The sequence below is a fragment of the Streptococcus sp. SG2 genome, from assembly GCF_030439925.1.
Classification (GTDB): domain Bacteria; phylum Bacillota; class Bacilli; order Lactobacillales; family Streptococcaceae; genus Streptococcus; species Streptococcus gordonii.
Genome location: NZ_JAQFJD010000001.1, coordinates 749,241 through 804,400, shown reverse-complemented (window position 1 = coordinate 804,400; position 55,160 = coordinate 749,241). Strand labels below are relative to the sequence as shown.

54 protein-coding genes, 1 tRNA gene and 2 pseudogenes (1 of these 57 only partly in view) are annotated in these 55,160 nt (G+C 40.7%); 45 read left to right on the top strand and 12 right to left on the bottom strand.

Annotated elements, in window-relative coordinates:
- Positions 1-1,640, top strand: a 1,640-nt coding sequence (locus tag PCY09_RS03885; RefSeq protein ID WP_301556693.1) for an SHIRT domain-containing protein, incomplete at its 5' end; no start/stop codon positions are given.
- Between the two features lie 209 nt (positions 1,641-1,849).
- Here PCY09_RS03885 and ald read toward each other — a convergent pair.
- The gene (gene ald, locus PCY09_RS03880) at positions 1,850-2,962 is read right to left on the bottom strand and encodes an alanine dehydrogenase (protein WP_125397356.1); all 1,113 of its coding nucleotides are present in this window, start codon (positions 2,960-2,962) and stop codon (positions 1,850-1,852) included.
- A 192-nt stretch (positions 2,963-3,154) separates the two neighbouring features.
- On the opposite strand from ald, the gene PCY09_RS03875 reads away from it, so the two are divergent.
- From PCY09_RS03875 to PCY09_RS03795, 17 genes are all read left to right on the top strand, one after another.
- On the top strand, positions 3,155-3,724 hold the full coding sequence (locus tag PCY09_RS03875) for a GNAT family N-acetyltransferase (RefSeq protein ID WP_125397357.1): 570 nt from the start codon (positions 3,155-3,157) through the stop codon (positions 3,722-3,724).
- A 50-nt stretch (positions 3,725-3,774) separates the two neighbouring features.
- Positions 3,775-3,847, top strand: a tRNA-Thr gene (locus PCY09_RS03870).
- A 224-nt stretch (positions 3,848-4,071) separates the two neighbouring features.
- Positions 4,072-4,569: an rRNA maturation RNase YbeY gene (ybeY, locus tag PCY09_RS03865; RefSeq protein WP_046165870.1), complete on the top strand. Its 498-nt coding sequence runs from the start codon at positions 4,072-4,074 to the stop codon at positions 4,567-4,569.
- Positions 4,550-4,948, top strand: coding sequence for a diacylglycerol kinase (gene dagK, locus PCY09_RS03860; protein ID WP_008809070.1), 399 nt, complete (start codon positions 4,550-4,552; stop codon positions 4,946-4,948). The genes ybeY and dagK overlap by 20 nt, the downstream gene beginning before the upstream one ends.
- A gap of 66 nt (positions 4,949-5,014) precedes the next feature.
- Complete coding sequence (gene era, locus PCY09_RS03855; RefSeq protein WP_125396944.1) at positions 5,015-5,914, top strand: GTPase Era; 900 nt, start codon at positions 5,015-5,017, stop codon at positions 5,912-5,914.
- 26 nt (positions 5,915-5,940) lie between these two features.
- The gene (locus PCY09_RS03850; protein ID WP_125397061.1) at positions 5,941-6,723 is read left to right on the top strand and encodes an alpha/beta fold hydrolase; all 783 of its coding nucleotides are present in this window, start codon (positions 5,941-5,943) and stop codon (positions 6,721-6,723) included.
- 149 nt (positions 6,724-6,872) lie between these two features.
- Positions 6,873-7,697: a DNA-formamidopyrimidine glycosylase gene (mutM, locus tag PCY09_RS03845; protein ID WP_125396945.1), complete on the top strand. Its 825-nt coding sequence runs from the start codon at positions 6,873-6,875 to the stop codon at positions 7,695-7,697.
- Between the two features lie 5 nt (positions 7,698-7,702).
- Positions 7,703-8,299 (top strand): dephospho-CoA kinase, encoded by a 597-nt coding sequence (gene coaE / locus PCY09_RS03840; protein WP_125396946.1) that lies wholly within the window; start codon positions 7,703-7,705, stop codon positions 8,297-8,299.
- A 4-nt stretch (positions 8,300-8,303) separates the two neighbouring features.
- Entirely contained in the window at positions 8,304-9,515 is a 1,212-nt protein-coding gene (locus PCY09_RS03835; protein ID WP_277813587.1) for a multidrug efflux MFS transporter, read from the top strand.
- The gene (gene rpmG, locus PCY09_RS03830; RefSeq protein WP_008809064.1) at positions 9,505-9,654 is read left to right on the top strand and encodes a 50S ribosomal protein L33; all 150 of its coding nucleotides are present in this window, start codon (positions 9,505-9,507) and stop codon (positions 9,652-9,654) included. The genes PCY09_RS03835 and rpmG overlap by 11 nt, the downstream gene beginning before the upstream one ends.
- 42 nt (positions 9,655-9,696) lie before the next feature.
- Positions 9,697-9,930 (top strand): preprotein translocase subunit SecG, encoded by a 234-nt coding sequence (gene secG, locus PCY09_RS03825; protein ID WP_008809063.1) that lies wholly within the window; start codon positions 9,697-9,699, stop codon positions 9,928-9,930.
- Positions 9,931-10,015: 85 nt separating this feature from the next.
- On the top strand, positions 10,016-12,364 hold the full coding sequence (gene rnr, locus PCY09_RS03820) for a ribonuclease R (protein WP_061601719.1): 2,349 nt from the start codon (positions 10,016-10,018) through the stop codon (positions 12,362-12,364).
- Positions 12,327-12,794 (top strand): SsrA-binding protein SmpB, encoded by a 468-nt coding sequence (gene smpB / locus PCY09_RS03815; RefSeq protein ID WP_061601720.1) that lies wholly within the window; start codon positions 12,327-12,329, stop codon positions 12,792-12,794. The genes rnr and smpB overlap by 38 nt, the downstream gene beginning before the upstream one ends.
- A gap of 251 nt (positions 12,795-13,045) precedes the next feature.
- Positions 13,046-14,776, top strand: coding sequence for a C69 family dipeptidase (locus tag PCY09_RS03810; RefSeq protein WP_061597594.1), 1,731 nt, complete (start codon positions 13,046-13,048; stop codon positions 14,774-14,776).
- A gap of 178 nt (positions 14,777-14,954) precedes the next feature.
- Positions 14,955-15,815 (top strand): SAM-dependent methyltransferase TehB, encoded by an 861-nt coding sequence (gene tehB / locus PCY09_RS03805; RefSeq protein WP_045634676.1) that lies wholly within the window; start codon positions 14,955-14,957, stop codon positions 15,813-15,815.
- A 268-nt stretch (positions 15,816-16,083) separates the two neighbouring features.
- Positions 16,084-17,748 (top strand): C69 family dipeptidase, encoded by a 1,665-nt coding sequence (locus PCY09_RS03800; protein WP_045634675.1) that lies wholly within the window; start codon positions 16,084-16,086, stop codon positions 17,746-17,748.
- Complete coding sequence (locus PCY09_RS03795; protein WP_045634674.1) at positions 17,741-18,553, top strand: PrsW family glutamic-type intramembrane protease; 813 nt, start codon at positions 17,741-17,743, stop codon at positions 18,551-18,553. Before PCY09_RS03800 ends, PCY09_RS03795 begins: the two co-directional genes overlap by 8 nt.
- A 170-nt stretch (positions 18,554-18,723) precedes the next feature.
- Here PCY09_RS03795 and PCY09_RS03790 read toward each other — a convergent pair whose 3' ends face one another.
- Complete coding sequence (locus tag PCY09_RS03790; RefSeq protein WP_125396947.1) at positions 18,724-19,284, bottom strand: TetR/AcrR family transcriptional regulator; 561 nt, start codon at positions 19,282-19,284, stop codon at positions 18,724-18,726.
- Between the two features lie 140 nt (positions 19,285-19,424).
- Between PCY09_RS03790 and PCY09_RS03785 the strand changes: the two genes are divergently transcribed.
- The 12 genes and pseudogenes from PCY09_RS03785 (at position 19,425) to PCY09_RS03730 (ending at position 29,903) form a co-directional block, all read left to right on the top strand.
- On the top strand, positions 19,425-20,126 hold the full coding sequence (locus PCY09_RS03785) for an ABC transporter ATP-binding protein (RefSeq protein ID WP_125396948.1): 702 nt from the start codon (positions 19,425-19,427) through the stop codon (positions 20,124-20,126).
- 1 nt (position 20,127) lies between these two features.
- Positions 20,128-22,851 carry an FtsX-like permease family protein gene (locus PCY09_RS03780; protein WP_227250355.1) on the top strand — a complete coding sequence of 908 codons (2,724 nt, stop codon included), beginning with the start codon at positions 20,128-20,130 and terminating at the stop codon, positions 22,849-22,851.
- A 94-nt stretch (positions 22,852-22,945) separates the two neighbouring features.
- Positions 22,946-23,794 (top strand): metallophosphoesterase, encoded by an 849-nt coding sequence (locus PCY09_RS03775; protein ID WP_125396950.1) that lies wholly within the window; start codon positions 22,946-22,948, stop codon positions 23,792-23,794.
- Between the two features lie 56 nt (positions 23,795-23,850).
- The gene (locus PCY09_RS03770) at positions 23,851-24,300 is read left to right on the top strand and encodes an Rrf2 family transcriptional regulator (protein WP_002912933.1); all 450 of its coding nucleotides are present in this window, start codon (positions 23,851-23,853) and stop codon (positions 24,298-24,300) included.
- A gap of 231 nt (positions 24,301-24,531) precedes the next feature.
- The gene (locus tag PCY09_RS03765) at positions 24,532-25,410 is read left to right on the top strand and encodes a VOC family protein (protein ID WP_125396951.1); all 879 of its coding nucleotides are present in this window, start codon (positions 24,532-24,534) and stop codon (positions 25,408-25,410) included.
- 108 nt (positions 25,411-25,518) lie between these two features.
- Complete coding sequence (locus PCY09_RS03760) at positions 25,519-25,791, top strand: PspC domain-containing protein (protein ID WP_008809048.1); 273 nt, start codon at positions 25,519-25,521, stop codon at positions 25,789-25,791.
- 26 nt (positions 25,792-25,817) lie between these two features.
- Positions 25,818-26,321, top strand: coding sequence for an NUDIX domain-containing protein (locus PCY09_RS03755; protein ID WP_061601729.1), 504 nt, complete (start codon positions 25,818-25,820; stop codon positions 26,319-26,321).
- A gap of 113 nt (positions 26,322-26,434) precedes the next feature.
- A complete protein-coding gene (gene hprK / locus PCY09_RS03750; protein WP_045502025.1) occupies positions 26,435-27,370 on the top strand; it encodes an HPr(Ser) kinase/phosphatase in 936 nt (311 codons plus the stop codon).
- Positions 27,363-28,172, top strand: coding sequence for a prolipoprotein diacylglyceryl transferase (lgt, locus tag PCY09_RS03745; RefSeq protein WP_061601730.1), 810 nt, complete (start codon positions 27,363-27,365; stop codon positions 28,170-28,172). Before hprK ends, lgt begins: the two co-directional genes overlap by 8 nt.
- Positions 28,165-28,597: pseudogene (locus PCY09_RS03740) on the top strand (DUF948 domain-containing protein). Before lgt ends, PCY09_RS03740 begins: the two are co-directional and overlap by 8 nt.
- A complete protein-coding gene (locus PCY09_RS03735) occupies positions 28,570-29,013 on the top strand; it encodes a YtxH domain-containing protein (RefSeq protein ID WP_125396953.1) in 444 nt (147 codons plus the stop codon). Before PCY09_RS03740 ends, PCY09_RS03735 begins: the two are co-directional and overlap by 28 nt.
- Positions 29,014-29,102: 89 nt before the next feature.
- Positions 29,103-29,903 (top strand): annotated as a pseudogene (locus tag PCY09_RS03730) (C39 family peptidase).
- A 42-nt stretch (positions 29,904-29,945) separates the two neighbouring features.
- Here the strand turns inward: PCY09_RS03730 and PCY09_RS03725 are convergent.
- Positions 29,946-30,233 (bottom strand): DUF3270 family protein, encoded by a 288-nt coding sequence (locus tag PCY09_RS03725; protein WP_045634661.1) that lies wholly within the window; start codon positions 30,231-30,233, stop codon positions 29,946-29,948.
- A 195-nt stretch (positions 30,234-30,428) separates the two neighbouring features.
- Between PCY09_RS03725 and PCY09_RS03720 the strand changes: the two genes are divergently transcribed.
- A complete protein-coding gene (locus PCY09_RS03720; protein WP_061411001.1) occupies positions 30,429-31,358 on the top strand; it encodes a peptidase U32 family protein in 930 nt (309 codons plus the stop codon).
- 197 nt (positions 31,359-31,555) lie between these two features.
- Complete coding sequence (locus PCY09_RS03715; RefSeq protein WP_020992677.1) at positions 31,556-32,842, top strand: U32 family peptidase; 1,287 nt, start codon at positions 31,556-31,558, stop codon at positions 32,840-32,842.
- 35 nt (positions 32,843-32,877) lie between these two features.
- Here the strand turns inward: PCY09_RS03715 and PCY09_RS03710 are convergent, their stop codons facing one another.
- The gene (locus PCY09_RS03710; protein WP_185759713.1) at positions 32,878-33,216 is read right to left on the bottom strand and encodes a hypothetical protein; all 339 of its coding nucleotides are present in this window, start codon (positions 33,214-33,216) and stop codon (positions 32,878-32,880) included.
- Positions 33,217-33,355: 139 nt separating this feature from the next.
- Here PCY09_RS03710 and PCY09_RS03705 point away from each other — a divergent pair, with 139 nt between their 5' ends.
- Positions 33,356-33,568: a YdbC family protein gene (locus tag PCY09_RS03705; protein WP_008809037.1), complete on the top strand. Its 213-nt coding sequence runs from the start codon at positions 33,356-33,358 to the stop codon at positions 33,566-33,568.
- Between the two features lie 12 nt (positions 33,569-33,580).
- On the opposite strand, the gene PCY09_RS03700 is transcribed toward PCY09_RS03705, so the two are convergent.
- A complete protein-coding gene (locus PCY09_RS03700) occupies positions 33,581-34,135 on the bottom strand; it encodes a biotin transporter BioY (protein WP_061601734.1) in 555 nt (184 codons plus the stop codon).
- A gap of 432 nt (positions 34,136-34,567) precedes the next feature.
- On the opposite strand from PCY09_RS03700, the gene PCY09_RS03695 reads away from it, so the two are divergent.
- Both PCY09_RS03695 and PCY09_RS03690 read left to right on the top strand, forming a co-directional pair.
- The gene (locus PCY09_RS03695) at positions 34,568-35,710 is read left to right on the top strand and encodes a 5-methyltetrahydropteroyltriglutamate--homocysteine S-methyltransferase (protein ID WP_061601735.1); all 1,143 of its coding nucleotides are present in this window, start codon (positions 34,568-34,570) and stop codon (positions 35,708-35,710) included.
- Between the two features lie 17 nt (positions 35,711-35,727).
- Positions 35,728-36,459, top strand: a complete 732-nt coding sequence (locus PCY09_RS03690) for a cyclase family protein (RefSeq protein ID WP_061601736.1) — start codon at positions 35,728-35,730, stop codon at positions 36,457-36,459.
- 323 nt (positions 36,460-36,782) lie between these two features.
- On the opposite strand, the gene gorA is transcribed toward PCY09_RS03690, so the two are convergent.
- The gene (gene gorA, locus PCY09_RS03685; RefSeq protein WP_061601737.1) at positions 36,783-38,132 is read right to left on the bottom strand and encodes a glutathione-disulfide reductase; all 1,350 of its coding nucleotides are present in this window, start codon (positions 38,130-38,132) and stop codon (positions 36,783-36,785) included.
- A gap of 202 nt (positions 38,133-38,334) precedes the next feature.
- On the opposite strand from gorA, the gene PCY09_RS03680 reads away from it, so the two are divergent.
- Genes PCY09_RS03680 through PCY09_RS03670 form a run of 3 tightly spaced genes read left to right on the top strand, consistent with a single transcriptional unit; the run spans position 38,335 to position 41,473 of the window.
- Positions 38,335-39,519, top strand: coding sequence for an efflux RND transporter periplasmic adaptor subunit (locus PCY09_RS03680; RefSeq protein ID WP_045773805.1), 1,185 nt, complete (start codon positions 38,335-38,337; stop codon positions 39,517-39,519).
- On the top strand, positions 39,503-40,198 hold the full coding sequence (locus tag PCY09_RS03675) for an ABC transporter ATP-binding protein (RefSeq protein WP_046165845.1): 696 nt from the start codon (positions 39,503-39,505) through the stop codon (positions 40,196-40,198). The genes PCY09_RS03680 and PCY09_RS03675 overlap by 17 nt, the downstream gene beginning before the upstream one ends.
- Positions 40,199-41,473: an ABC transporter permease gene (locus PCY09_RS03670; RefSeq protein ID WP_061601738.1), complete on the top strand. Its 1,275-nt coding sequence runs from the start codon at positions 40,199-40,201 to the stop codon at positions 41,471-41,473.
- A gap of 88 nt (positions 41,474-41,561) precedes the next feature.
- Here PCY09_RS03670 and lysS read toward each other — a convergent pair whose 3' ends face one another.
- The 6 genes from lysS to PCY09_RS03640 all read right to left on the bottom strand — a co-directional run bounded on the left by lysS (position 41,562) and on the right by PCY09_RS03640 (position 46,663).
- On the bottom strand, positions 41,562-43,052 hold the full coding sequence (lysS, locus tag PCY09_RS03665; protein ID WP_125396954.1) for a lysine--tRNA ligase: 1,491 nt from the start codon (positions 43,050-43,052) through the stop codon (positions 41,562-41,564).
- Positions 43,053-43,143: 91 nt separating this feature from the next.
- Positions 43,144-43,785, bottom strand: coding sequence for a histidine phosphatase family protein (locus PCY09_RS03660; protein ID WP_045502062.1), 642 nt, complete (start codon positions 43,783-43,785; stop codon positions 43,144-43,146).
- 29 nt (positions 43,786-43,814) lie between these two features.
- Positions 43,815-44,291: an aminoacyl-tRNA deacylase gene (locus tag PCY09_RS03655; RefSeq protein ID WP_045773800.1), complete on the bottom strand. Its 477-nt coding sequence runs from the start codon at positions 44,289-44,291 to the stop codon at positions 43,815-43,817.
- Positions 44,291-45,133, bottom strand: a complete 843-nt coding sequence (locus PCY09_RS03650) for a DUF368 domain-containing protein (RefSeq protein ID WP_061601740.1) — start codon at positions 45,131-45,133, stop codon at positions 44,291-44,293. The genes PCY09_RS03655 and PCY09_RS03650 overlap by 1 nt, the downstream gene beginning before the upstream one ends.
- A 139-nt stretch (positions 45,134-45,272) precedes the next feature.
- Entirely contained in the window at positions 45,273-46,082 is an 810-nt protein-coding gene (locus tag PCY09_RS03645) for a glycoside hydrolase family 25 protein (RefSeq protein WP_046165841.1), read from the bottom strand.
- Positions 46,083-46,186: 104 nt separating this feature from the next.
- Positions 46,187-46,663, bottom strand: a complete 477-nt coding sequence (locus PCY09_RS03640; RefSeq protein ID WP_045634649.1) for a glutathione peroxidase — start codon at positions 46,661-46,663, stop codon at positions 46,187-46,189.
- A gap of 136 nt (positions 46,664-46,799) precedes the next feature.
- On the opposite strand from PCY09_RS03640, the gene PCY09_RS03635 reads away from it, so the two are divergent.
- From PCY09_RS03635 to PCY09_RS03605, 7 genes are all read left to right on the top strand, one after another.
- On the top strand, positions 46,800-48,011 hold the full coding sequence (locus PCY09_RS03635; protein WP_008809024.1) for an FtsW/RodA/SpoVE family cell cycle protein: 1,212 nt from the start codon (positions 46,800-46,802) through the stop codon (positions 48,009-48,011).
- Between the two features lie 51 nt (positions 48,012-48,062).
- Positions 48,063-50,909: a phosphoenolpyruvate carboxylase gene (gene ppc / locus PCY09_RS03630; RefSeq protein ID WP_125396955.1), complete on the top strand. Its 2,847-nt coding sequence runs from the start codon at positions 48,063-48,065 to the stop codon at positions 50,907-50,909.
- A gap of 294 nt (positions 50,910-51,203) precedes the next feature.
- Positions 51,204-52,400 carry an elongation factor Tu gene (gene tuf / locus PCY09_RS03625; protein WP_045634647.1) on the top strand — a complete coding sequence of 399 codons (1,197 nt, stop codon included), beginning with the start codon at positions 51,204-51,206 and terminating at the stop codon, positions 52,398-52,400.
- Between the two features lie 273 nt (positions 52,401-52,673).
- Positions 52,674-53,432 carry a triose-phosphate isomerase gene (tpiA, locus tag PCY09_RS03620; protein WP_012000225.1) on the top strand — a complete coding sequence of 253 codons (759 nt, stop codon included), beginning with the start codon at positions 52,674-52,676 and terminating at the stop codon, positions 53,430-53,432.
- Between the two features lie 129 nt (positions 53,433-53,561).
- Positions 53,562-53,795 (top strand): DUF1146 family protein, encoded by a 234-nt coding sequence (locus tag PCY09_RS03615; protein WP_037622338.1) that lies wholly within the window; start codon positions 53,562-53,564, stop codon positions 53,793-53,795.
- 39 nt (positions 53,796-53,834) lie between these two features.
- Positions 53,835-55,115 carry a UDP-N-acetylglucosamine 1-carboxyvinyltransferase gene (gene murA / locus PCY09_RS03610; RefSeq protein ID WP_045634645.1) on the top strand — a complete coding sequence of 427 codons (1,281 nt, stop codon included), beginning with the start codon at positions 53,835-53,837 and terminating at the stop codon, positions 55,113-55,115.
- On the top strand, positions 55,108-55,160 hold the 5' portion of the coding sequence (locus PCY09_RS03605) for a DNA-directed RNA polymerase subunit beta (RefSeq protein ID WP_020992673.1). The gene runs 136 nt beyond the window's last position; 53 of the gene's 189 nt are visible here — the first part of the coding sequence; its start codon is at positions 55,108-55,110; its stop codon lies off the right edge, out of view. Before murA ends, PCY09_RS03605 begins: the two co-directional genes overlap by 8 nt.

Here is a 55,160-nt window from a genome sequence, read left to right as displayed (position 1 = left end):
CATGGAGCTTCAAGACCTATGACAAGACTTCCGAAACCATCAATGGAGCGGATGCTCACTTCGTAGGAACCTGGGAATTCACCCCAGCGCCAACCTACAAGGCGACTCACGAGTTTGTCAGCGGAACCCCAGGTAAAGAGCTTCCACAAGAAGTGAAAGCCTTGCTTCCAGCAGACCAAACAGATCTGAAAGACGGTAGTCAAGCGACTCCAACGCAACCAAGTAAAACGGAAGTTAAGACAGCAGAAGGTACATGGAGCTTCAAGACCTATGACAAGACTTCCGAAACCATCAATGGAGCGGATGCTCACTTCGTAGGAACCTGGGAATTCACCCCAGCGCCAACCTACAAGGCGACTCACGAGTTTGTCAGCGGAACTCCAGGCAAAGAACTTCCACAAGAAGTGAAAGCCCTGCTTCCAGCAGACCAAACAGACTTGAAAGACGGTAGTCAAGCGACTCCGAGTCAACCAAGCAAAACGGAAGTGAAGACAGCAGAAGGCACTTGGAGCTTCAAGTCATATGACAAGACTTCAGAGACCATTAATGGATCAGATGTTAAGTTTGTAGGAACATGGGAATTTACAGCAAGCCCAGCTCCAACAGTGACTCATAAAGCAGTTCACGAGTTTGTCAGCGGAACTCCAGGTAAAGAACTTCCACAAGAAGTGAAAGCCCTGCTTCCGGCAGATCAAACAGATCTGAAAGATGGCACTCAAGTTACTCCAACACAACCAAGTAAAACGGAAGTTAAGACAGCAGAAGGTACTTGGAGCTTCAGATCTTATGACAAGACTTCAGAGACCATTAATGGATCAGATGTTAAGTTTGTAGGAACATGGGAATTTACAGCAAGCCCAGCTCCAACAGTGACTCATAAAGCAGTTCACGAGTTTGTGAGTGGAACCCCAGGCAAAGAACTTCCACAAGAAGTAAAATCCCTGCTTCCAGCAGATCAAACAGATCTGAAAGACGGAAGTCAAGTGACTCCAACTCAACCAAGTCAAACGGAGGTTAAGACAGCAGAAGGCACTTGGAGCTTCAGATCTTATGACAAGACATCAGAGACAGTCAATGGTTCAGATGTTAAGTTTGTAGGGACATGGGAATTTACAGCAAGCCCAGCACCAACAGTGACTCATAAAGCGGTTCACGAGTTCGTCAGCGGAACTCCAGGAAAAGAACTTCCACAAGAAGTAAAATCCCTGCTTCCGGCAGATCAAACAGATCTGAAAGATGGCACTCAAGTCACTCCAACTCAACCAAGTCAAACAGAGGTTAAGACAGCAGAAGGCACTTGGAGCTTTAAATCATACGATAAGACATCTGAAACCATCAATGGAGCAGATGCACACTTCGTCGGCACATGGGAATTCACCCCAGCTTTAGCACCACATAAAGGTTCCGGAAATAATACTAAATCAGAAGAAGCTACGACTAAAAATAAGAACGTTTTACCAGGTACTGGTGAATCTTCTATTAAAAACAAGAATGTTTTACCAAGTATTGGTGAATCATCTACTAAAAATAAGAATCTTTTGCCAAATACAGGTGAAACTTCTACCGTTCTTCTTTCAATGATTGGTTTTGCTTTCGCAGGTCTAGTTGGTTACGTAGTTCGTAAGAAAGGTAAAGCTTAGAATTTTCAGCTGAATAAGGAATCTAAATATTGATTCTTTATCATATCATGAGAGAGAACGAGCTCGTTCTCTCTTTTTATGTGACTTTTAGTCTATTTCTTTTTGTAAGGAAAATAACAAAAGAACCACTCGTTAAGCGAGTGGTTCTGATTTTGTATTTTGAAAAATTTGACTTCTATTAAGGTGTTTATATGAACTAAGTAGATTAACTAAACGAGTTCATCAATCGAAGTGTAGTCCTTATTTAAGCCTTCAGCAACAGGCTGACTAGTAATGTGACCTTGGTAGGTTGTAACACCTTGGCGTAATCCCTCGTCATCTGCAATAGCTTTTCTGAATCCTTTTTCCGCCAAAGCTTCGACGTAAGGAAGGGTAACATTGGTTAAAGCGATAGTAGATGTGCGGGCTACAGCACCAGGGATATTTGCAACTGCATAGTGGAGGACTCCGTGTTTTTCATAGACAGGCTCGGTGTGAGTTGTTACTCGATCTGCTGTTTCAATGACACCACCTTGGTCAACAGCTACGTCTACAATAACTGATCCCGGACGCATCTGCTTAACCATATCATCTGTCACCAATTTTGGAGCTTTAGCTCCAGGAATGAGGACAGCACCAATCACGACATCAGCCTCTCGAACGCTAGCTTCGATATTGAAAGGATTAGACATGAGGGTCTGGATTTGATGGCCAAAGACATCTTCTAAGACAGACAAACGCTTAGCACTGATATCCAGAATAGTTACCTGAGCACCTAGTCCAAGAGCGATACGAGCGGCATGAGTTCCTACGACACCACCACCGATGATAGTTACTTTCCCCTTAGGAACACCTGGTACACCACCTAATAAGACACCAGATCCTCCTTCTTGTTTAGTTAAGAAGTGGGCTCCAATTTGGACAGCCATTCGTCCAGCGACCTCACTCATTGGTACCAAGAGTGGCAATTGTCCATCTTGATCGCGTACGGTTTCATAGGCTAGACCAGTCGTCTTGGCACTCGTCATAGCATCAGCTAGCTCAGGAGCGGCAGCCATGTGCAGGTAGGTAAAGAGCAAGAGGTCATCACGAAGATAGCCATATTCAGCTTCTAAAGGCTCTTTAACTTTGACTACAAGTTCAGCCACCCAAGCTTCTGCAGCAGTGGGAACGATTTTTGCACCTTGTTTCTCGTAGTCTGCATCCGAAAAGCCAGAACCAAGTCCTGCGTTCGTCTCAATCAGAACTTCATGGCCTTTAGCAACTAAACTGTGAACACCAGCAGGTGTCAACGCTACACGATTTTCATTATTTTTGATTTCTTTTGGAATACCGATTAACATTGTATTTCTCCTTATCTAAATACATGTGAACAAAGACTTTGATTTAAGAATATACCTTAAATCATCTTATTCTCATTATTCTAATTTAATGTAATCATTTTATATAAAAGAGGCACAAATTGCAAGGAGAAAATGACGTCTTGCTTTGATTGATCACTTATGATATGCTTAAAAACAAAAAGGAGGACGATAATGGAAAATATTTATGTCAAACTATCTAGACACACTAGACTGGAGACAGATAGACTAGTTTTGCGTCCTGTAACTTTAGATGATGCACCAGCAATGTTTGAATATGCATCAGATGAGGAGAATACTCGCTATACTTTTGAGACAAACAAAAGCCTAGAAGAGACTCGTAATAATATTGCTCTATTTTACCTGGCTAACCCTTTGGGACGTTGGGGAATAGAAGTAAAATCTAGTGGTCAGTTTATTGGAACCATCGATCTCCACAAAATAAACCTAGATTTAAAGACAGCTGCTATTGGCTATGTTCTTAATAAAAGACACTGGAACCAAGGCTACACGACAGAGGCTAATTGTGCAGTGATAAAATTAGTTTTTGAAGAAATTGGAATGAATAAACTTGTAGCTTTACATGATAAGGCTAATCCAGCTTCAGGCCGTGTGATGCAAAAATCTGGAATGATTTTTTCTCATGAGGAACCTTATGCAAGCTTGGACAAACATGAAAAAGGCCGTCTAGTGACGCGAGTCTACTATGGCCTGACCAAAGAGCAATATTTTGCGGATAAATGAGTCGGCAAGTATTGACAAGCACCTATCTGCATGGTATAGTAGATAGGTACGCTGATTTAGCTCAGTTGGCAGAGCGCATCCATGGTAAGGATGAGGTCGCCGGTTCGATCCCGGCAATTAGCATCTTGTAGAACAAGGTTGGGTCTTCCCAGCCTTTTCTTTTTGTCAATGAAAGCAGCTAGTAAAAGGAAAAGTTTTTGGTAGGGGAAAAATAAAAATAGCTTCTTTTGTTTTTGCAATGAGAGTTTGACGAATCGGCTCTGCTATTTTGAAAAAAGAAAATTCCTAGCTATTATCTAGCCTCGATTATGATATAATAAAGGTGATACAAGTAAAGTAGGTGCATTATGTATATAGAAATAGTTGATGAAACGGGTCTGGTTTCAGAAGAAATTATCAAACAGACCCAAGATATTTTGGAATTTGCCGCCCAAAAGACGGGTAAGGAAAAGAAAGAAATGGCTGTAACTTTTGTAACCAACGAGCGTAGTCATGAACTAAACTTGGAATATAGAGATACGGATCGGCCAACCGATGTGATTAGCTTGGAGTACAAGCCTGAGCTGGACATTGCTGTTGACGAGGAGGATTTGCTGGATCATCCTGAGCTAGCTGAGATGCTGGAAGATTTTGATGCCTATATCGGAGAGTTATTCATTTCGGTGGATAAGGCGCGTGAGCAGGCGGAAGAATATGGCCACAGCTTTGAGAGGGAAATGGGATTTTTAGCAGTGCATGGTTTTCTGCATATCAACGGCTATGATCACTACACGCCGGAAGAAGAAGCAGAAATGTTTGGTTTACAGGAAGAGATTTTGACGGCCTATGGACTCACAAGGGAATAATAAACGCAAATGGAAAAATCGAGATGTCGTCTCGAGTCTGGAATTTGCCTTAACAGGGATTTTTACCGCCATTAAAGAAGAACGAAATATGCAAAAGCATGCTTTTTCTGCTGTTCTTGTAGTGATTGCGGGTTTGATTTTTCGAGTTTCTGCCATAGAATGGCTATTTTTGCTATTGAGTATTTTTTTGGTTGTCTCATTTGAGATTGTTAATTCAGCCATTGAAAATGTAGTAGACTTGGCCAGTGACTATCACTTTTCTATGTTGGCTAAGAATGCTAAAGATATGGCGGCTGGAGCTGTTTTAGTGATTTCTGGTTTTGCGGTTATCACAGGTTTGATCATTTTTGTTCCTAAAATTTGGGACTGGATTTTTTAAAGATTTGAAAATCGGGGGAGACTGCCGATTTTCTGCTGTTTTAATGAAAATAATAGAGGTGAAATAATGACATTTAAATCAGGTTTTGTAGCTATTTTAGGACGTCCCAATGTTGGGAAATCAACTTTTTTGAATCATGTTATGGGGCAAAAAATTGCCATCATGAGCGATAAGGCTCAGACCACACGCAATAAAATTATGGGAATTTACACGACGGATAAGGAGCAGATTGTCTTTATCGATACGCCGGGAATCCACAAGCCCAAGACGGCTCTAGGGGACTTCATGGTGGAAGCAGCCTATAGCACCCTGCGTGAGGTGGATACCGTCCTCTTCATGGTGCCGGCTGATGAGCCACGTGGCAAGGGCGATGACATGATTATCGAACGGCTGAAAGCGGCTAAGGTGCCAGTTATTTTGGTGGTTAATAAGATTGATAAAGTCAATCCAGATCAACTCTTAGCGCAAATTGATGATTTTCGTCAGCAGATGGACTTCAAAGAAATCGTGCCGATTTCAGCTTTGCAGGGCAACAATGTCTCTCATCTAGTCGACATTCTAAGTGAGAATCTTGAGGAAGGCTTCCAGTATTTTCCAGCAGACCAGATTACCGATCATCCGGAGCGTTTTCTGGTGTCAGAGATGATTCGAGAGAAGGTTTTGATGCTGACGCGGGAGGAAATTCCGCACTCAGTCGCAGTAGTTATTGACAGCATGAAGCGAGATGATGAGACGGACAAGGTTCATATCCGAGCAACTATCATGGTGGAGCGTGACAGCCAAAAAGGCATTATCATCGGTAAAGGCGGTTCCATGCTGAAGAAAATCGGATCCATGGCTCGGCGCGATATTGAGCTCATGATGGGGGACAAGGTCTTCCTAGAAACCTGGGTCAAGGTCAAGAAAAACTGGAGGGATAAGAAGCTGGACTTGGCGGACTTTGGCTATAATAAGAAGGAGTATTAAGGTTTTCTAAGCCAGTAAGTGAGGTGATGGAGATGCCGTCATTATCCATTGATGAAAGAGAGCAGCAAAATCCAAAAAGTATTATCTTTTTGCATGCTTCAGGCTCGAGCAGTCAGATGTGGCGGCACCATGTTGCTGCGCTTGAGCAAGATTTTCATTGCATTCTTGTGGATTTACCTGGTCACGGAGTGAGTCGTGATATTGAGTGGACAAACTTTGATGATGTCGTGGAAATGATTGTGGCTATCATTAATAGCAAAGTACATGGCAAGCCGCACTTGGTTGGTCTTTCATTAGGCGGTTCCCTCATTCTTAAGTTGTTGGAAAAACATTCTAGCCTTATAGATAGAGTCATTGTGGATGGGGCAAGCCCTCAGTCAATTAAGGGCTATCGCAAGATCATTGCCATTGTATATCTGATGTCTTTCTTGAAAAATACTAAATTTGTAGCCAATCTCCTGACAAAAATGATGCAAGAGGACGGAGCACCCGTCCAAGACGTTCAGCACTTTGTTGCAGATTTCCAAAGCGCTGAACGGCGCTCATTTCGACGTGCGATGTCACAGGCGAATCTCTTGAGGCTCAACTTGCAGTTTGATAATCCTGCTTTCTTTGTCTCAGGTGGGAAAGAAGCCGAAACCATTCATGACTGGCACCGCAGGTTGGCAGATAAAAATGCTAGGTCTGAATGCGCCTATTATCCTGGTAATGGGCATGCTTGGCTTTTTAGTGATGTGGATACGCATATTCAGTTGCTACGCTATTTCTTTCAAAATGCTTCCTTCCCAGAGAAATTGAAGAGATTTTGATATATCCTAGACTTGATATATTGTCTCCAAGCTAGTGAAGATAAGATTATTCTTTGTTTTGTTGGCTTTCTGTGAAAAGGCGGATTATCAACTTAATGATATTTTAGAATATATTTCTGACAAGTAAATAGAAGATATAAAGGAGCTTTATGCCTGAATTACCTGAAGTGGAAACGGTTCGGCGCGGTTTGGAGCGTCTGGTTGTTGGCAAGACAATTGAGCAGGTGCGGGTCCGCTATGCCAAGATGATTGGAACGGGAGTGGATAGTTTTGTCCATGACTTGCCAGGTCAGACCATTGAAAGGATCGGTCGTCGGGGCAAGTATTTGCTTTTTTACCTGACGGGTGTAGTGCTGGTTTCCCATCTGCGAATGGAAGGCAAGTATCTTTTTTATTCTGATGCGATGCCTGAGCGCAAGCATGCTCATGTCTTTTTCGAGATGACAGATGGTGGGACGCTTGTTTATGAGGATGTCCGCAAGTTTGGGACCATGGAGCTATTGAGAAAGGATCAGCTAGAGGCTTATTTTGCTGCCAGAAAGCTTGGTCCTGAGCCGACAGAGGCGGACTTTCTTTTGCCGCCTTTTGCAGCAGCTTTGAGTCGTTCTAAGAAGCCCATCAAACCCTATTTGCTGGAGCAAACCTTGGTCGTCGGTCTGGGCAATATCTATGTAGATGAGGCTCTTTGGCGGGCGCGGATTCATCCGGCAAGACCAGCAGCTAGTCTAAAGCCTGCTGAAGTCAAGCGGCTGCGTGAGCAGATTATAGAAGTTTTGCAGCTTGGGATTGAAAAGAGGGGATCGACCATTCGGACCTACCGCAATGCTTTGGGTGAAGATGGCACCATGCAGGATTTTTTGCAGGTCTATGGGAAGCCTGGACAACCCTGTGCTAGATGTGGCAGCCCGATTGAAAAAATTAAGCTGAGCGGACGCGGTACTCATCTCTGTCCTCACTGTCAGAAAGCGAGGTAGCTACCATGGCAAAAATTATTGGTATCACTGGCGGCATTGCCTCTGGTAAGTCAACAGTGACAGAGTTTTTGAGGCGGCAGGGCTACCAAGTCATTGATGCGGATCAGGTGGTTCATGAGTTACAGGAGCCTGGGGGCCGGCTTTATCAAGCTCTTTTATCCGCTTTTGGTCCAGCTATCTTACAAGAAGATGGGCGCTTGAATCGACCCAAGCTGGGAGCTATGATTTTTGGGAATCCCGAACTTTTGGCCCAGTCCAGTCAAATACAAAATCAGATTATCCGTGAGGAACTGGCTGGCAGGCGAGATTTGCTGGCAGAGAAGGAAGATATCTTTTTTATGGACCTCCCCCTCTTGTTTGAGCTGGGTTATGAGACCTGGTTTGACCAGGTTTGGCTGGTGGATGTGACGGAGGAAACTCAGCTCTGTCGTCTTATGGCTCGAAATGCTCTAAGTCAGGAAGAGGCAGAAAAACGCATAGCTGCTCAGCTATCTCTTCAAGAAAAACGAAATAGAGCAGACGTGCTTATTGATAATAATGGCCCGCTAGAGCTTACTCAAGAGCAACTTCGCGAGGCTTTGCAAAAACTAGAAAGAAGATGATTTTATTACAAATCAAGTAAATTGGAAACACAATCTTTGGATTGCCTGGTTGGGAAATTTTTTTGTTGGAGCTAGTCTATCTTTGGTCGTTCCTTTTATGTCCCTTTTTGTGGAGGAATTAGGAGTTCGTGGGCATATGGTTGATCTGTATTCAGGGATCGCTGTATCAAGCTCGGCTATGACAGCAGCTTTTCTCTCGCCGGTTTGGGGAAGTTTAGCAGACAAATATGGTCGTAAACCCATGATGATTCGGGCTGCACTGGCTATGACCTTTACTATGGGGGGAATGGCATTTGTACCAAGTGTTTTTTGGCTGATTGTATTACGGCTTTTAAACGGTGTCTTTTCTGGCTATGTCCCAAATAGTACAGCCTTAATCGCTAGTCAGGCTCCCAAAAAGTATTCTGGCTATGCTTTAGGAACTTTATCGACTGGTGTGGTGGCAGGAACATTGATGGGGCCACTATTAGGAGGTTTTGTAGCACAAAGCATCGGAATTCGAAATGCCTTTTTGCTTGTTGGCTTATTTCTTTTCATTGTCACTCTTTTGACAATCTTCTACGTAAAAGAAGACTTTGAACCGGTGGCTAAAGATAGACAGTTAGCAACCAAGGATCTTTTAGCTGAGCTACCCCATAAATCTATTTTGTTTGCCTTGTTCTTGACTAGCATGGTAATTCAAATGTCTGCTCAGTCTATTTCTCCTATTTTGACTCTTTATATTCGATCTATGGGGAAAACAGATAATCTGATATTTGTCTCCGGACTTATTGTGTCAGCTATGGGAGTTTCTAGTATTTTGTTTTCTAGTCATCTTGGGAAATTAGGGGATAAGATTGGGAACCACCGTCTCCTACTTTTAGCACTGTTGTACAGTTTTGTTATTTATCTATTCTGTGCCTGGGCTAAAACGCCGTGGGAATTGGGCTTTTTGCGTTTCTTATTTGGCATGGGAACAGGTGCATTGTTACCTGGAGTCAGCTCTTTGCTTAATAAGCTTACACCTAAAGAAGGGATTTCTAGAATTTTTAGCTATAATCAAACCTTCTTTTATATTGGTGGAGTCGTAGGACCAATAATGGGTTCCGCCATTGCGGTCAGTCTCAGCTACCACTGGGTTTTCTATGTGACGGCAGGTTTGGTCTTGCTAAACTTTTTCGTTTTGTTTATTTGTTTTAGAAAATATTTAGGAGTGAGAGAAATCAGTGCGGGTTAAAGTAAATCTCAAATGTTCTTCCTGTGGCAGTCAAAATTATCTGACCAGTAAGAATAGTAAAAACCATCCAGAAAAGATTGAAGTATTAAAATATTGTCCTAAAGAAAGAAAAGTAACTTTACATCTTGAATCTAAATGAGTTTTATGATAAAATAGATAAGATTTTAAGGAGTTTGTATTTATGTATAATCTATTATTAATGATTCTATTAATTTTGTCAGTCATTATTGTCATTGCAATCTTTATGCAGCCAACAAAAAACCAATCTAGCAACGTTTTTGACGCCAGCGCTGGTGATTTATTTGAACGACCAAAAGCGCGAGGTTTTGAGGCTGTTATGCAGAATTTGACCGGTGTTCTCGTCTTTTTCTGGTTAGCGGTTGCCTTAGCGTTGACAATCTTATCTAGTAGATAAAATGGGCTCTGACTTTGTCTTAGCCTTTTTTTAAAGTTAAAAATAGGCTATAAAAAAGTTTAATGGAGCAAAGAAGAGAAAAAGTATGAAATCAGAAATAATTCAATATTTAGAAACGAGACAGCAAGCTAGCGTGGATGAGCTAGCAGCTGCTCTTGGGAAAGAGTCTTCCAAGGACTTTAGTGACTTGGTCAAGACCATCTCCCAGATGGAAAGAAAGCGTCAGATTCGCTTTGATGACAAGGGAAGGATTGAGCTTTATGAGAAGAAAAAACAGGAGCGTCTGACGCTCAAGGGTATTTTTCATGCCCACAAGAATGGCTTTGGCTTTGTCACCCTGAATGAGGAAGAGGATGATCTCTTTGTCGGCCGTAATGATGTCAACCATGCCATAGATGGCGATACGGTGGAAGTAGTTATTACCAAGGTGGCAGACCGGATCAAGGGAACATCAGCTGAGGCAAAGATTATTGATATTTTGGAGCACAGTCTGACTTCAGCAGTTGGCCAGCTGGTTCTGGATGAGGAAAAGCCTAAGTATGCGGGCTATATCCGCTCGAAAAATCAGAAAATCAGCCAGCCAATTTATGTCAAAAAACCAGCCATGGTTTTGGATGGCACAGAAGTGCTCAAGGTTGCTATTGAAAAATATCCAACCAAGAAACACGATTTCTTCGTGGCTAGTCTGGTTGATGTGGTTGGCCATGTCAACGACCCAGGTATTGATGTACTGGAAGTGCTGGAGTCCATGGACATTGTCTCCGAATTTCCAGAAAAGGTCTTGGAAGAGGCCGAGCGAGTTCCAGAGGCACCGACAGAGAGTGATTTGGCAGGGCGTTTGGACCTGCGCGAAGAGATAACCTTCACCATCGATGGAGCGGATGCCAAGGACTTGGATGATGCGGTCCATATCAAGCGCCTGAAAAATGGCAACTTTGAGCTAGGCGTCCATATCGCAGATGTGTCCTACTATGTCAAAGAAGGCTCTGAGCTGGACAAGGAAGCTCTCAATCGGGCGACCTCTGTCTATGTGACTGACCGCGTGGTGCCTATGCTGCCAGAGCGCCTGTCAAACGGTATCTGCTCCCTCAATCCCAATGTGGATCGTCTGACCCAGTCGGCTATCATGGAGATAGATGCCAAGGGGCGCGTGGTCAAGCATACCATCACCCAGACTGTGATCAATACGGCCTTTCGCATGACCTACAGTGATGTCAACGACATCATTGCAGGAGACGAGGAAAAAGCTGAGCAGTTCAAGGCTATTGTACCTAGCATTGACAGCATGGTACGACTACATGAGATTCTGGAAAGCATGCGCTTTAAACGCGGTGCACTTAACTTTGATACCAATGAAGCCAAAATCATGGTCAACAAGGAAGGTCGTCCAGTGGATATTGTCCTACGTCAGCGGGGAATCGCTGAGCGCATGATTGAGTCCTTTATGCTGGTGGCGAATGAGACGGTGGCTGAGCATTTTGCTAAGCTAAATCTGCCCTTCATCTATCGGATCCACGAGGAGCCTAAGGCGGATAAGGTGCAGAAGTTTATCGACTACGCCTCTAGTTTTGGGATTCGGATATACGGGACGGCTAGCTCTATGAGTCAGCAGGCCCTGCAGGATATTATGGAGGCGGTCAAGGATCAGCCTTATGAGGATGTCCTGTCCATGATGCTTTTGCGCTCCATGCAGCAGGCTCGCTACTCTGAGCACAATCACGGCCACTATGGTCTGGCAGCGGAGTTTTATACGCATTTCACCAGTCCGATTCGCCGCTATCCGGACCTTCTGGTTCACCGGATGGTGCGGGATTATGGACAGTCTAAAGAAATAGCAGAGCATTTTGAGCAAGTGATTCCAGAGATTGCCAGTCAGTCTTCCAGCCGAGAGCGTCGGGCTATCGAGGCAGAGCGTGAAGTCGAAGCTATGAAGAAGGCTGAGTACATGGAAGAATTCGTTGGAGAAGAGTTTGACGGCGTAGTTTCAAGCGTAGTTAAGTTTGGACTCTTTGTCGAGCTACCCAATACGGTCGAAGGCTTGATTCATGTTACCAACTTGCCAGAGTTTTACAACTACAATGAGCGGACTATGACCCTGCAAGGAGAAAAGTCCGGCGTGGTCTTCAAGGTCGGTCAGCAGATTAGCATCAAGCTGGTCCGAGCAGATAAGGCTACAGGCGAGATTGACTTTGAATACCTGCCTAGTGAATTTGACCTAGTAGAAAAGACTGGCAAGAGTGGCAGAGGCAAGTCAGGCAAAAAGAGACGCCGTGAAGATGACAAGCGTAGCTATTCTTCCAAAGAAAAAGGCTACAGAGATAAGAAAGATAAGAAGTCCAAGAAGGGCAAGAGCCAGAAGGCATTTTACAAGGAACTAGTCAAGAAAGGAGCCAAGCATGGCAAAGGGAGAAGGAAAGGTCGTCGCGCAAAATAAAAAGGCCAGACACGATTACACCATCGTGGATACCATCGAAGCTGGCATGGTACTGACCGGGACGGAGATTAAGAGTGTCCGCGCTGCCCGTATCAATCTCAAAGACGGCTTTGCCCAGATTAGGAACGGTGAGGCCTGGCTCAGCAATGTCCATATCGCACCTTATGAAGAGGGTAATATCTGGAACCAAGAGCCTGAACGTCGCAGAAAGCTGCTACTGCATAAGAAGCAGATCCAAAAGCTGGAGCAGGAGACCAAGGGAACAGGAATGACGCTGGTGCCGCTCAAGGTCTATCTCAAGGACGGTTATGCCAAGCTTCTCCTGGGTCTAGCCAAAGGGAAGCACGACTATGACAAGCGCGAGTCCATCAAACGCCGCGAGCAAAACCGCGACATAGCAAGACAGATGAAGAACTTTAATACAAGATGAAAGACTGGGCGACCGGTCTTTTTTATCTCTTCTCTTTTCGTCCATTGCCATAAATAGACTAAAAGTACACAAAAGAACCATTAAATCAAAATAATATAGAATAAACAAACACTTTTGTAATAAATATTGTAAACGCTTGCAAAAACACCTTTATATAGTATACTGAGGATGGAATGTTTTGGTATTATGGTTTATACTACTTAGACTGGGACTTGATTCCAGCCCTGCAGATAGTCAAAAGGAGATAGACTATGAAGAAAATACTGCTCAGACTAATGTTCCTTGCAATGTTAGTTGCTCTTTTGCCTGTTCAAGTTGCACAGGCTTGTTCTGCGTTTATTGTCGGTAAAGACCTGACAGCAGATGGCTCTACTCTATTTGGTCGGACAGAGGACTATCCCTACGCCCCTGATGGTGGTCGGCACAATCAAAACTATGTAGTTGTGCCAGCTAAGACCTATAAAGATGGCGATAAGATAGAAGATGAGTCAAATGGCTTTACCTATCCGCATTTGGCGAATGAAATGAAATACACAGCTGTCTACGACTCTGATCGTGACAACGGAAGTAACGGAAACTTCGCTGCGCATGGTTTTAATGAACTTGGTGTAGCTATGACAGCGACCGTTTCAGCAACACCAAACGATAAAGTGTTAAAAGAAGATCCACTTGTAAAAGATGGTCTTCCAGAAGCATCATTAGTTGACCTTGCTTTGCCTCGTGCGAAAACAGCACGTGAAGTTATTGAGACAGTCGCGAAAGTTCTGGATGAAAAAGGGTCAGCAGAAGGAAATATCATCGTTGCAGCAGATAAAAATGAGCTATGGTACATGGAAATCCTGTCTGGTCACCAATATGTAGCCATCAAATTCCCAACGAATAAGTATGCTGTCTTTGCGAACACTTACTACCTTGGTCACGTTGACTTGAACGATAAGGAAAATGTCATTGCTTCTAAAGATGTGGAAGAAGTAGCTAAAAAAGCAGACAACTATAAGACCGACAAAGATGGCAACTTTATGATTGCTAAATCATATGGACCTGATAAATATATGGAACGTAACCGTTCTCGGACTTATGCAGGTATCAAGTGGATGGACCCACAAGCAAAAGTAAATTATGACGATGAAGCTTTTGATCTCTTGCGCGAACCAACTGATCCAAATAAGAAATACACGGTTCATGATGTGATCGCGGAACAAAGAAATCGTTTTGAACACTTGCCAGAATATAAGGCAGATGATTTGGTTGAAGTTGGTAAGAAAATAGATACCAATGTTTATAAGTATGCTTTAGGTAACGAAAATGTAATCGACGCCCACGTTTATCAAATCAAACCAAACCTACCAAATGCCTTTGGCGGTGTTATGTGGCTGGGTCTGGCACAAAGTCGCAACACACCATATGTACCATTCTATGGTAATGTAGAAGATACTTACGAAGCTTTCAAGAACCGTTCAACTAAATATGACGGAAAATCTTGGTATTGGACTGTTTGGCATATTGACCAAATGGTTATGAAATATCCAGAAATCTTTGGTAACAGCATCCAAGAAAAATGGAAAGAAAAAGAAGCTGAATGGGATAAAGAACAAACCGAACGCGACGCCAAATATGCAAACTACACAGATGAACAAGCCAAAGCCGCTGGACCAGAAGTGACTAAGGAAGCCTTGGAACGCTCAGAAAAAATCTTTAAGGAAATCAAAGCAGTCGAAGCTGAGATGGAAGAAAAGATCAAGAAGGAAAAAGGTCAAGATGCCGACCTTGTTTATACCGGATATAACAAGGCAAATCTCTTGGCAGATGCCAAAAAAGGTAAGGAAAAAGACAAAGCTAAGGAAAGTGATACTAAGAAAGAAAACTCTGAAACTAAGAAGAGCGATTCTAACCAGTACGGTTTGTGGATAGTTATAGCCTTAGTCGTTGTTGTAGGTGGCTTTATTGCTTTCAAACAATTTAGCAATAAGAAAGAAGACTAAGTTTTTCTGATCTATTCTGACTAAAGAGCCGAGTTCCGAAACTCGGTTCTTTTTTCATTTCTAGCTTTAACTTCTCAAAGGTTTGGTATTTTCTTAATTTTGCTGTGCAGGTAAACTTGTCAAGAGGACGATTTTTCGGTATGATTAAAAAGAAATGTTGTGACTTGGAAGGAATAATATGATGCAAGATTTAGTTATGTATAAACGTATGCCCATTTGGACTGCAGAAACTATGCCAGAAGCTGTGCAGCGCAAGCATAATACCAAGGTGGGTACTTGGGGGAAAATCACAGTTCTTACTGGAGAATTAAAATTTATTGAAATGACTGAGGATGGGGAAGAGTTGGCTGAGCACATTTTTAAAGCTGGGGAAGACAATCCCTATGCTCAGCCCCAGGCTTGGCACCGTGTCGAAGCCTTGACCGATGACCTTGAATGGTACTTAGAGTTCTACTGTTTACCTAAGGATTACTATGCAAAGAAATATGGTCTGACGCCTGTCCATTCTGAGGTACTGGAAGCTACAGATACTGTAAAACCCGGAAAAGCTTTGGACTTAGGCTGTGGCCAAGGAAGAAATGCTCTCTTTTTGGAACAGTTGGGATTTGATGTAACTGCGGTAGATGTTAATCCCTTATCATTGGACAATCTTGCATCTATTATCGAAGCAGAAGATCTGAATATGTTAGCCGGAACTTATGACATTAACTCTGCGAACCTGACTCAAAAGTATGATTTTATTGTATCCACTGTAGTCTTTATGTTCTTGAATCGTGAACGTGTTCCTGAGATTATCCGAAACATGCAAGAGCAAACAAACCCAGGTGGCTATAATCTTATCGTCTGTGCCATGGATACAGAAAGTCATCCTTGTCATATGCCTTTCTCTTTTACCTTCAAGGAAGGAGAGCTACGTGAATACTACAAGGATTGGGACTTCATCAAATATAATGAAGATTTAGGCAGACTTCATAAGGTTGATGAAAATGGCAATCGAATCCAGCTTCAATTTGCGACGATGCTGGCTAAAAAGAAATAAACAATAATGGAAGTACTCGTTTTGCTAGTATTTCCATTTTTTATGTTTGTAAAAAAATTTTTATACAGCTTGATAGGAATGTTTGTAAATTTATACAAGAACCTCAAGTGAAAAATTAAATTTACAAAGTAATCAGAATTTTTCTTAGGTGAATTTATTCATTTTTTCTGTAGAAGTCTATTTTGAAAACGCTTGCAAGAGTAGAAAGAGAATAGTATACTAAACATGTGGTATTCGGTTTACCAATTAATATATAAAGGAGAAACTGATGAAAAAGAATCTTTTCAGATGGCTTGTCACAGCCATGATGCTTCTTATACTCTTTCCTTTCCAAGTCGTCCAAGCTTGTACGGGCTTTATCATTGGGAAGAATTTGACGACCGATGGTTCGACTCTCTATGGCCGAACAGAGGACTTAGAGCCCAATCACAATAAAAACTTTGTTGTGAGGGAGAGAAAGAATAATAAAGCTGGTGATAAATTCGTAGATGAAACCAATGGCTTTAGCTTTGATTTACCGTCTGTTAGTTACAAGTATACGGCAGTTCCAGATGTGACTCCAGAACAAGGTGTCTTTGATGAAGCTGGCTTCAACGAGGAAGGAGTTTCTATTTCTGCGACTGTCTCAGCAAGTGCCAACGATGACATTCAGAAAAAAGATCCTTACGTTAAGGATGGTATTGCCGAGTCAGCTATAACTTCTGTAGTTCTTCCTCATGTCAAAACGGCTAGAGAAGGAGTAGAGCTCCTAGCAAAAATTGTTAGAGAAAAGGGGGCAGCTGAAGGAAATATTATAACGATTGCAGACAAGACTGGTGTTTGGTATATGGAGATCCTTTCTGGGCACCAATACGCAGCAATCAAGTTTCCGGATGACAAATACGCTGTCTTTCCTAACACCTTCTTCCTTGGCAATATAAATGTAAATGATACAGAAAATACTATTGCTTCAGCAGATCTTGAGAAAACAGCTCGTGATGCTGGAACTTACAAAGAAGTTAATGGGGCATTTCATATAGCTCAATCGTATAATCCGCCTTTGGCTGAAGCGAATCGTTCTAGGGTTTGGTCTGGTATCAAGGCTTTGAATCCAAATGCAGATGTAAAATATGACGATGAATATTTTGAACTCATGCACTCAACCAATGACAAGCTTAGTCTACGAGATGCTATGAATTTGCAACGGAACCGCCTAGAGGGAACAGACTTTAAACCGCTTGATAAGATGGAGCTAGATGGTAAAGGGATTCCAGATAAGAAAAAGGCAGATCCTGTTTATAAGTATCCGATCTCCAATCCTAATGTCATGGAAGCACATATCTTTCAGTTAAAAGATAATTTACCTGCTAAAACAGGAGGAGGCATTTTCTGGCTTTCTATGGGAAGTCCGCGAAATGCACCATACCTACCTTACTATGCAAATATCAACAATACTTATCAGGCTTATCAAGAAATGAGTACAGCCTATAATGAAAATTCTTGGTATTGGACAGTTAGCCGTATCAATGATCTAGTAGCTAAATATCCTGATTTATTTGAAGATGGCTCTATCCGTAGTGAAATTGAACGTCTAGAAACCCAATGGATGGAAGAGCAGGCTGCTTATGATAAAGAACAAATTAGCCTTGCTAATCAACCAGAGGAAGCTAGTCTGAAAGCAACGAAACTTTCCATGGAACGAGCGGAATCAGTCTTTAAACACCTCAAGGAAATTCAGAAAAAAGCTGAAGACAAGGTAGTAAGTGAATATGGTATTAAAGCCCTAAAAGAAATTGAGGAATCAGAAGATTCTAATACTGAAGAAACCATTCGTCTGGAGGATTTTGATTACGATATTGCTTTGGCTGGAGGAATCTTTGTTCTGACTGTTGTTGGAATAGTAATCTATCTCGTAAAACGCAAAAATAAAAAAGGAGCAGACAGTCATGAATAAAACAAGAAGAATTGCTCTTTATATCTACTTAGCATTAGCAGGTATTGGCTTGCAGTTTGAATTAGGAGACATGGCAAATAAGGACATCACCCTAGAGGCTGGTCGCGACCTCATCCTTAATCTAGCTGTTTTAGCGGCCTTCTTCCTACCTATCTATTTCTTGATTAAAAAGCTTGCCAAGAAATTATCTGTTGAGACTATTGTTCTCGGAACTGCCCTTTTTGGAGGTGCATTTATTGCAGGCTGGCTTAGCTTTGCAGGTAATAGCCTGATTGACATTATTAACTCAAATTTCATCAAAGATCCTGCTGTTTTTAATGACTGGACCAATGCACTGACAGCTCCGTTTGCTGAGGAATTTTTCAAGGCCTTGACTGCCTTTGCAGCCCTTTATATTCTGGGAAGAAAAGATATCCAATCTGTCTTAATAGCTGGACTGAGCTCTGGTTTTGGTTTCCAAGTCATAGAAGATATTGGTTATGTATCCAGACAGACTTTTGGTGGAGAAAATAGCGGTGCTTTAGAAGCGATTGGTAGAATTGCTGGTGGCTTTGCCTCCCATACGCTCTATACGGCAGTCGTGACTGTTGGGGTCTACCTTCTCTTTTCTAAAGTTTATAAGAAATATCGCCGCTTCGGTCTCTGGTGCGTCGTTTCAACAGTTGTTAACCATTTTATTTGGAACTCTCCATTTTACGAAACAGAACATCGGATTAATCTAGTTGTTGGAGCTCTTTTTGCCTTTCTTGCCGCTACCTTTGTAGAGGTTTACCGACTAGTCATAAAAGAGAGTAATTTAAGTTGAATAAACTAAAAACAAGCCTTTAAGTGGCTTGTTTTTAGTTTGAAAAGTGAGGTCTGTTTGTGGCATAACAGTTGGGTTTGTCGTATAATTCTTTCTTCCCAGACTATCAGTATTCCGTGTAAGTAGAAGCTTATGTGACAAAGGGAGTGATAAAGCAGTACGACACCTTGCTATCTCCAATAGTCATAGTTATAAGTGGTCAAAATTATATCAGTGATTTCTTCAGGTTCTTCCTGAGCTCCGCCGGCTATCCAAAGAGAAATAATCCCCTCAACACTGGATAGGAAGATTTCTAGGGCGTATTTCTGGGGAATGTGAAAATTCTCCTCTAAAAAACGCTGGGTAGTAGCCTTTTGCTTATCACTCAGAATGATAGAGGTTATGTACTCCCGAATAGCCTCCCGAAAGTCAATATAATGGCTCTTGGTCAGGGCATTGATAAGACGTTCATTAGCGCGCAGTATATGAAATTTTGCTATCATTAACTTTTTGGGATATTCGTTCTCCGCTTCAAACATGCTATAACTAGAAAGTTGGGAAATAATTTCTTTTTTGAGACTTTCAATCATCTGATATTTATCTTGGTAGTGGAGATAGAAGGTGCCGCGGTTAATCCCTGCCCGTTTGCAGAGCTTACTGATGGAGATAGTATCAAACCTTTCCTCTGATAGTAGCTGAATCAAGGCTTCTTTGATGTCTTCCTTGGTGCTGGTTTTTCGTTTCTGGACCATTTTTCTTCCTTTTTCTTAAATCAACACTTTGTTGATTTTTGCTTATTGCTTTTTATCTAAGCTCATTATATAATATCTGTGATTTAGAATCAACATCTTGTTGATTTAAGAAAAAGAGCTTTGAAAAGGAGAGAGACGATATGGCTTACATTGAAATGAAACATAGCTTTAAACGTTATCAGGTAGGTGACTCAGAGATTGTTGCTAATAACGATATTTCTTTTGAGATTGAAAAGGGGGAACTGGTCATTATCCTGGGGGCTTCTGGTGCCGGTAAGTCAACAGTGCTCAATATTCTCGGAGGTATGGATACCAATGAGGAGGGAGATATCCTGATAGACGGCCAGAATATTGCTGACTACAATTCCCACCAGCTGACGGATTATCGTCGCAATGATGTGGGCTTCGTCTTTCAGTTTTACAATTTGGTGCCCAACCTGACGGCCAAGGAAAATGTCGAATTGGCTTCTGAAATCGTCAAGGATGCTCAAGATCCAGTGGCCGTTCTAACCGCAGTTGGTATGGAAAATCGCCTCAATAATTTTCCTGCCCAGCTATCAGGCGGGGAGCAGCAACGGGTATCTATCGCTAGGGCTGTGGCCAAAAACCCCAAGATTTTGCTCTGCGATGAGCCGACAGGGGCTCTGGACTACAATACCGGCAAGCAAGTGCTGCAAATCTTACAGGATATGTCCCGCAATCAAGGAGCGACGGTGATTATCGTGACCCACAATGCTGCCTTGGCTCCCATTGCTGATCGGGTCATTCGCATGCACGACGCGAGAGTCAAGAGTATCACAGTCAATGAGCAACCACAGGATATAAGTACACTGGAGTATTGATATGAAGAGAAAGATATATTGGAAAGATATTCTGCGCTCCTTCACTAGCTCTAAAGGACGTTTCCTATCTATTTTAATCCTTATGATGCTGGGCTCTCTGGCTCTCGTGGGGCTCAAGGTCGCTCCACCCAATATGCGCAGAACAGCAACAGATTACTTGAAAGAACAGCGAACCATGGACTTGGCTGTTATGGCGGACTATGGCTTGGATAAGGCGGATCAGAAGGAGCTGGAAGCTATTAAGGGAGCTGATGTCGAGTTTGGCTATCTGACAGATGTTACCGTAGACGAAGAGGCTCTCCGAGTATTCTCAGATACCAAGGATATTTCAAACTTTCAAGTGACCTCCGGCCGTCTTCCTAAGAATGAGCAAGAAATTGCCCTAGCTAGCTTTTGGTCTAAAAAATATAAAATTGGCCAGGAGATTGATCTGACCGAAAAAGCCGGCAGCCGGTCAGTTCTAAAAAACAAGACCTATAAGGTCGTGGGATTTGTCAACTCAGCAGAGCTTTGGTCTGATAGAAATCTGGGCAATGCGACTAGTGGAAGCGGTGCTTTATCAGCCTATGCTGTAGTCAGCCCCAAGGCCTTTGATACAGATGTTTACAGTATTGCCCGCCTGCGCTATCATGATTTAGAAAAGCTGGCTCCCTTCTCTGAAAGCTATCAGGAGCGTTTGGAGCAGCACCAGACTGCTTTGGACAAGAGCCTGGAAGATAACGGAGCGGCCCGTTTTAAGCGATTAGAGGCAGATGCCAAAAGCACTATTCAGAAGGGGCAAGATAAGATTGCTCAGGCTGAGAGCGAACTGGCCCAAGGTAAAAAACAGTTAGAGCAAGCTCAGAGTCAGCTAGACCAGCAAAAAAGCCAGCTAGCAGCAACTCAATCCGCTTCTATCCTCCCTCCTGCCCAGCTCAGCCAGAGCCAGCAGCAGATTCAGGAAGCTGAGTCCCAGCTCAATCAGAAAAAAGCAGAGCTAGCTCAGGCAGAGAAAGACTTATCAGCTATCAAGGACAAGCTAGCTGACGCTAAGGCAAACCTGAGTCGTTTGAAAGAGCCGGCCTATCATAGCTATGACCGCAAGTCTCTGCCAGGTGGTAATGGCTATCATATGTATAAAAACTCCATGAATAGTATTGCGTTGATTGGTAATATTTTCCCAGTGGTGCTCTATTTGGTGGCAGCTATAGTGACCTTTACCACCATGACTCGCTTTGTCGATGAGGAGCGAACGAATGCAGGTGTTTTTAAGGCTCTAGGCTATCATAGCCGAGATATCATTCGCAAGTTTGCTCTTTACGGTTTGGTGGCGGGGAGTCTGGGTACCCTCATAGGGATTGTACTGGGACATTATTTTTTGTCAGGAGTGATTTCTTCTATTATTACTAGAGGAATGGTACTTTCTACCCCTCATGCATATTTTTATGTTTCCTATAGTTTACTGGCCCTGGGACTTTCCCTTCTATCCAGTGTTCTCCCTGCCTATTTGGTGGCAAGACGTGAGCTGAGAGAAGAAGCAGCCCACTTGCTTTTGCCCAAGCCACCGGTCAAAGGCTCCAAGATTTTCTTGGAAAGACTGCCCCTTATCTGGCGACGTCTTAGTTTTACTCAGAAGGTCACAGCTCGCAATATCTTTCGCTATAAGCAGCGGATGTTTATGACTATCTTTGGTGTGGCGGGTTCTGTTGCCCTACTATTTGCCGGCCTAGGACTCCAATCTTCTATTGGTGGTATTCCCAAACGTCAGTTTAAGGAGATTCTGCGATACGACTTGATTGTCGCTGTCAATCCTGGAGAAAATCAGGCTGAGCAGGACAAGCTGAAAAAGCTGCTGGCAGATGACTCAATTGCAGCCTATCAGGAAATCCATAGTGAAACCCTAACAGAGAAATACAAAGGGAAAAAAGAGACAGAGTCAATCACTTTAATGGTTACGGACAAGGAAAATTTTGAACCTTTTATTTCTATGGAAAGTCCTGACAACCAGCAAAAGCTAACTCTCAAGGACGGTGTAGTTGTTTCGGATAAATTGGCCCGCATAGCTGGAGTTAGCCCCGGTAGCCGTATAGAGCTGGGTGGCAAGCCTGTCAAGCTCGCAGCAGTCAATGAGAATCATTTTGGCCATTTTGCTTTTATGAAGGCGACTGACTACCACAAGATTTACGGGAAAAAGCCCGAGAAAAACGCTTATCTAGTACGACTCAAGAACCCTTCTAGTAAGAATATTGTGGACAAGGCCAATGAATTTATGAACCTCAAGTCTGTCAAGAGTGTCTCACAAAACGCTAGCATGGTGAAGCAGTTCAACGTTCTAGCTGATTCTCTTAATAATACGATGCTAATTTTGGTCCTGATTTCCATTCTTTTAGCAGTCGTCATTCTCTACAACCTGACCAATATCAATGTGGCCGAGCGGATTCGCGAGCTGTCCACTATCAAGGTTTTGGGCTTCCATAATAAGGAAGTGACCCTCTATATCTATCGAGAGACCATTATTCTTTCAGTGATTGGGATGGCAGTTGGGCTTCTAGGCGGTTTCTTCCTGCATCGTTTTTTGATTGAGAAGGTTGCGCCTAGCATTATCAGCTTAACCCCTCAAGTAAGTCCCTCAGTCTATCTGTTTCCTCTAACAGCGGTGACTCTTATTCTGACCTTGCTTGGCTTCTTTGTCAACTACCGCCTCAGAAGGGTGGATATGCTGGAAGCGCTCAAGTCTGTCGATTGATAAAAAATACTTCAAAACTTTCACTCACTTGATGGGTGGAAGTTTTTTTGAACTTTGATATAATATTCCTTGTAAAGAAAGAGAAAGACATACGATGACACGAAAAATTGCCTTATTATCCGATGTGCATGGGAATAGCACAGCCTTGGAAGCAGTACTGGCGGATGCGGAAAGCCAGCAAGTGACAGACTATTGGTTTTTGGGGGATTTGCTCCTGCCAGGAACCGGTCGCAGGAATATCCTAGATAGGATGGAGCAGCTGCACATCAGCCTCCAGGTCAGGGGGAATTGGGAAGACAGTCTCTGGCATGCTCTGCATCAAAAGTTAGACTTGACACGTCCCAGCCATCTCTACCTGACCCGGCTCTGCCATTTTGTCCTAGAGGAAATCAAGCCTGAAGAGATTGACCGTATGCAGGAACTTCCTCTGCAAATCCTAACAGAAGTAGAGGGATTGAAGATTGCGGTCAGCCATCATCTGCCAGATAAGAATTGGGGGCGGGAGCTGATTCATATTGGCGAGCAGAGCGATTTCGACCGCCTTTTTGAGGGGAATGACTGCGCTATCGCTGTTTATGGGCATATTCACCAGCAGTTTCTCCGTTACGGGACTCAGGGGCAGTTGATTATCAATCCCGGCTCTATTGGTCAGCCGTTCTTTCTAGATTCGGCTTTGCGTCAGGACTTGCGAGCCCAGTATGCCATTTTAGAGATAGATGAGACGGGTTTGGCTGATGTCGACCTTCGGCGCGTGGCCTACGATGTGGGGCAGGAGCTGAGATTGGCGCGGGAGCTCCACTTGCCTTATTATGAGATTTATCAGGAGAGTTTGGTCAATGGTATCCACCATACCCACAACCATGACTTGCTGAGAGAAATCAGTGAGCGGGAAGGCTATGCGGATGAGATTGCAGCTTTCTTAAAGTCCAGTCGTAACTCTTGAAGTTACACCATTTTTGAGATATAATAGTGAGAGAAAATGATGAGGGAGGAGAAAAAATGCAGATTTCTAGCCGTTTTACCATTGCCACTCATATGCTGATTGTTCTGGCTTTGGAGGGAAAAAAACAAAAACTGACAAGTGATATCCTTGCCGGCAGTGTTGGCGTCAATCCAGTTATTATTCGCAAGACCCTGTCTCAGCTCAAGAATGCCGGGATGATTACCGTTGCTCGTGGGACTGGAGGAGCAGAGATTGCCAAAGATTTGAAAGATATTAGCCTTTTAGATGTCTATAGCGCGGTTGAATGTCTGGGCAAGAGTGGCCAGCTCTTTAGTTTTCATGACAAGCCCAATCCAGACTGTCCTATCGGCAAGAACATTCACAATGTCTTAGACGACCGCTTGGCAGCTATTCAGGCAGCCATGGAAGCTGAATTGGCTCAGACCAGCCTTGACGAAGTTGTCGCAGCAACTGAAAAAGAAATTAAAGAACAATCTGTTTCCTAGAAAGCAGGTTGTTTTTTATTGAATATTTTTCTAAGATGTAATTATTGACATTACATTAAGATGTGCTATACTAATAGATGTAACAAAAACAATTACAATTCAGAAATAATCCTTAGGAACAAATGGCAATGTGAAAAGCCATATCAAGGAACTTATCTCTGTTTTGGAGAAATAAAAAAAGATGGAGCAGGAGCACTCCTGACATTTAAAATTAAAGAGAGGAGAAAGGAAATGACTTTTGAATATGAAAGCAAGATTTATCTAGGAGAGGTGGCTATTTATGTAGCTGACTTAGCAGGACAAAGCGATTTTTATCAGCGCGTTTTAGGACTGGAACTTTTGGAAGAGGATGACACACAAGTGGCTTTGGGCAGGGACGGACAAGTGCTGGTGAGACTCTTAGCAACCAGTAACCGACAGACTGTTAAGTCAGCTTACGGTCTTTATCATCTGGCGCTTTTGCTTCCAAGCCGTCAAGCCTTAGCAGATATCCTTAAGCATTTATCAGAAAATAAAGTTCCTATGGTTGGAGGAGCAGACCACGGTTATAGTGAAGCCATTTATCTGGAGGATCCAGAAGGCAATGGCATTGAACTTTATCGGGACAAGCCTCAGGCTGATTGGGATATTCGAGAAGATGGCCGCATTATCGGAGTGACGGAAGCGCTAGCGGCTCAAGAAATCTATGAACTCGGTCAGGAAGTCCAACCGTTTAGTATTGCTTCAGGCACTCGTATGGGCCATGTCCACCTGTCTGTGAAAAATAGCAGAGCTGCTAGTCATTTTTACCAAAAGCTTCTAGGCTTGGAGGATAAATTTTCTATACCTTCTGCTAGCTGGCTGGCATCAGGAAACTACCATCATCATTTAGCTGTTAATGAATGGGGAGGTTCTGACTTGAGTCATCGCCAACCGAAGCAACTAGGACTAGCCTATTTTGAGGCGCAAGTAGAAGGAAAAGAAGACCTAGTAGCAATTTATGAAAATGCTCTGGACTTACAGGCACCAGTTCGGTGGATTAGCTCCCAAGAGCTAGAAGTCACAGATCCAGATGGGATTACTGTGAGAATTATTGTACCCGCTAAATCAAATATAGAAAATAAAGGCTAAGAATTTCTTAGCCTTTTCTTTGATATTAATCAGAATCAGCCTTTAGCCTGATGGATTTTTCAAAAGAAATGATAAAATGAGATTATCTACAGAAAGAGGGAATAGAACATGAAAACGGTCCTTTATAAAACAAGAAGAAATCGATTGTTAGCCGGTGTTTTAGCTGGTTTAGCAGATAAGTTTAAATTTGATCTTAGTTTGATTCGTTTTTTATACATCCTTTTTACCATTTCGTCTTTTGGATTTGGAGTTGTTATTTACATTTCTTTAGCTGTACTTCTTCCAACCAAGGAAGACATAGAGGCCGAAATGTACGGGACTGGACCAAGAAAGCGTAAGGATGCAGAACCAATTGATGACGATAAAGGCCTCTTTTGGTAATGGCTTACTGGTCAAAAAAGAGAACTATGGAAATATGGGATGCTTATAATGACAAGCGAGAAAAAATTGGCCAGTACTTGGTAAGAGGAGAGCGGATACCGTCTGGCCTATATCATCTCTGTGTGAATGTCTTAGTACGACATGAGGATGGGGACGTTCTTTTTATGAAAAGAAGCAGCCAAAAGGAACTCTACCCCAACTACTTTGAATTTGGAGCTGGAGGAAGTGTACTAGCTGGCGAGGATAGCCTTAGCGCAGTACTTCGCGAGTTGAAAGAAGAAACAGGTTTAGTCCCCAGCCAGATAAGACTCATTGAGCAGACAATATCCTCTGAAGATCAGTGTCTATTTGACTACTATGAAGCAATTATAGTAGGCGATAAGGAAAGAATTACTTATCAAGATGGAGAGACTGATGGACATGTCTGGATAGGAATAAATGAATTGTCTGCATTCATGAAAGATAATCTTCTCTTTCGACATCAAAAAATATTATTAAAAAAACTAATAGAAAAACAAGGTGACAGATAAAGTGTAGAAACCTCCCCTGTCATCTTTTCTTTTCCCAAAAAGGACGCTGAAACTCTCTATAAAAGTAATTTTTTGCTATAATAGAAAAAGAAAGATTCCAAAGGGGGAAACTTATGTCTGTTAAGGTCAAGGACCTCTTGCAAAAAGTAAGATTACAATTGATTTACGGTAGCGAAGAACTACTGGAAAAAGAAATTACGACATCCGATATTTCACGCCCTGGGCTTGAGATGACAGGATATTTTGACTACTATACACCAGAACGCATTCAGCTGATTGGTATGAAAGAATGGTCTTATTTGATGAAGATGACGAGTCATAACCGCCATCAAGTCCTTCTGAAAATGTTTCAACCAACGACACCTGTTGTTATCATTGCCAGAGATTTGGAAATTCCAGATGAAATGATGCAGGCTGCCCAAGAAAAGCAGATTGTTATTTTGCGTAGCCATACAGCAACGAGCCGATTGTCAGGAGAAATATCAAGCTATCTAGATTCTCGCTTGGCTGAAAGAACAAGCGTTCACGGTGTCTTAATGGACATCTATGGCATGGGTGTTCTCATTCAGGGTGATAGTGGTATCGGTAAAAGTGAGACGGGACTTGAGTTAGTCAAAAGAGGTCACCGTTTGGTAGCGGATGATCGTGTTGATATCTTTGCTAAGGATGAAATGACTCTCTGGGGTGAGCCAGCTGAAATTCTGCGTCATTTGCTTGAAATTCGAGGTGTTGGAATTATTGATGTGATGAGTCTCTATGGTGCTAGTGCAGTTAAAGATTCGTCACAGGTTCAAATTGCAGTATATTTGGAAAATTACGACGTCAATAAGACCTTTGACCGCCTAGGTAATGCTTCAGATGAATTAGAAATTGCCGGTGTTCGAATCCCAAGGGTCCGCATTCCAGTTAAAACTGGTCGTAACATCTCCGTTGTAATTGAAGCTGCGGCCATGAATTATAGAGCAAAAGAGATGGGCTTTGACGCTACAAAGATTTTTGAAGAACGCTTGACAAATCTGATCAGCCAGAATGAGGTGAAGCATGATTAATCCAATTGCCTTTCAAATCGGACCATTTGCTATTCGCTGGTATGCAATCTGTATACTTTCGGGTTTAATATTAGCTGTTTATTTAGCTAGGAAAGAAGCACCTCGTAAAAAGATTAAACCTGACGACATTATTGATTTCATCTTGATTGCTTTTCCACTTGCTATTGTGGGTGCACGACTGTACTATGTGGCCTTTGAATGGTCGTATTATTCAAAACAGCCATTTATTGAGATTTTTATTACCTGGCATGGTGGTTTAGCTATCTATGGAGGACTGATTACTGGTGCTCTAGTTCTTTATTTCTTTTCTAGGAGTAAATTTATTAATACTTTAGATTTCTTAGATATCGCGGCTCCAGGTGTTATGATTGCTCAGAGTATTGGACGCTGGGGGAATTTTATCAACCAGGAAGCTTACGGTGCTGCGGTCAAGAGTTTAGACTACTTGCCAGGATTTATCAGAGATCAAATGTATATTGATGGAGCTTATCGGCAACCTACTTTCCTTTATGAATCTACTTGGAACTTGCTAGGCTTCATTCTTATTCTCTTCTTACGTAGAAAACCCAAATTCCTCAAGCAAGGAGATATTACAGCCTTCTACCTTATCTGGTACGGTTGTGGTCGGATGATTATTGAAGGAATGCGGACAGACAGTCTCTACTTTATGGGACTAAGGGTTTCTCAGTGGTTGTCTGCTCTCTTGATTATTTTTGGTGTAGCCTTAGTTGTTTATCAACATAGAAAAAAAGATACACCGTATTATGACACATCTTTAGAAATGGAGAAGAAAAATGCTTGAAATTTCATATAGTTTAGTCGCAGTTGCTTTGATTACTTTGATTGTTTACTCCATCTTCTTGGTTAGAAAAATTAGCAATGTAGTGGATGAGACAGAGAAGACTATTAAGGTTCTTACAACAGATGTCAATGTCACACTATATCAAACAAATGAATTACTAGCTAAAGTAAATGTTTTGACTGATGATATTAATGGTAAAATGGAGACTATAGAACCTCTCTTTACAGCTGTTGCAGATTTATCGTTGTCTGTTTCAGATTTAAATGATTCAGCTCGTAATCTGAGTAAAAAAGCAGCAACGGCTGGTAGAAATTCAGTCAAGGCGGGTGCAGGTTTAACAGCTTGGCGTCTATTATCAAAATTTTTCAATAGATAATCACAAGAAAGAAGGTCCGTTATGGGTAAATTTTCATCGATTGTATTAGGAGCAGCATCTGGGGCTGCAGTAGCTATCTTCTTAAGCAGTGAAAAAGGCAAAGAAGTAAGAGCTAGAGTCAGCAATTTTATCAAAGAAGTTCAAGAGAACCCAGAGGAGTTTAAAGAGCAGGTCTGCCATTCTGCAACTGATTTGAAAAATCAAACAGTAGATACTGTTACGCAAGTAAAAGACAAGGTCAATAATGGTGAGATTACAAAAGAGTCTATTTTGACATCTGTAAAGGAAACTACAAAAGAGATGTTAGACTATTCACAGGATAAGTTCCAAGCTATTAAAGAAAAAATTCAGGAAGAACATCTGACTAAAGATGATTTGGTATCTTCTATCAAAGAAAAAGCACATGCTTTGACAGATGAAAAAGATCATTCTGAAGAAATCGTTATAGACCTAAAAGAAGAATAAAAGAGCTGGTTAATCCAGCTTTTTTATTTTGTAGAATAACTTGACTCCAGGTATGGAAAAGACTATGATAAAGTTGGGGAGATGGTCTGATGAAATGCATCAAACTTTTAAGCCTAATGTTAGCTATGTTGTTTTTTACTGCATGTGCTAACTAAGAAAAAGTAGCAAAACCATTAGATTCTTCTAGCTCTGTTTCTAGTAAGAAGTTTTCAAGCAATTCATCTCCTTTTTACAGTTCAAAAGAAACTTCTTCGGACAATGGTTCGTCTTCGAGTAGTGCTTCAGGATCGCAGGAGATGCCACAAGTTCAAAAAACAGAAGAAGGATCACTTCAGTTGAGACATAGGCTGGAAGTACCTATGCAGGTGCAAAGAGCATGGAATACTTGTGCTCCAACGACTGTCAGCATGATGTTAGCCTGTCGGGGAATCGATATATCGCAAGAACAATTGGCTGAGGAAATGGGCACAGATGCTCATTTTGGGACCCATAATGCCAATGCTATTCAGGTACTTAATCAGCATTTATTTGGTTATCCAGAACCAACTGATGGACAGGCAGGCTATCGCTTGGAAACTGTGAGATCTAGCTCATCTAATTCAATTGATATGCGTCTCTTTAAAGAGCGACTCAAGAAGAATATTGATGTAGGCTATCCTCTATATTATACGTTTGATAATTCAAAGATGTATCCTGGACGTAGTGGGGAGCACAATGTTATCGGAATTGGATATGAATTAAACTCAGATGCTTCTGATATTATTGGAGTTTATTATATTGATCCATCTTATACTGTTCAAGATCCAGTTTATGGAGGGTTAAAGAAAGTGACCCCTCAAGAGCTTTTGGCAGCCATGTTGACTTGTCAGGAGCCGAATTATGCTTGGTAAGAAAAAGACCTGCTTCAAGTCCGAAGCAGGTTTCTTGTTTAATTAAAATTTCTTTTTAGAAATAAAACGATAGGTTTGCACAGTTGCAAAGCTTAAAGTCATAGCCAATGCAAGAGCAAAGAAAGTATTCAGTTTGAAAGACAGAAACAGAAAACTAAAAATTGCTGTTAAAATACAAAAAGCAGCAATATTAAAGAAGAAAAGTAACTCTTTTATTTTAGGTTCAATATCTGATTCTGGAATATATTCTTGGTATAAAGGTAATTGTTCTTCAGGAAGTTCCTGATAGACATAATCCTCTTGATAATTTTTATAATCTCTAAGTGCCATTTTTCTCTCTCCTACTAGTACTATATCATTGTATCATGATTTATTGGGGTAATTATTACATTTTTGTTACAGAAAGAATAAAAATAGTTTTCAATATAAAAATAAAGTATCGAAAATTTAAGAAAAAATAGAAGTAAAAGAAAGAATTTGAAAAGAAAACTGGTTCATTTCTAAAAGTGTGTTATAATTAACTTTATGGAAAAGATAATTATTACAGCAACAGCTGAAAGTATTGAGCAAGTGAAGGAACTGCTGGAAGCAGGAGTTGATCGGATTTATGTTGGAGAGAAAAACTATGGCCTTCGTCTTCCCCATACTTTTTCTTATGACGAATTACGAGAGATTGCTAATTTAGTTCATGAGGCGGGAAAAGAAATCGTCGTAGCAGTCAATGCTCTCATGCACCAGGAAATGATGGACAAGATCAAGCCATTTCTTGATTTTCTAGCAGAAATTCAGACGGATTATATTACTGTTGGAGATGCGGGAGTTTTTTACGTTGTTAACCGCGATCAGTATCCCTTTAAGACAATTTATGATGCTTCGACCATGGTTACCAGCAGTCGTCAGATTAATTTTTGGGGACAAAAAGCTGGCGCATCAGAAGCAGTTTTAGCTAGAGAAGTTCCCTCAGCTGAACTTTTTGCCATGCAGGATATTTTAGAGATTCCTGCAGAAGTCTTAGTCTATGGGGCTAGTGTTATTCATCACTCCAAACGTCCTCTACTTCAAAATTATTATAATTTCACCCATATTGATGATGAGAAGACGCGGGAGCGTGATTTGTTCTTGGCTGAGCCAGGTGACCCAAGCAGTCATTATTCCATTTTTGAAGACAATCACGGAACTCATATATTTGCAAATAACGACTTAGATTTGATGACAAAATTGACAGAGTTAGTGGATCATGGATTTACTCATTGGAAATTAGAAGGAATCTATACTCCAGGTCATAATTTTGTAGAAATCGCTAAGTTGTTCATTCAAGCTCGGGATTTAATTTTGGCTGGTGAATTTAGTCATGATCAGGCCTTTCTTTTAGATGAAGCTGTTCATCGTTTTCATCCTAAAAATCGTTTCTTGGATACCGGTTTTTATGAATACGATCCAGATATGGTCAAATAATTATAGCTATCTAAGAAAGCAAGAAATTTTCTTGCTTTTTTCTGTTGCAAAGATGTGAAATCACAATTTTTTGAATTCAGGAAAGATTAGAATTGTGAAAACATTTACCACATCTTGATTTTCCAAGTTTTTTGCTATAAAATAGAAAGGATTAAAAATTAGGGATTATCGATCTTATCTTGCAAATAGGAGAAATGATGACAAAAACATTGAAACGACCAGAGGTCTTGGCACCTGCTGGTACTTTAGAGAAGTTAAAAGTAGCTGTTCGTTATGGAGCAGATGCAGTATTTATTGGTGGTCAAGCCTACGGACTTCGTAGCCGAGCTGGGAACTTTACTTACGAACAAATGGAAGAAGGAGTTCAGTTTGCAGCAAAATACGGTGCAAAAGTATATGTTGCTGCTAATATGGTGATGCACGAAGGTAATGAAATTGGTGCTGGAGAATTCTTCCGTAAACTACGCGATATTGGTATTGCTGCAGTAATTGTATCAGACCCAGCTCTGATTGCTATTGCAGCATCAGAAGCACCAGGACTAGAAATCCATTTGTCTACTCAAGCTAGTGCTACCAACTACGAAACCCTAGAATTTTGGAAAGAGCTAGGGTTGACACGTGTGGTTTTGGCCCGAGAAGTGTCTATGGAAGAATTGGCAGAGATTCGCAAAAGAACTGATGTTGAGATTGAAGCCTTCGTCCATGGAGCAATGTGTATTTCTTACTCGGGTCGCTGTACACTTTCTAATCATATGAGTATGCGTGATGCCAACCGTGGTGGTTGCTCGCAGTCTTGTCGTTGGAAATATGATCTTTATGATATGCCTTTTGGTCAGGAAAGAAAGAGCCTGAAGGGTGAAATCCCAGAAGAATTTTCTATGTCTGCGGTAGATATGTCCATGATTGATCACATACCTGATATGATTGAAAATGGTGTGGACAGTCTGAAAATCGAAGGTCGAATGAAGTCCATACACTATGTATCCACAGTATCAAACTGTTACAAGGCGGCTGTCGATGCCTATTTGGAAAGTCCTGAGAAATTTGAAGCGATTAAACAGGACTTGATTGATGAAATGTGGAAAGTGGCTCAGCGCGAATTGGCAACAGGATTCTACTACAGTACTCCGACAGAAAACGAACAGTTGTTCGGAGCTCGTCGAAAAATTCCTGAATACAAGTTTGTGGCTGAAGTTGTAGACTATGATGCTGAAAAACAGATTGCGACTATTCGTCAGAGGAATGTTATTCATGAAGGAGATCAGGTTGAATTCTATGGTCCTGGCTTCCGTCATTTTGAGACAGTCATTACAGATTTGCATGATGCACAGGGTAATAAAATTGATCGAGCGCCAAATCCTATGGAACTCTTAACGATTTCTATGCCGACACCTGTCTGCCCAGGTGACATGGTGCGTAGCAGAAAAGAAGGCCTTATCAATCTATATAAGGAAGATGGTACTAGCGTGACTGTCCGAGCTTAGATATAAAATAAATCCCAGTTTGTAAAAACTGGGATTTATTTTTTCTTTGGATTAGCTTTCTGTGCTACTCGAACTGTCTGAGGAACCAGACGTACACGTTGAATATCTGGAATCCGAATAATAGTTGACATGCTCTTATTGAAATTCTTAACAATCAACTGCTGGCGTTCTTGGTCATACTTAACAATATCGCCAGTAAAGCTTTTATTTTGAAAAATAACATGAATTCCGGATTTTTTCTTTAAGGCTAGCTCAATCGCGGATAAAATAGCAGTATTATTCTCACTGATCTGTTCGGTTTTTTTATCGTTTATAAACTCATCAGCTTTCTCAGTCAGCATTCTTAGAAATTTTTTCATAGCTAAAATCTCCATAACTTGATACAATATCATTATATAACATTTTCTCGTAAAATTCTAAATTTTTACGAATGAATTAAATGAAAGATGGATAACTGTTAAACAGCAGAGGCTGTTTTAGCTCATCTACTTTTGAATTCACCAAGGAGGTACTATGTCAGAATTTACATTTGAGATTGAAGAAAAACTTCTAGTCTTATCAGAAAACGATAAAGGCTGGACCAAAGAGCTTAACAGAGTTAGCTTCAATGGAGCGCCAGCTAAATATGATATTCGAACTTGGAGTCCGGATCACAGTAAAATGGGCAAGGGAATTACTCTTTCTAATGAGGAATTTCAGGTTCTTCTTGATGCATTTAAAAACTGATAGAAAAGTCTATCAGTTTTTTTGTTTATCAGCAAAGTAAGGATGAAATCTGAGACTTTTTAATACTGGCAAGCTGATAATAGCTATCAGGAGCATTTTTAAAAGATCTGGTAGAATGAATGGGGTAACGCCTACAGCGATAGCTTTTGAAAAATCAAGATTCCCTAAGATGTTCAAACCTATAATTCCACCGATAAATAGGATGGTATCTCCCAAGATATTTGCTAGTAAAATAGTCAAGAATGAACTGTTTTTATGAGTTAAGATAGAAGTAATGAAGGCAAAGAGAGGAGCAGACAAAAGGTAACCAGCAGTTGGATTTATGAATGATTGGAATCCGCCATGACCGCCTGCAAAAACTGGGAGACCGATAGCACCAAGTAGTAAATAAAGTAACGTAGCTGAAACCGCTTCTCTGGGTTTAAAAATAGTTGCAATCAAACCGATGGCAAAGGTTTGGAGAGTAATAGGAACAGCTCCAATAGCAAAGCTAAATTGTGATAAAACCGCTAAAATAGCAGCCCCAATGGCTGGGAGCACAAGTAAGAAAACTTTATTTCGATTCATAATAGTAAACCTCTTTTATTTTATATGGTAACTATTTTAAAATCTCTAGTGATAAAAGTCAAGTATTTTTTATCGGCTCTGACTATTTCGTATTATTTTTTCCCTTTACTCCTGAAATACAAGAAAATAAATGCTATTAAACCAAAGATGTTAAAGAATACAATACCGAATGTTGCAAGAATTTTATTTGTTTTACTCATCAAATCCTCCTCATATATACGTGTTTCTATAGCATAGCAAATTAATATCTAAAAGAAAAGTAGGAATTGGAAGAATGGCTATAGTTATAAACTATATAATAATCAATAAAATAAGATTAGCTCAAAACTCTTTAAAAACTTGAGATAAGGCGGTCATGTTGATATAATGAACCATAACCAAATTTCCATTTGATTTTTATAACATTTTTTACACTAAAAAAGGAGAGTCGAGATGACTAATAATCATGGACCATTTCGAGTTGATCACGTTGGTTCTTTCCTTCGCCCTAAGGAATTGGTAGAAGCTAGGGAAGCCTTTGCTGAGGGAACTATTAGCCAAGAAGAGTTGACTGCAGTGGAAGACCAAGCTATTCGAGCTTTAGTTTCTAAAGAAATTAAAGCTGGATTGAAGAATGTAACAGACGGAGAATTTCGTCGGGCTTATTGGCATTTGGACTTCTTCTGGGGCTTTCAAGGAATTGAGCATGTCCAAGCTGCTGAAGGCTATCATTTTCATGGGGAGACAACCAAGGCGGATTCGGCCCTCATTGCTGGTAAGATTACCGGTTTTCACCATCCTTTTGTAGAACATTATAAGTTTCTAAGAGATTTAGTGGCTGATCAAGAGGGAGTTGAAGCAAAGTATACCATTCCGGCCCCTGCCCAATTTTATTTTGAATTAATACGAGATGCTGAGCATGTGGAGAAGCTCAATCAAGTTTATCCTGACTTCAATCAATTGAGAGAAGATATAAAAAAAGCATATTTACAAGTTGTTCAAGATTTATATGACGCTGGCCTCAGAACGCTACAGGTGGATGATTGTACTTGGGGTGTCTTGGTAGATGATAATTTCTTGACAGCCTGGGGTGCTCTTCAAGGTAAGACCAAAGACCAAGTTCGTGCTGAATTAGCGGAGCTCTTCTTAAGTTTCAACAATGATCTTTATCAAAATGTCCCTGCTGGTTTGACTGTTAATACCCATGTCTGCCGTGGTAACTACCATTCTACCTGGGCTTCTTCGGGTGGCTACGGTCCAATTGCTGAAGAATTATTTGAAAAAGAAAAGGTGAATGCTTATTTCCTTGAATTTGATACTGAGCGAGCTGGTGGATTTGAACCCTTGGCTAAAGTAACACCAGGAAAAAAAGTAGTCTTGGGACTTTTGACTTCAAAAAGTGGTGATTTAGAGAACAAAGAAGAAGTTATTGCTCGGATTAAGGAAGCTAGTCAGTATGTACCGCTAGAAAATCTTTACCTTTCAACCCAATGTGGCTTCGCTTCTACGGAAGAAGGAAACATCCTGACAGAAGAGAGTCAATGGGAAAAAATTGCTTTGATTTCAGATATTGTAAAAGAAGTCTGGGGAGAATAGAATCGGAGGAACAACTTATGTCAGATTTGCTTAAAATATACCAAGAATTAAAAAATAAGAAATGGGTCAATCTTTCTCATCAGATTAAGGAAGATAGTCCGCACTTTCCAGCTTTACCAGCCTTGGAGAAGAAAGATATTTTTACTCTAAAAGATGGTTTCCATGTGCAGCAGTTTTCGGTAGTTGGCCAGTATGGTACTCATATTGATGCTCCTATTCATTTTGTAGAAGGTGGCCGTTGGTTGGAAGAAATAGACTTAAAAGATCTCCTTCTTCCTTTGTTTGTCATTGATAAGTCAAGAGAAGTAGAGGAGAATCCTGACTTCATTTTGACCAAACAAGATATTTTGGACTTTGAAGCAGAGCATGGGAAGATTCCAGAAGGAAGTTTCGTGGCTTTTCGGTCTGACTGGTCCAAGCGTTGGCCTAGTCAAGACGCTATGAGAAACTTAGATGATCAAGGAATCCAGCATACACCTGGCTGGGGACGAGATGCTTTGGAATTTCTGATTCATGAGCGTGGTGTAGCTGCAGTAGGTCATGAAACTTTTGATACTGATGCAGGTCTTCCTACGGCTGAGCATGGCTTGGTTAATGAATATTATCTCTTGGCTGAGGACATTTACCAAGTTGAGGTATTGTCTAACTTGGACCAATTACCTGCTAAGGGAGCTCTAATTTCTATCAGTTTCCCTAACTGGCATCAAGCTAGTGGTTCGCCAGTACGAGCTTTAGCCATTTTACCATAAGAAAAAAGAGTCTGAAGTTTTACTTCAGGCTCCCTTTTTTACAAAACTTTAGAAATTTTTGAGATTTTCTTGATGAAATGTTGATAAAGAGGCTGTAAAATAAAGATTGTAGGATTAACAAGTTAATACGTGTCAAATCTCTCTTTTAGAAACTAAAAATGATGCATGGGAAGGTAAAAATTTTTGAAGAATCCTTATAGAATCTTACAAAAATGTAAGATTCAAAAGAAAAATGAAAGATTAGATTATGGAATACTTATATACTTTATAATAAAATAAGGACACAAGTCAAAAAAGGCTTGTAAAACAAACCTTTTCTCTTCTTATCTCATAGTAACGAACTCTTCTGATCCCGTTGGGTGAATGGCTACTGTGGCATCAAAATCAGCCTTGGTTGCCCCCATTTTGATAGCGACAGCGAAGCCTTGAATCATCTCGTCTACCCCATATCCGATACCATGCAGACCAACGACCTTTTCATTCTCACCAGCTGTGATGAGCTTGAACTTAGCCTGTTGGCGATGCTGAGTTACTGCCGAATACATGGAAGCAAAGCTAGATGTATAGAGGTGAATATTATCAGCACCATAAGTTTTTTTGGCCTCTTCCTCGGTTAGCCCAACAGTTCCAATAGCGGGGTGGGAGAAGACAACAGTAGGAATAGTTGAATAGTCCATCTTTGCGTCTGTTTTGCCGTTGAAAAGTCGCTCGGATAATGTACGACCAGCCTTAATGGCAACAGGGGTTAGCTCTTTCTCGCCTGTTACGTCACCTAGGGCATAGATACCTGAAACTACAGTGTTTTGGTATTCATCTACAGCGATGAAACCTCGTTCGTTGAGAGTGACACCAGCAGCTTCTAGATTGAGGTCTTGAACATTAGGTTTTCGGCCGATTGCCCAGATGACATGCTGAGCTATGTGGCTACTGCCATCTTCAAAATGAAGTTGCAGTTGATTGTCATCTAGTTTCTCAAGTTTTGTAGGTACTTTGTGAGTGTGTAGGGCAAGACCTGTCTTATCCATTTCTTCAAGTAAACCATCTACGATATATGAATCAAAGTTCCGTAAGGGACGATCACGTCGGACAAAGAGGTCTGTTTTGACTCCCAGAGTATGGAGGACTCCTGCCAATTCAACTGCGATATAGCCAGCTCCAACGATGGCTACAGATTCGGGTAATTCTTCCCAAGCAAAGACATCATCAGATGTTTCACCTAATTCAGAGCCTGGAATAGAAGGGATAGCAGCATGAGCACCCGTTGCGATGACGATGTGTTTAGCACGGATTAGCTCACCGTTAACCTCGACAGTGTTAGCATCAACAAAGCGACCGCGTCCTTCAATCAATTCAACTCCATTGCGCTTAAAACTTCCATCGTAAGAAGATCGAGCACGATCAATATAGGCTTCGCGATTTTTACGCAAAGTGGCAAAGTCAAACGCTTGTTTGTCTGAAGTAAAACCATAGTCAGGACCGTAGTATTGGATGGCCTCAGCAATTTGAGCACCATACCACATGATCTTTTTAGGAACACAGCCCACATTGACACAGGTACCGCCTAACTTCTTTTCCTCAATGACAGCGACCTTAGCACCATGTTCGCCAGCTCTATTCATGGTAGCGATACCTCCGCTACCACCTCCGATAGCAATCATATCAAATTCTTTCATAATGTTTATTCTCCTTCTTTCAATATGAGGTAATTGTACCCTTTTTAAGAAATGAATGCAAAAATCTGCTACGAGAAAAACTGACATTTGAGAAAGATATAATGTCATTTGAAAATTGCTAAGTTCAAAACAATAGTTCCAGGTTATAATGTATGTTATAATGAAAAAAATTAATTAGATTTCATTTTTAAAGGAGATTCCAATGAAAAAATTGAAAAAGTGGCAGTTGACTGCTCTGATTGCTGTTCCTCTTGTCATTGTAGTAGTTGTTCTTGCTATGCTGTTTTTGAATCAGAAAAGTGGCAGCCAAGAAGCTTTAGATTCGAAACCTCTGGTTCAAAAGGCAAAAGAAGGATCAGTAGCATCTTCTGTACTTTTGTCAGGACAAGTATCTGCTAATAATGAGCAGTATATTTATTATGATTCGACAAAGGGAGATCTAGAAGGCGTCCTCGTTAATGTGGGTGATCAAGTTACAGTCGGACAAGCTTTGGTCCAATATCGAAACACTGAGGCGCAATCTAACTATGATTCTGCTGTTCGAGCTCTCAATAAAATTGACCGTCAAATTTATGAACTGCAAAATAATGGGACAGCTCCTACCCCAAGCCCAACAGCAGAAGGAGAAGAATCTGGCGAAAGCACTGCACCAGCGGTTAATACACAACAATCCTTGGATTCTCAATTAAAAGATTTGCAAGACAACCGAGCTGATGCTGCAGATAAAGTCAATAGTTCCAAACTTTTACTTGATGCTACAACTGTATTAAGTACTGTTGAAGGAACAGTAGTTGAAGTTAATCGTGATGTTTCAAAATCAACAACAGGATCTAATCAAACATTGGTCCATATTGTTAATAATGGTAATCTCCAAGTCAAGGGTGAATTGTCAGAGTACAATTTAGCTAATCTGTCAGTGGGCCAAGAAGTCAGCATTACTTCAAAAGTTTATCCAGATAAGACTTGGACTGGTAAAATCAGCTATATCTCTAACTATCCAAAAGATGCTCAGCAAGCAAGCTCAAGTGCGTCAGCTGCTGGAGGATCAGGTGGAGGATCAGGCGCTAAATATCCCTTTACCATTGATTTCACTAGCGAAATAGGTGATTTAAAGCAAGGATTCTCTGTAAATATCGAAGTGAAGAATAACAGCAAGGCCATTCTTATTCCGGTAAGCAGTGTTGTTACTGATGAAGATGGAAAAAATTACATTTGGAAACTAGATGATAAGGGTATAGCTAAAAAAGTTGAAGTCACACTTGGAAATGCTGATGCTGAAAATCAAGAAGTAACATCTGGCTTATCAAAAGATGATAAAGTGATTATAAATCCAACTGCTGATTTAAAAGATGGGCAGGAGGTAAAATCTTATGAAGAAATTAATTGATTTAAGTGGCATCAATAAGAGCTATCGCAACGGAGATCAAGAACTGCAGGTTTTAAAAAACATCAATCTTCAAGTTGAAGAAGGCGAGTTTTTAGCCATTATGGGACCATCTGGATCTGGTAAATCAACCTTGATGAATATTATTGGTATGTTGGATCGTCCTTCTAGTGGAACCTATCATTTAGATGGGAAAGAAGTGGCTCGTTTGGGTGAAAAGAAATCAGCTAAAGTCCGTAATCAGGAAATTGGCTTTGTCTTTCAGCAGTTTTTCCTCTTGTCCAAGTTAAATGCTCTTCAAAATGTTGAATTACCTTTGATTTATGCAGGAGTTTCTCAGTCTAAACGTAAGGCTTTAGCAGAACAATACTTGGAAAAAGTTGAGTTAGGGACTCGGATGCATCACTTACCATCAGAATTATCAGGGGGGCAAAAGCAGCGTGTTGCGATCGCTCGTGCCCTAGTAAATCGTCCCTCTATTATTTTGGCGGATGAGCCAACAGGGGCCCTGGATACAAAAACAGGTGAGCAGATTATGGAATTGCTGACTGAATTAAATAAAGAAGGCAAAACCATCATTATGGTTACCCATGAACCAGAAATTGCAGCCTATGCTAAACGACAAATTGTCATTCGAGATGGCGTAATTTACTCTGATTCAGCACAGAAAGGAGAAGCATAGATGCAAAACTGGAGATTTGCTATTGGCTCTATTATGGGTCACAAAATGCGCTCCTTTCTAACAATGATTGGAATTATCATCGGGGTCGCTTCGGTTGTAGTTATCATGGCTTTAGGAAATGGGATGCAACAGGGAGTTACCAAAAGTTTCACGAAGGATCAACAATATGTCGCTCTGAATTATTCACCAACAAAGAGTAATTATGTTATGGGGATGAATCTTATGGAAGGCCCTGCAGGAAATGAGGGAGGTGGCCAGGAAGTTGATAACGAAGAAAATGAAGCTCCACCAGTTATTCAAGATGCTTGGGCTAAAGAGCTATTGAAAATTGACGGAGTGAAAGGTTACTATACAACCAATGGTGGACCATCTGCAACATTCTCTTATCAAAATAAGAAAGCAGATGGAGTATTTATCACTGGTGTTAGCCAATCTTTCTTTCAAATTAGAAAATATGAGATCTTGGCAGGTCGTACCCTCCTTCCTGTGGATTACCAGCGCTTTTCTAATGTGATGATGATTGATGAAACAGTTGCAACCTCACTTTTTGGAAGTAGCGCAGAAGCCTTAAACAAAATCGTATCAGTAGGAGATAGCAACTATCGGGTTATTGGAGTCTTTAAAGATCCCAATGCTGGTCAAAGTATGAGTATGAGTTCAGGAAGTGCTCTAATGGCTAATACCCAAGTAGCATCTGAGTTTCATTCAGAAGAAATCTCAACTGTTTACGTCTATGTTCCAGAAGTCAGCCGTGTCAACGAAGTTGGGATAGAAGCAGCTAAAAAATTGACCCAGCTTTCAGGAGCACGCCAGGGTGAATATCAAATCTTGAATATGGAGAGTATGCTGGAACAGTACAAGCAGATTACAGGTACCATGACAGGAGTTATTGGCGCGATAGCAGGAATCTCACTCTTTGTCGGTGGTATCGGGGTTATGAATATCATGCTGGTGTCAGTTACCGAGCGGACTCGTGAAATCGGTCTGAGGAAAGCTTTAGGAGCTACAAGAGGAAACATCTTAACCCAATTCTTGATTGAATCCATGGTTCTTACCCTAATTGGAGGAATGTTGGGCTTAGGACTGGCTTATGGTATTAACGCGTTAATTGCTGCGGTCGTACCAGAAGATGTCTTTGGTGGACCTCCGATTGTGTCTACTACAGCTGCAGTAGGAAGTCTTGTCTTCTCAGCAATGGTTGGTGTTGTTTTTGGAATTCTACCTGCGAATAAAGCTTCCAAGTTGGATCCAATTGAAGCACTGAGGTACGAATAATGAAATTAGGAAAAGAGTTTAGGAACCTAAACTCTTTTTTTGTTTATAAAAAACACTGCTGAAGTCTAGCAGTGTCTGAATGTGAAAATTATTTCATTGTCGGGAAGAGAAGGACATCGCGAATGGTAGTCACATCTGTTAATAACATAACCAGACGGTCGATCCCAATACCCAGACCTCCAGTTGGTGGCATACCATATTCTAAAGCTTCGACATAGTCGTAGTCAATGCCAGTTGCTTCATCATCACCAAGTTCTTTAGCTTTAGCTTGGGCTTCAAAACGAGAGAGTTGATCGATTGGATCGTTCAATTCGGTGAAGGCGTTAGCATATTCTTTGGTCATGATGAAGAGTTCGAAACGGTCAGTGAAGCGTGGATCTTCTGGATTTTTCTTGGCCAGAGGAGATACTGCAACAGGATGACCATAAACAAAGGTTGGTTGAGTTAAGGTTTCTTCAACAAATTCTTCAAAGAAAGCATTAATAACATGGCCGACTTCTGTGAAGTGTTTTTCAAGGGGAACTTTCTTTTCCTTAGCCAAGGCAGCAGCCTCTTCAAAGCTCATATCTTGCCAGAAATCCACGCCGGTAATTTCCTTGATGGCATCTACCATATGAACGCGTTTAAATGGTTCATTAATCTTGATTTCAGTTCCCTGATAGTTGATAGGTCCATCTCCGCATACAGAGATAGCCGCGTGTTGAATAATGCCTTCGGTCAAGTCCATAATATCTTGGAAATCTGCATAAGCTTGGTAAACTTCAATAGATGTAAACTCTGGATTATGAGTGGCATCCATTCCTTCGTTACGGAAGATGCGGCCAATTTCATAGACTCGTTCCATACCACCTACAATGAGGCGCTTAAGGTGCAGTTCAGTCGCAATCCGCAGTACCATATCAATATTTTGGGCATTGTGATGAGTAATGAAAGGACGAGCAGCAGCTCCACCTGCTTCATTGTGGAGAACAGGAGTTTCGACTTCAAGGAAGCCTTGCCCATCTAAGTAACGGCGGATTTCAGAAATGATTTTTGAGCGAGTAACAAATCGATTGAAGCTCTCACGATTAGAAATCAAATCCAAATAGCGTTTACGGTAGATAGTCTCCACATCTGTCAGTCCATGGAATTTTTCAGGAAGAGGACGAAGTGCTTTAGAGAGGTGGGTAATATGGGTAGCTTTGATAGATAATTCTCCCATATCAGTACGCATCACTTCACCTTCAATCCCAAGGAAGTCTCCTAAGTCAGCTTTTTTAAAGATTTCATAGTTTTCTTCACCGACCTCATCTTTGCGGACATAAATTTGGATTTGGCCCTCACGGTCTTGAATGTGAGCAAATCCAACTTTTCCTTTGCCACGTTTAGTCATGAGACGTCCAGCAATAGTAGCTGTCTCAGATAAGTCGTGCAACTCTTCTTTACTTTTATCTGCGTATTTTTCTTTTAATTGTCCAGAGTTTGCAGTGCGCTCAAAACGTTTTCCGAAAGGATCAATTCCTTGCTCAGCCAGCGCAGCCATTTTTTCACGGCGAATAATTTGCTGGTCATTTAATTCTTCAAAATGTTCAGTAGTCATGTTTTCCTCCAAAAGTATTCCAATTTATTTTATCACAAAATCTATGGAAATTCACCTATATTTAGCTTTTAAGAAAGAAAAAACTGCGAATTTAAAGATTCACAGTATCAAGATTTTCAAGATGGTCAGTATTGTTCCAGTCTAGTAGAGAAAACTTCTCAAAATCAGTTGTTTCGAGGATAGTGACACTTCCATTACTGAGGCCACCATTTTTTCGTATGCTGCCAACTTCGTAGCCGAGAAGAGTTCGAATTGAAGCCGTAAGATTAGCTCCATGTCCAACAAATAAGAGATTCTCTCCCTCTAAATCTTTTAGAGACTTGATAAAATGGATAACCCGATGGGTCGTTTGGTAAACTGATTCTGCATCAAATAAAGTATGGTCAAACTGAGCAAGATTGTGCCGAAAGGCATGCATTTGGTGGGGATATATGGCAGCAATAGTTTCCCATTTGGCTCCCTCTAATTTACCTAAATTCCATTCTCGTAATTCTTCTTTTAAAATAATTTCTTGCGGAAAATGATTTTCTGAACTAATGATTTGAGCTGTCCTAACGGCTCTGGATAAATCACTAGAGAATATCTTATCAAAGCGGGTCTTAGCAAGGTGCTTCCCTAGAATATGTAATTCTTCAATAGCAGTAGGTAAGAGAGGTGAATCGCCTCCAGCACCCTGAAAGCGACCTTCCAAATTCCACTCAGTCTTTCCATGACGGATAAAGTATAGTTTCATAGTTTTCTCTTTCAAATGAAGTGCCTGCTCTAATCTTCTTTTATGTCAGCAAATTCTGCTTTGACAAAATCCGCCAAGTCCTGGGCCTTGATTAGAACGCTACGTCCAACTTCTCCAGCGGATACGATAATAGCTTCTCGTTCTAGAGAAACCTGGTCGATGAAGATAGGGTAGGAGTGCTTTTGGCGGATACCAACTGGATTGTTGGCACCATGAACATAGCCAGTTGTTTTTTCGAGTTCCTTTTGAGGAATCATAGCAACCTTTTTATTTCCAGAAATTTTGGCTAATTTTTTCTCAGACAAATGCTCAGTAATGGGGAGAATACCAATAACAGGTCCGGTTTTATCCCCTGATAATGCCAAGGTTTTATAGATCTGAGATCGGTCGTCTATGTCTCCAATTTCATTTTCGAGGGCATTAATTTGCAATCCTTGGTGGGGAATATTAGCCTTGGTCAAGATCTGTTCGACCAGTGTTTTTTTTAATTTTGTTTTTTTTGCCATTATTTATACTTCTCTTCTAACTGACTCATCCAAATTCCTAGCCAAATACCTAAGCCAAAGAAGAAGGCTGTTATGACGTAGGTGATAATAGACGTTCCTGTATAAGTAATGCTTTCACTATTACCAGCATTTGGAATGACAATAAGCAAGGTGCTAGAAAGCACAATACCAATAATGAAATGATAGACTCGCGAATGAAAATTTTTGAGTGCATAGTCCATTGTTTTTGAAAATGCTATGAGAGCTAAAGCACCTCCGATAGCAATTGGTAAAAATGTCCCAAAAAGATCTAAGGACTTGAAACCAGTCAGCATTGGAGTGTATAAACCTAAAATCAAAAGTAGATTAGAAGGACTGAGTCCAGGGACCAAAATCCCTAGAGCAATTAAGGCTCCCGCTAGCATAAAGGTCAAGAAATTTGCTGGAAGAGTTCCAACCATACTATTGAGAAAATAAAGGAAAAAACCAGACAAGACAAAAGTCAGCCAGAAAATAGCTATATCAATTCGATCACGGTCTGACTCGCGAACAGACTCCTTGACTAGACTAGGAATCGTCCCGATAATAGCGCCTGCAAATCCCCAAAGAACGATAATCTTATAGTGGGCAAGTAAATATTCAACTGGAAGAGAAAAGAGGGCAATTCCAAGAATCATACCTATACCAACCGGAAGGAAAAAGAGGACATTCTCCTTGAAGTTATCTTTGATATGAGCTAGAAAAGATATCATACGCTCATATATTCCCAAAATGGCGGCTAAAACTCCGCCAGAAACACCAGGCAAGATAAAACCAAGTGCGATAATCAATCCTTTAATCATTCTTGTAATCCAAGAAAACATCAAAATCTCCTTAACATGTTCAATGTAGTTTATTATAACATATTTTACTTTTAGTTAGTGAAAATTTAAGTAAAGTTCTAAAATGGATAGAATTTAATTAAAATGAAAAGAAAAAATCAAGTAAAATACTTGATTTTAATTATTGTTTCCCAAATAATTTGGCATGAGTTTCCTCTCGGTTCTTTAAAGTAGAAATCTGGTTTAAGTCTAAAGGATGAGAGAAACCAGTTAAAGTTCCTTGGGAAGTATATTGGTGCAAATCATAATCAATGTCAGTCTTAGGAGCAGCATTATAATAACCATTATCGGTTCCATAAGTTGGAATCCAAAGAGCTGTGAATTTCTCAGTATTTATGCTGTGTTCTTCCATGAAGTAAGTGCCTACATAAATCCCAATATTTTTCACGCCTAAAGACTCTAATTTAGCACGGAAGGCTTCGACTCCTCCGTTCATATCAGACATGGTTTTTTCTTCAACATCTAGCCAGTAGTAGGTCGGCTTGTATTTTGATGCGGCCTTGTAAAAACTTTCTGCCTCTTTTTCCATTTCTTTAGTCGAAGAAGCAGATACATAAGCATAGACTGCTACAGGGATGTTGCGTTTTTGAAATTCCTTGATATGGGTTTTGTATGCTTTATCCAGCCCGTTAGCATAAGTAGCAGCATTCTCCTTTTTAGTATAGGAACCGCTCTGGATACGCACAATGACTCCTGAAACATTTTTAGCCAATTGATCATAATCAATCTCGCTCGGAAGCTGCCAACCAGACAAATCGATGATTGGTTTAGTAAGATCTATTTTTTCCGAAGAGCTTGAAGAAGATGATTGGGCAGTTTTTGTTTGTTCTCGTTGACCTTTCGCATTGGATAGTTGCCTGCTAACCAATATTGTTAGAATAAAGCAGACAAAGAAAGCGAGTACAACAATTGGTTTTATCTTCTTTCTCATACTTTATTTATTTTAACCTAAAATAAATAAAAAAGCAAAAAAAATCATTTATAATAGAACTTCTGAACACCTACTGTTCAAGTTTTAGCTTATTAGAAATTTATTCATTTTAAAAGTTCTTGAATATCTTTTTCAATATCTTGAGGAGATGTTTGAGGAGAGTAGCGTTTCATCACATGGCCTTCTTTATCTAAAAGAAATTTGGTGAAGTTCCACTTAATATCTTTTGATAGAAATCCCCCCTTTGCTTCTTTAAGCCATGTATATAGTGGGTCAGCTTTTTTTCCATTTACGTTAATCTTTTGAAAACGGGGAAAGCTGGTCTGATAGTTTAGGTTACAGAAATTGTTGATTTCTTCTGCACTTCCTGGAGCTTGATTTTTAAACTGATTGCAGGGAAAATCTAATATTTCAAATCCTTCATCATGATAGCGAAGATATAAGTCCTGCAGTCCTTTATACTGTGGAGTAAATCCGCAGCCAGTTGCTGTATTTACAATGAGTAAGACTTTCCCATTAAAACTGTCCAGTGAAAGCTGACTGCCATCTTGTTTTTCGACAGAAAATTGGTAAACATTCATAGTTTTGGACCTCCAATCAGTTGTTTTCTTTTATTCTAGCATAAGATTTTAGTGAATTGTGAAAAGGATATGGCTTTTTTTTCGTTGTGAAAAATGATATAATGTACAATGAAATTTTAGAAAATCTAGGTGAAGTATGAAGATTGACAAACGACACCTATTAAACTACTCTATCTTAATTCCCTATTTGATTTTATCAGTTTTAGGCTTGATTATTGTCTATTCAACAACCAGTGCGACCTTGGTTCAGTCAGGTGCTAATTCTTTTAAATCAGTTATAAGCCAAGGCATATTTTGGATTCTGAGTTTAATAGCAATTGTTTTTATATATAAGGTAAAGATCGATATTTTTAAGAAACAAGAGGTTTTGTTCGGTTTCATTTTAGTGGAAGTGATCCTGTTACTCTTATCGCGTTTTATAACTCGTGCAGTAAACGGAGCACATGGTTGGCTTTTTATTGGCGGGGTTAGTATTCAGCCTGCCGAATATCTGAAAATTCTGCTGGTCTGGTTCTTAGCACTGAGGTTTTCAAGAAAGCAGGAAGAGATTGAAATATATGATTATCAAGCTTTAACTTTTAACCGTTGGTTACCTAGAACGTTAAGTGATTGGCGTACTATCACAGGAATTTTGATAGGTATCGTTGTTATCATGCCGGACTTGGGGAATGCTACTATTTTAGCTTTGACTGTCCTGATAATGGTTTCTGTAAGTGGTATTGGACATCGATGGTTCTCAGCCATGCTAGGAATACTGGTAGGAACTTCGACCTTGATCCTATCCAGTATTTGGCTGCTTGGTGTAGAAAAAGTCTCCAAGGTTCCTTTGTTTGGATATGTTGCCAAGAGGTTTAGTGCCTTCTTTAATCCCTTTACAGATGTGTCAGGAGCAGGGCATCAACTTGCGAATTCATATTATGCGATTGTAAACGGAGGCTGGTTTGGATTAGGACTTGGAAATTCAATTGAAAAACGAGGCTATTTACCCGAAGCGCAGACAGATTTTGTTTTTTCAATTGTTATCGAGGAATTGGGCTTTATTGGTGCTAGCTTAATTTTAGCCCTACTGTTTTTCCTAATCTTGCGAATCATTCTGGTAGGTATTCGAGCTAGAGACCCTTTTAATTCAATGGTGGCTTTGGGAATTGGAGGCATGATGCTGACCCAAACCTTTATAAACATTGGAGGGATCTCAGGATTGATTCCTTCAACAGGGGTGACTTTTCCATTCCTATCACAAGGTGGGAATAGTCTCTTAGTTCTGTCAGTTGGAATTGCCTTTGTACTCAATATTGATGCCAACGAAAAACGAAACAATATCAATCGTGTTTTAGAAGAAACTTTGTGAGACCGGCTGGTTGTTAGCTAGTCTTTGTCCTTAAATAGAAAGGTTCAGACCATGTCATTTAATAAGTTAGAAAGCTTTAGTAATAAAGATGTTATTCGAGAAGAAGTTTCCATTTTGACGGACTTACTTACTGATGTTACGCGTAAAATTCTTAGTCCTGAGACATTCGAAAAGATTGAAATGATGCAGGATTTAGCTGTTCACTCCAAATACCAGGAACTAAAGGAAATCGTAGAAGAACTAACAACAGAAGAAATGGTCTATATTTCTCGTTATTTTTCTATTCTGCCACTCTTGATTAATATTTCTGAAGACGTTGATCTAGCCTATGAAATCAATCATCAGAACAATATCGACCAAGATTATCTTGGAAAGCTGTCAACAACTATTGACTTGATTTCAACGCGGGAGAATGCAAAAGAAATTCTAGAGAATTTAAATGTTGTTCCGGTACTGACAGCTCACCCAACTCAGGTGCAAAGAAAGACAATGCTGGATCTGACAAATCATATTCACACCCTTTTGCGTCAGCATCGAGATGTTAAGGCTGGTCTGGTTAATGAGAAGAAGTGGCTAGGCAACCTTCGTCGTTACATCGAGCTTATGATGCAGACAGATATGATTCGGGATAAGAAACTAAAAGTAACCAATGAGATTACCAATGTCATGGAATACTACAATAGCTCTTTTCTACAAGCCATTACCAACTTTATGGTCGAATACAAACGCTTGGCAGAAGAGCGGGGTATCAAGTTGGATAATCCTAAGCCTATTACCATGGGAATGTGGATTGGTGGTGACCGGGATGGGAATCCTTTTGTAACGGCAGAAACTTTGAAACTATCAGCCACTCTCCAGAGTGAAGTCATTCTCAACTATTACATTGACAAGGTTTATACACTTTATCGTACTTTTTCTCTGTCAACGAATCTCTCAGAAACTAGTCAGGCAGTAGCAGAAATGGCTGCTTTGTCAACTGATAAATCTGTTTATCGTGAAAATGAGCCTTACCGCCGTGCCTTCCACTATATTCAGTCCAAGCTGATTCAGACCTTGCTGTACCTGAAAGAAGGAAACTTTTCTAATGAAGGTCAGCGCTTGACTAATCGAGCTGAGAAAACATTATCTGCCAAGACAACTCCTTCTGTGAGTAATAAGGGACGGGAAATTATTCCAAACTATATTCAGTCTCGTATCAGTGAAACCTTAACTGAGTTGAAGAAGGAGGAAACACCTTCTTACAAAACTGCAAAAGAATTCAAAGAAGACTTACAGGTCATTTATGATTCTCTTATCGAACATCATGGTGAGGCTTTAGTGACAGGAGACCTGACAGAACTTTTACAAGCAGTAGATGTTTTTGGTTTCTTCTTAGCCAGCATTGATATGCGTCAGGATTCTAGTGTTCATGAAGCTTGTGTGGCTGAGCTCTTGGCATCAGCAAACATTGTAAAAGATTACAGCAGCTTATCTGAAGAAGAAAAATGTCAGGTACTACTTAAGCAATTGCTTGAGGATCCTCGCATTCTATCAGCTACTCATGAGCCTAAGTCCGAACTTTTGCAAAAAGAATTAGAAATTTTCAAGACTGCTCGACAGCTGAAAGATGCACTTGGGGAAGAAGTCATCAAGCAGAACATCATTTCTCACTCGACCAGTGTATCAGACCTACTGGAGTTGGCTATTATGCTGAAAGAAGTAGGACTGATTGATGAAAATGGGACTCGAGTACAGATTGTTCCTCTTTTTGAGACAATTGAAGATTTGGACAATTCATGCGAAACAATGGAGAAGTATCTATCTTTGCCTATTGCTCAGAAGTGGATTGCCTCTAAGAATAATTACCAAGAAATCATGTTGGGTTACTCAGACAGTAATAAAGATGGTGGTTACCTATCTTCTTGCTGGACTCTCTATAAGGCTCAGCAACAGCTGACTGCTATCGGTGATAAATTTGGTGTTAAAATTACCTTCTTCCATGGTCGGGGAGGTACGGTGGGACGCGGTGGCGGACCAACCTATGAAGCAATCACCTCTCAACCCCTACGAAGTATCAACGACCGTATCCGCCTTACTGAACAAGGGGAAGTTATTGGAAACAAATATGGTAATAAAGATGCAGCCTACTATAACTTGGAAATGCTCGTTTCTGCAGCAATCAATCGAATGGTAACACATAAGAAAAGTGATGCCCATACATCCAATAAATATGAGCGGATCATGGATCAGGTTGTCGAGCGAAGCTATCAGATTTATCGTGATTTAGTCTTTGGCGACGAACGCTTTTATGATTATTTCTTTGAATCTAGTCCAATCAAAGCGATTTCTAGCTTTAATATTGGCTCTCGTCCTGCAGCTCGTAAAACGATTACTGAAATCGGTGGTCTTCGAGCGATCCCATGGGTCTTCTCATGGTCTCAAAGTCGAGTGATGTTCCCTGGTTGGTACGGTGTTGGCTCAAGTTTCAAGGAATTTATTGATCAAGATCCAGAAAATAACCTTGCCTTTCTACAACTTATGTACAAGAGATGGCCATTCTTCAAATCTCTATTATCAAATGTAGACATGGTCCTTTCTAAGTCCAATATGAACATTGCTTTTGAATATGCTCAGTTATGCGAAGATCAGAATGTTCGGGATATTTTCAATATTATCTTGGATGAGTGGCAACTAACTAAGAATGTTATTCTTGAGATTGAAGGACACGATGAGCTCTTGGCTGAAAATACTTATCTAAGAGACAGCTTGGACTATCGTATGCCTTACTTTAATGTTTTGAACTATATTCAACTAGAGCTGATTAAACGTCAACGCAATGGTCAGCTTACGCCTGATCAAGAGAAGCTGATTCACATCACAATTAATGGTATTGCGACTGGTTTGCGAAACTCAGGTTAATACGAAGAAAAATCGGAAATATTTCCGATTTTTTTGTGCTTGACTAGATCATTTTTGGAGTTTTCTTAGATCTTTCAAGGAAGTAAGAAGAGAAGCATATGATGAGTTTTAGAATATACGCTAGCAGTTAACTTGTCTGATATAAGTTGAGCTTTCTATTAGAAAAGGTTAATTCACAAAAAATGTGTAAAAGGCTTGCATTTTCACTAGAATTTGATAAAATAGTAAGGAAAGTTAGACTGTATTGCCTACTGTCTATCTATAAAATATATTTTATTGGAGGCTTTTACTCAAATGGCAAAAGAAAAATACGATCGTAGTAAACCACACGTTAACATTGGTACTATCGGACACGTTGACCACGGTAAAACTACTTTGACAGCAGCTATCACAACTGTATTGGCACGTCGCTTGCCTTCATCAGTTAACCAACCTAAAGACTATGCGTCTATCGATGCTGCTCCAGAAGAACGCGAACGCGGTATCACAATCAACACTGCACACGTTGAGTACGAAACTGAAAAACGTCACTACGCTCACATCGACGCTCCAGGACACGCGGACTACGTTAAAAACATGATCACTGGTGCCGCTCAAATGGACGGAGCTATCCTTGTAGTAGCTTCAACTGATGGTCCTATGCCACAAACTCGTGAGCACATCCTTCTTTCTCGCCAAGTTGGTGTTAAACACTTGATCGTGTTCATGAACAAAGTTGACTTGGTTGACGATGAAGAATTGCTTGAGTTGGTTGAAATGGAAATCCGTGACCTCTTGTCAGAATACGACTTCCCAGGTGACGATCTTCCAGTTATCCAAGGTTCAGCTCTTAAAGCTCTTGAAGGTGACTCTAAATATGAAGATATCATCATGGAATTGATGAACACTGTTGATGAATACATTCCAGAACCAGAACGCGACACTGACAAACCATTGCTTCTTCCAGTCGAAGACGTATTCTCAATCACTGGACGTGGTACAGTTGCTTCAGGACGTATCGACCGTGGTATCGTTAAAGTCAACGACGAAATCGAAATCGTTGGTATCAAAGAAGAAATCCAAAAAGCAGTTGTTACTGGTGTTGAAATGTTCCGTAAACAGCTTGACGAAGGTCTTGCAGGGGACAACGTAGGTGTGCTTCTCCGTGGTATCCAACGTGATGAAATCGAACGTGGACAAGTTATTGCTAAACCAGGTTCAATCAACCCACACACTAAATTCAAAGGTGAAGTTTATATCCTTACTAAAGAAGAAGGTGGACGTCACACTCCATTCTTCAACAACTACCGTCCACAGTTCTACTTCCGTACAACTGACGTTACAGGTTCAATCGAACTTCCAGCAGGTACTGAAATGGTAATGCCTGGTGATAACGTAACTATCGAAGTTGAATTGATCCACCCAATCGCCGTTGAACAAGGTACTACTTTCTCTATCCGTGAAGGTGGACGTACTGTTGGTTCAGGTATGGTTACAGAAATCGAAGCTTAATTCAATTAAGTTACCAGATTAACAATTTAAGTCAGACACTAAACCCGCTTATGCGGGTTTTTTTATATTTTTTTGAAAGAAGGATTTGTTTACTAATATTCCTAACACCAATGTATTTAGCTTCATAATGGACATATAGCAAGGTCTTTTATAAAATAGAGAGCAGTATTTTAGCCGTTTCAATTTGATAAAAACTTAGCAAGCGCCTTTATTTATTGAGTCAACTGTGATACAATGGAACATGAAAATAAAATGAAAAAAGAGGTATGTGAAATGTCACGTAAACCATTTATCGCTGGTAACTGGAAAATGAACAAAAATCCAGAAGAAGCAAAAGCATTCGTTGAAGCCGTTGCATCAAAACTTCCTTCATCAGACCTTGTTGAAGCAGGTATCGCAGCTCCTGCAGTTGATTTGACAGCTGTTCTTGCTGCTGCTAAAGGTTCAAACCTTAAAGTTGCTGCTCAAAACTGCTACTTTGAAAATTCAGGTGCTTTCACTGGTGAAACTAGCCCACAAGTTTTGAAAGAAATCGGTACAGACTACGTTGTTATCGGTCACTCAGAACGTCGTGACTACTTCCATGAAACTGACGAAGATATTAACAAAAAAGCAAAAGCAATCTTTGCAAACGGTATGCTTCCAATCATTTGTTGCGGTGAGTCACTTGAAACTTACGAAGCTGGTAAAGCTGCTGAATTTGTAGGTGCTCAAGTATCTGCTGCATTGGCTGGATTGACAGCTGAACAAGTTGCTTCAACCGTTATCGCTTATGAGCCAATCTGGGCTATCGGTACTGGTAAATCAGCTTCACAAGACGATGCACAAAAAATGTGTAAAGTTGTTCGTGACGTTGTAGCTGCAGACTTCGGTCAAGAAGTTGCGGACAAAGTTCGTGTTCAATACGGTGGTTCAGTTAAACCTGAGAACGTAGCTTCATACATGGCTTGCCCTGACGTTGACGGTGCCCTTGTTGGTGGAGCTTCACTTGAAGCTGAAAGCTTCTTGGCATTGCTTGACTTTGTTAAATAATGATTAGATATAAGCTTGTTGCTGTAAGGCAACAAGCTTTTTTCTGTTAGAACTTGCTTCAAGAACAAGGCGAGAGGGGATAAGTAAAGGTCATTTCCCATTATTTAGTATTTTTGGTATAATAGGTCTATGATTCAAATAGTTTTTACGCTTAGCAGTCATTTACTATTTATTTTTTTGTCTCATCAGTTATTATCTAGTCTTGTTAACTGGGAGAGGCTCTTGAAAGTAAATGCTGATAATGCTTTAAAAATTCGCTTACTCATTCTATTCTTGAGTATTGCGCTTGGTTATCTGGTTAGTCTTTTTTTCCTAAGTATTTATCAAGTGAGTTTTGATATTTTGAATGGAAACGTAAAATAAGAGAGAAGCTAGAAACAATGAATGAGTAAGGGAGTATATATGGATAAAATTATTATTCAAGGTGGAAATAATCGCTTAGTTGGAACAGTACAAATCGAGGGTGCAAAGAATGCAGTCTTACCTCTTTTGGCTGCAACCGTCTTGGCAAGTAAAGGAAAAACGATTTTAACAAATGTACCTGTCCTTTCAGACGTCTTTACCATGAACAATGTTGTTCGCGGTTTAAATACTACTGTAGACTTCAATCAGGATGAGCATGAGATTGTGGTCGATGCTAGTCAAGATATCACAGAAGAAGCCCCCTATAAGTATGTCAGCAAGATGAGGGCATCTATTGTCGTCCTAGGGCCTATCTTGGCGCGTAATGGACATGCTAAGGTATCAATGCCTGGTGGCTGTACGATTGGAAGTCGTCCAATTGATTTGCATCTGAAAGGTCTTGAAGCAATGGGGGCTGAGATTACTCAGACAGCCGGTTATATTGAAGCAAAAGCAGATAAGTTGCACGGGGCACATATTTATATGGATTTCCCGAGTGTAGGCGCGACTCAGAATATTATGATGGCTGCGACACTGGCTGAAGGGACAACTGTTATTGAAAATGCTGCTAGGGAACCAGAGATTGTTGATCTAGCTGTCTTGCTCAATAAAATGGGGGCTAAGATCCGTGGTGCAGGGACTGAGACCTTAACCATTCTTGGAGTCAAAGAATTAATAGGAACCAAACATAGTGTCGTTCAGGATCGAATTGAAGCGGGAACATTTATGGTTGCTGCTGCTATGACAGGTGGTGATGTTCTGATTCAGGATGCGATTTGGGAACACAATCGTCCTTTGCTAGCTAAGCTACAGGAAATGGGTGTATCAGTAACTGAAGAAGAAGAGGGAATCCGGATTCAATCAGATCTATCTCGCTTAAAAGCCGTTAGTGTTAAAACCCTGCCTCACCCAGGTTTTCCAACGGATATGCAGGCTCAGTTTACTGCCTTGATGACGGTAGTTCGTGGCGAATCAACTATGATTGAGACAGTCTTTGAAAATCGCTTCCAACATTTAGAAGAGATGCGTCGTATGGGCTTGCACTCTGAAATTATGCGGGATACAGCAAGAATTGTTGGAGGGCAGAAGCTTCAAGGAGCAGAGGTCATGTCTACTGACTTAAGGGCTAGTGCGGCCTTAATTTTGACTGGCCTTATCGCTAGTGGGGAAACCAAGGTTAGCAAATTAGAGCATTTAGATCGTGGTTACTATCTTTTCCATGAGAAATTGGCTGCTCTAGGAGCCAACATCAAGCGTGTGAAGGAAGATGACGATGAATGATGAGTTGAAATATGTAGCGAAACAAGTTGGGATTGTTCTCTTAGT

What these genes read in the sequence shown, in the direction of transcription:
- coaE (WP_125396946.1), top strand. Translation starts at nt 7,703, where the DNA reads ATGGCAAAAATTATTGGTATCACTGGCGGCATTGCCTCTGGTAAGTCA.
- PCY09_RS03875 (WP_125397357.1), top strand. Translation starts at nt 3,155, where the DNA reads ATGGAAAATATTTATGTCAAACTATCTAGACACACTAGACTGGAGACA.
- PCY09_RS03795 (WP_045634674.1), top strand. Translation starts at nt 17,741, where the DNA reads ATGAATAAAACAAGAAGAATTGCTCTTTATATCTACTTAGCATTAGCA.
- PCY09_RS03790 (WP_125396947.1), bottom strand. Translation starts at nt 19,284, where the DNA reads ATGGTCCAGAAACGAAAAACCAGCACCAAGGAAGACATCAAAGAAGCC.
- smpB (WP_061601720.1), top strand. Translation starts at nt 12,327, where the DNA reads ATGGCAAAGGGAGAAGGAAAGGTCGTCGCGCAAAATAAAAAGGCCAGA.
- PCY09_RS03760 (WP_008809048.1), top strand. Translation starts at nt 25,519, where the DNA reads ATGAAAACGGTCCTTTATAAAACAAGAAGAAATCGATTGTTAGCCGGT.
- PCY09_RS03735 (WP_125396953.1), top strand. Translation starts at nt 28,570, where the DNA reads ATGGGTAAATTTTCATCGATTGTATTAGGAGCAGCATCTGGGGCTGCA.
- PCY09_RS03675 (WP_046165845.1), top strand. Translation starts at nt 39,503, where the DNA reads ATGAAGAAATTAATTGATTTAAGTGGCATCAATAAGAGCTATCGCAAC.
- PCY09_RS03710 (WP_185759713.1), bottom strand. Translation starts at nt 33,216, where the DNA reads ATGGAGATTTTAGCTATGAAAAAATTTCTAAGAATGCTGACTGAGAAA.
- tehB (WP_045634676.1), top strand. Translation starts at nt 14,955, where the DNA reads ATGATGCAAGATTTAGTTATGTATAAACGTATGCCCATTTGGACTGCA.
- PCY09_RS03660 (WP_045502062.1), bottom strand. Translation starts at nt 43,785, where the DNA reads ATGAAACTATACTTTATCCGTCATGGAAAGACTGAGTGGAATTTGGAA.
- PCY09_RS03725 (WP_045634661.1), bottom strand. Translation starts at nt 30,233, where the DNA reads ATGGCACTTAGAGATTATAAAAATTATCAAGAGGATTATGTCTATCAG.
- PCY09_RS03690 (WP_061601736.1), top strand. Translation starts at nt 35,728, where the DNA reads ATGTCAGATTTGCTTAAAATATACCAAGAATTAAAAAATAAGAAATGG.
- PCY09_RS03645 (WP_046165841.1), bottom strand. Translation starts at nt 46,082, where the DNA reads ATGAGAAAGAAGATAAAACCAATTGTTGTACTCGCTTTCTTTGTCTGC.
- era (WP_125396944.1), top strand. Translation starts at nt 5,015, where the DNA reads ATGACATTTAAATCAGGTTTTGTAGCTATTTTAGGACGTCCCAATGTT.
- PCY09_RS03705 (WP_008809037.1), top strand. Translation starts at nt 33,356, where the DNA reads ATGTCAGAATTTACATTTGAGATTGAAGAAAAACTTCTAGTCTTATCA.
- PCY09_RS03785 (WP_125396948.1), top strand. Translation starts at nt 19,425, where the DNA reads ATGGCTTACATTGAAATGAAACATAGCTTTAAACGTTATCAGGTAGGT.
- PCY09_RS03715 (WP_020992677.1), top strand. Translation starts at nt 31,556, where the DNA reads ATGACAAAAACATTGAAACGACCAGAGGTCTTGGCACCTGCTGGTACT.
- PCY09_RS03780 (WP_227250355.1), top strand. Translation starts at nt 20,128, where the DNA reads ATGAAGAGAAAGATATATTGGAAAGATATTCTGCGCTCCTTCACTAGC.
- PCY09_RS03655 (WP_045773800.1), bottom strand. Translation starts at nt 44,291, where the DNA reads ATGGCAAAAAAAACAAAATTAAAAAAAACACTGGTCGAACAGATCTTG.
- PCY09_RS03850 (WP_125397061.1), top strand. Translation starts at nt 5,941, where the DNA reads ATGGAGATGCCGTCATTATCCATTGATGAAAGAGAGCAGCAAAATCCA.
- PCY09_RS03695 (WP_061601735.1), top strand. Translation starts at nt 34,568, where the DNA reads ATGACTAATAATCATGGACCATTTCGAGTTGATCACGTTGGTTCTTTC.
- PCY09_RS03720 (WP_061411001.1), top strand. Translation starts at nt 30,429, where the DNA reads ATGGAAAAGATAATTATTACAGCAACAGCTGAAAGTATTGAGCAAGTG.
- lgt (WP_061601730.1), top strand. Translation starts at nt 27,363, where the DNA reads ATGATTAATCCAATTGCCTTTCAAATCGGACCATTTGCTATTCGCTGG.
- PCY09_RS03680 (WP_045773805.1), top strand. Translation starts at nt 38,335, where the DNA reads ATGAAAAAATTGAAAAAGTGGCAGTTGACTGCTCTGATTGCTGTTCCT.
- murA (WP_045634645.1), top strand. Translation starts at nt 53,835, where the DNA reads ATGGATAAAATTATTATTCAAGGTGGAAATAATCGCTTAGTTGGAACA.
- PCY09_RS03650 (WP_061601740.1), bottom strand. Translation starts at nt 45,133, where the DNA reads ATGTTTTCTTGGATTACAAGAATGATTAAAGGATTGATTATCGCACTT.
- PCY09_RS03615 (WP_037622338.1), top strand. Translation starts at nt 53,562, where the DNA reads ATGATTCAAATAGTTTTTACGCTTAGCAGTCATTTACTATTTATTTTT.
- ppc (WP_125396955.1), top strand. Translation starts at nt 48,063, where the DNA reads ATGTCATTTAATAAGTTAGAAAGCTTTAGTAATAAAGATGTTATTCGA.
- ybeY (WP_046165870.1), top strand. Translation starts at nt 4,072, where the DNA reads ATGTATATAGAAATAGTTGATGAAACGGGTCTGGTTTCAGAAGAAATT.
- ald (WP_125397356.1), bottom strand. Translation starts at nt 2,962, where the DNA reads ATGTTAATCGGTATTCCAAAAGAAATCAAAAATAATGAAAATCGTGTA.
- PCY09_RS03755 (WP_061601729.1), top strand. Translation starts at nt 25,818, where the DNA reads ATGGAAATATGGGATGCTTATAATGACAAGCGAGAAAAAATTGGCCAG.
- PCY09_RS03810 (WP_061597594.1), top strand. Translation starts at nt 13,046, where the DNA reads ATGAAGAAAATACTGCTCAGACTAATGTTCCTTGCAATGTTAGTTGCT.
- tuf (WP_045634647.1), top strand. Translation starts at nt 51,204, where the DNA reads ATGGCAAAAGAAAAATACGATCGTAGTAAACCACACGTTAACATTGGT.
- PCY09_RS03765 (WP_125396951.1), top strand. Translation starts at nt 24,532, where the DNA reads ATGACTTTTGAATATGAAAGCAAGATTTATCTAGGAGAGGTGGCTATT.
- PCY09_RS03640 (WP_045634649.1), bottom strand. Translation starts at nt 46,663, where the DNA reads ATGAATGTTTACCAATTTTCTGTCGAAAAACAAGATGGCAGTCAGCTT.
- rnr (WP_061601719.1), top strand. Translation starts at nt 10,016, where the DNA reads ATGAAATCAGAAATAATTCAATATTTAGAAACGAGACAGCAAGCTAGC.
- PCY09_RS03775 (WP_125396950.1), top strand. Translation starts at nt 22,946, where the DNA reads ATGACACGAAAAATTGCCTTATTATCCGATGTGCATGGGAATAGCACA.
- PCY09_RS03800 (WP_045634675.1), top strand. Translation starts at nt 16,084, where the DNA reads ATGAAAAAGAATCTTTTCAGATGGCTTGTCACAGCCATGATGCTTCTT.
- mutM (WP_125396945.1), top strand. Translation starts at nt 6,873, where the DNA reads ATGCCTGAATTACCTGAAGTGGAAACGGTTCGGCGCGGTTTGGAGCGT.
- lysS (WP_125396954.1), bottom strand. Translation starts at nt 43,052, where the DNA reads ATGACTACTGAACATTTTGAAGAATTAAATGACCAGCAAATTATTCGC.
- tpiA (WP_012000225.1), top strand. Translation starts at nt 52,674, where the DNA reads ATGTCACGTAAACCATTTATCGCTGGTAACTGGAAAATGAACAAAAAT.
- PCY09_RS03635 (WP_008809024.1), top strand. Translation starts at nt 46,800, where the DNA reads ATGAAGATTGACAAACGACACCTATTAAACTACTCTATCTTAATTCCC.
- gorA (WP_061601737.1), bottom strand. Translation starts at nt 38,132, where the DNA reads ATGAAAGAATTTGATATGATTGCTATCGGAGGTGGTAGCGGAGGTATC.
- secG (WP_008809063.1), top strand. Translation starts at nt 9,697, where the DNA reads ATGTATAATCTATTATTAATGATTCTATTAATTTTGTCAGTCATTATT.
- PCY09_RS03700 (WP_061601734.1), bottom strand. Translation starts at nt 34,135, where the DNA reads ATGAATCGAAATAAAGTTTTCTTACTTGTGCTCCCAGCCATTGGGGCT.
- dagK (WP_008809070.1), top strand. Translation starts at nt 4,550, where the DNA reads ATGGACTCACAAGGGAATAATAAACGCAAATGGAAAAATCGAGATGTC.
- hprK (WP_045502025.1), top strand. Translation starts at nt 26,435, where the DNA reads ATGTCTGTTAAGGTCAAGGACCTCTTGCAAAAAGTAAGATTACAATTG.
- PCY09_RS03770 (WP_002912933.1), top strand. Translation starts at nt 23,851, where the DNA reads ATGCAGATTTCTAGCCGTTTTACCATTGCCACTCATATGCTGATTGTT.
- PCY09_RS03670 (WP_061601738.1), top strand. Translation starts at nt 40,199, where the DNA reads ATGCAAAACTGGAGATTTGCTATTGGCTCTATTATGGGTCACAAAATG.